The organism is Shewanella fidelis ATCC BAA-318, assembly GCF_000518605.1.
Classification (GTDB): domain Bacteria; phylum Pseudomonadota; class Gammaproteobacteria; order Enterobacterales; family Shewanellaceae; genus Shewanella; species Shewanella fidelis.
This window is the reverse complement of sequence record NZ_KI912460.1, coordinates 298,426-356,096: the sequence shown is the minus strand read 5'-3', so window position 1 is coordinate 356,096 and position 57,671 is coordinate 298,426. Positions and strand designations below refer to the sequence as shown.

50 protein-coding genes and 1 pseudogene (2 of these 51 only partly in view) are annotated in these 57,671 nt (G+C 41.0%); 33 read left to right on the top strand and 18 right to left on the bottom strand.

The genetic code is table 11. The features are described from left to right. Positions 1–177, bottom strand: partial view of a pteridine reductase gene (locus L884_RS0119445; protein WP_028769052.1) — the 5' end (the start) only. The gene continues 561 nt to the left of window position 1, outside the view; the window shows 177 of its 738 coding nt (coding positions 1–177); the start codon lies at positions 175–177; its stop codon lies beyond the left edge, outside the window. A 355-nt stretch (positions 178–532) separates the two neighbouring features. Between L884_RS0119445 and thrS the strand changes: the two genes are divergently transcribed. The 5 genes from thrS (at position 533) to L884_RS0119420 (ending at position 4,542) form a co-directional block, all read left to right on the top strand. Further along, a complete protein-coding gene (thrS, locus tag L884_RS0119440) occupies positions 533–2,461 on the top strand; it encodes a threonine--tRNA ligase (RefSeq protein ID WP_028769051.1) in 1,929 nt (642 codons plus the stop codon). Between the two features lie 3 nt (positions 2,462–2,464). After that, complete coding sequence (gene infC, locus L884_RS0119435; RefSeq protein ID WP_084221474.1) at positions 2,465–3,007, top strand: translation initiation factor IF-3; 543 nt, start codon at positions 2,465–2,467, stop codon at positions 3,005–3,007. Between the two features lie 88 nt (positions 3,008–3,095). Continuing rightward, positions 3,096–3,290 carry a 50S ribosomal protein L35 gene (gene rpmI, locus L884_RS0119430; RefSeq protein WP_011865828.1) on the top strand — a complete coding sequence of 65 codons (195 nt, stop codon included), beginning with the start codon at positions 3,096–3,098 and terminating at the stop codon, positions 3,288–3,290. A gap of 18 nt (positions 3,291–3,308) precedes the next feature. After that, positions 3,309–3,668 (top strand): 50S ribosomal protein L20, encoded by a 360-nt coding sequence (rplT, locus tag L884_RS0119425; protein WP_012155496.1) that lies wholly within the window; start codon positions 3,309–3,311, stop codon positions 3,666–3,668. Positions 3,669–3,981: 313 nt separating this feature from the next. Next, the gene (locus tag L884_RS0119420) at positions 3,982–4,542 is read left to right on the top strand and encodes a GNAT family N-acetyltransferase (protein WP_028769049.1); all 561 of its coding nucleotides are present in this window, start codon (positions 3,982–3,984) and stop codon (positions 4,540–4,542) included. 125 nt (positions 4,543–4,667) lie between these two features. Here the strand turns inward: L884_RS0119420 and trxB are convergent, their stop codons facing one another. Further along, positions 4,668–5,618: a thioredoxin-disulfide reductase gene (gene trxB / locus L884_RS0119415; RefSeq protein ID WP_028769048.1), complete on the bottom strand. Its 951-nt coding sequence runs from the start codon at positions 5,616–5,618 to the stop codon at positions 4,668–4,670. 286 nt (positions 5,619–5,904) lie between these two features. Here trxB and L884_RS0119410 point away from each other — a divergent pair, with 286 nt between their 5' ends. The 3 genes from L884_RS0119410 to L884_RS0119400 are packed head-to-tail and all read left to right on the top strand — an operon-like array spanning position 5,905 to position 7,655. Then, positions 5,905–7,032 carry a M14 family metallopeptidase gene (locus L884_RS0119410; RefSeq protein ID WP_028769047.1) on the top strand — a complete coding sequence of 376 codons (1,128 nt, stop codon included), beginning with the start codon at positions 5,905–5,907 and terminating at the stop codon, positions 7,030–7,032. A 27-nt stretch (positions 7,033–7,059) separates the two neighbouring features. Next, entirely contained in the window at positions 7,060–7,377 is a 318-nt protein-coding gene (locus L884_RS0119405) for a hypothetical protein (protein ID WP_028769046.1), read from the top strand. Then, positions 7,374–7,655 carry a YeaC family protein gene (locus L884_RS0119400; protein ID WP_028769045.1) on the top strand — a complete coding sequence of 94 codons (282 nt, stop codon included), beginning with the start codon at positions 7,374–7,376 and terminating at the stop codon, positions 7,653–7,655. Before L884_RS0119405 ends, L884_RS0119400 begins: the two co-directional genes overlap by 4 nt. 327 nt (positions 7,656–7,982) lie before the next feature. Here L884_RS0119400 and ansA read toward each other — a convergent pair whose 3' ends face one another. Together ansA and sppA are read right to left on the bottom strand one after the other, a co-directional pair. Then, on the bottom strand, positions 7,983–8,999 hold the full coding sequence (gene ansA / locus L884_RS0119395; protein ID WP_028769044.1) for an asparaginase: 1,017 nt from the start codon (positions 8,997–8,999) through the stop codon (positions 7,983–7,985). A gap of 326 nt (positions 9,000–9,325) precedes the next feature. After that, positions 9,326–11,167, bottom strand: coding sequence for a signal peptide peptidase SppA (sppA, locus tag L884_RS0119390; RefSeq protein ID WP_028769043.1), 1,842 nt, complete (start codon positions 11,165–11,167; stop codon positions 9,326–9,328). 155 nt (positions 11,168–11,322) lie between these two features. On the opposite strand from sppA, the gene L884_RS0119385 reads away from it, so the two are divergent. Continuing rightward, entirely contained in the window at positions 11,323–13,338 is a 2,016-nt protein-coding gene (locus L884_RS0119385; protein ID WP_028769042.1) for an NADPH-dependent 2,4-dienoyl-CoA reductase, read from the top strand. Between the two features lie 385 nt (positions 13,339–13,723). Here L884_RS0119385 and yfaE read toward each other — a convergent pair whose 3' ends face one another. The 5 genes from yfaE to ubiG form a co-directional block, all read right to left on the bottom strand. Next, positions 13,724–14,134: a class I ribonucleotide reductase maintenance protein YfaE gene (gene yfaE, locus L884_RS0119380; protein ID WP_028769041.1), complete on the bottom strand. Its 411-nt coding sequence runs from the start codon at positions 14,132–14,134 to the stop codon at positions 13,724–13,726. After that, entirely contained in the window at positions 14,103–15,233 is a 1,131-nt protein-coding gene (gene nrdB / locus L884_RS0119375; RefSeq protein WP_028769040.1) for a class Ia ribonucleoside-diphosphate reductase subunit beta, read from the bottom strand. The genes yfaE and nrdB overlap by 32 nt, the downstream gene beginning before the upstream one ends. Before the next feature lie 72 nt (positions 15,234–15,305). Further along, on the bottom strand, positions 15,306–17,594 hold the full coding sequence (nrdA, locus tag L884_RS0119370; RefSeq protein ID WP_028769039.1) for a class 1a ribonucleoside-diphosphate reductase subunit alpha: 2,289 nt from the start codon (positions 17,592–17,594) through the stop codon (positions 15,306–15,308). Positions 17,595–18,060: 466 nt separating this feature from the next. Continuing rightward, entirely contained in the window at positions 18,061–18,729 is a 669-nt protein-coding gene (locus L884_RS0119365) for an HAD family hydrolase (protein WP_028769038.1), read from the bottom strand. Beyond that, entirely contained in the window at positions 18,722–19,432 is a 711-nt protein-coding gene (gene ubiG, locus L884_RS0119360; RefSeq protein ID WP_028769037.1) for a bifunctional 2-polyprenyl-6-hydroxyphenol methylase/3-demethylubiquinol 3-O-methyltransferase UbiG, read from the bottom strand. The genes L884_RS0119365 and ubiG overlap by 8 nt, the downstream gene beginning before the upstream one ends. Positions 19,433–19,723: 291 nt before the next feature. Between ubiG and gyrA the strand changes: the two genes are divergently transcribed. Beyond that, positions 19,724–22,423 (top strand): DNA gyrase subunit A, encoded by a 2,700-nt coding sequence (gyrA, locus tag L884_RS0119355; protein WP_028769036.1) that lies wholly within the window; start codon positions 19,724–19,726, stop codon positions 22,421–22,423. A gap of 140 nt (positions 22,424–22,563) precedes the next feature. On the opposite strand, the gene L884_RS0119350 is transcribed toward gyrA, so the two are convergent. Next, positions 22,564–23,715, bottom strand: a complete 1,152-nt coding sequence (locus tag L884_RS0119350) for a serine hydrolase domain-containing protein (protein ID WP_028769035.1) — start codon at positions 23,713–23,715, stop codon at positions 22,564–22,566. Between the two features lie 339 nt (positions 23,716–24,054). On the opposite strand from L884_RS0119350, the gene serC reads away from it, so the two are divergent. Further along, on the top strand, positions 24,055–25,146 hold the full coding sequence (serC, locus tag L884_RS0119345; protein ID WP_028769034.1) for a 3-phosphoserine/phosphohydroxythreonine transaminase: 1,092 nt from the start codon (positions 24,055–24,057) through the stop codon (positions 25,144–25,146). 93 nt (positions 25,147–25,239) lie between these two features. Here the strand turns inward: serC and L884_RS0119340 are convergent, their stop codons facing one another. Then, a complete protein-coding gene (locus tag L884_RS0119340; protein ID WP_028769033.1) occupies positions 25,240–26,433 on the bottom strand; it encodes an amino acid aminotransferase in 1,194 nt (397 codons plus the stop codon). Positions 26,434–26,872: 439 nt separating this feature from the next. Between L884_RS0119340 and aroA the strand changes: the two genes are divergently transcribed. The 11 genes from aroA to L884_RS0119285 all read left to right on the top strand — a co-directional run bounded on the left by aroA (position 26,873) and on the right by L884_RS0119285 (position 38,521). Continuing rightward, entirely contained in the window at positions 26,873–28,159 is a 1,287-nt protein-coding gene (gene aroA / locus L884_RS0119335) for a 3-phosphoshikimate 1-carboxyvinyltransferase (RefSeq protein WP_028769032.1), read from the top strand. A gap of 174 nt (positions 28,160–28,333) precedes the next feature. Continuing rightward, positions 28,334–29,026 (top strand): (d)CMP kinase, encoded by a 693-nt coding sequence (cmk, locus tag L884_RS0119330; RefSeq protein WP_028769031.1) that lies wholly within the window; start codon positions 28,334–28,336, stop codon positions 29,024–29,026. 98 nt (positions 29,027–29,124) lie between these two features. Then, on the top strand, positions 29,125–30,792 hold the full coding sequence (rpsA, locus tag L884_RS0119325; RefSeq protein WP_028769030.1) for a 30S ribosomal protein S1: 1,668 nt from the start codon (positions 29,125–29,127) through the stop codon (positions 30,790–30,792). Positions 30,793–30,865: 73 nt separating this feature from the next. Then, positions 30,866–31,153, top strand: a complete 288-nt coding sequence (gene ihfB, locus L884_RS0119320; protein WP_028769029.1) for an integration host factor subunit beta — start codon at positions 30,866–30,868, stop codon at positions 31,151–31,153. A 123-nt stretch (positions 31,154–31,276) separates the two neighbouring features. Further along, positions 31,277–31,606, top strand: a complete 330-nt coding sequence (locus L884_RS22435; protein ID WP_051435698.1) for a LapA family protein — start codon at positions 31,277–31,279, stop codon at positions 31,604–31,606. Position 31,607: 1 nt separating this feature from the next. Next, positions 31,608–32,768, top strand: a complete 1,161-nt coding sequence (gene lapB, locus L884_RS0119310; RefSeq protein ID WP_028769027.1) for a lipopolysaccharide assembly protein LapB — start codon at positions 31,608–31,610, stop codon at positions 32,766–32,768. Between the two features lie 55 nt (positions 32,769–32,823). After that, the gene (pyrF, locus tag L884_RS0119305) at positions 32,824–33,519 is read left to right on the top strand and encodes an orotidine-5'-phosphate decarboxylase (protein WP_028769026.1); all 696 of its coding nucleotides are present in this window, start codon (positions 32,824–32,826) and stop codon (positions 33,517–33,519) included. Positions 33,520–33,633: 114 nt separating this feature from the next. After that, positions 33,634–34,443 carry an SDR family oxidoreductase gene (locus L884_RS0119300; protein ID WP_028769025.1) on the top strand — a complete coding sequence of 270 codons (810 nt, stop codon included), beginning with the start codon at positions 33,634–33,636 and terminating at the stop codon, positions 34,441–34,443. 29 nt (positions 34,444–34,472) lie between these two features. Continuing rightward, positions 34,473–35,015, top strand: a complete 543-nt coding sequence (locus L884_RS0119295) for a DUF2058 domain-containing protein (RefSeq protein ID WP_028769024.1) — start codon at positions 34,473–34,475, stop codon at positions 35,013–35,015. A 276-nt stretch (positions 35,016–35,291) separates the two neighbouring features. Beyond that, positions 35,292–36,449 carry a Na+/H+ antiporter NhaA gene (gene nhaA, locus L884_RS0119290; protein ID WP_028769023.1) on the top strand — a complete coding sequence of 386 codons (1,158 nt, stop codon included), beginning with the start codon at positions 35,292–35,294 and terminating at the stop codon, positions 36,447–36,449. Between the two features lie 311 nt (positions 36,450–36,760). Then, positions 36,761–38,521, top strand: a complete 1,761-nt coding sequence (locus L884_RS0119285) for an acyl-CoA dehydrogenase family protein (RefSeq protein WP_028769022.1) — start codon at positions 36,761–36,763, stop codon at positions 38,519–38,521. Between the two features lie 87 nt (positions 38,522–38,608). Here L884_RS0119285 and dacB read toward each other — a convergent pair whose 3' ends face one another. Both dacB and L884_RS0119275 read right to left on the bottom strand, forming a co-directional pair. Further along, complete coding sequence (gene dacB / locus L884_RS22430) at positions 38,609–40,021, bottom strand: D-alanyl-D-alanine carboxypeptidase/D-alanyl-D-alanine endopeptidase (protein WP_084221473.1); 1,413 nt, start codon at positions 40,019–40,021, stop codon at positions 38,609–38,611. A gap of 61 nt (positions 40,022–40,082) precedes the next feature. Further along, complete coding sequence (locus tag L884_RS0119275; RefSeq protein ID WP_028769021.1) at positions 40,083–40,262, bottom strand: hypothetical protein; 180 nt, start codon at positions 40,260–40,262, stop codon at positions 40,083–40,085. A 254-nt stretch (positions 40,263–40,516) separates the two neighbouring features. On the opposite strand from L884_RS0119275, the gene L884_RS0119270 reads away from it, so the two are divergent. From L884_RS0119270 to L884_RS0119255, 4 genes are all read left to right on the top strand, one after another. After that, a complete protein-coding gene (locus tag L884_RS0119270) occupies positions 40,517–40,849 on the top strand; it encodes a DUF1904 family protein (protein WP_028769020.1) in 333 nt (110 codons plus the stop codon). 11 nt (positions 40,850–40,860) lie between these two features. After that, positions 40,861–42,174, top strand: coding sequence for a CDP-diacylglycerol--serine O-phosphatidyltransferase (pssA, locus tag L884_RS0119265; RefSeq protein ID WP_028769019.1), 1,314 nt, complete (start codon positions 40,861–40,863; stop codon positions 42,172–42,174). Positions 42,175–42,307: 133 nt separating this feature from the next. Next, positions 42,308–43,054, top strand: a complete 747-nt coding sequence (locus L884_RS0119260) for a tRNA-uridine aminocarboxypropyltransferase (protein WP_037411220.1) — start codon at positions 42,308–42,310, stop codon at positions 43,052–43,054. Positions 43,055–43,195: 141 nt separating this feature from the next. Continuing rightward, on the top strand, positions 43,196–43,504 hold the full coding sequence (locus tag L884_RS0119255; protein ID WP_028769017.1) for a hypothetical protein: 309 nt from the start codon (positions 43,196–43,198) through the stop codon (positions 43,502–43,504). Between the two features lie 46 nt (positions 43,505–43,550). Here the strand turns inward: L884_RS0119255 and L884_RS0119250 are convergent, their stop codons facing one another. From L884_RS0119250 to L884_RS0119240, 3 genes are all read right to left on the bottom strand, one after another. Then, a complete protein-coding gene (locus L884_RS0119250; protein WP_037411218.1) occupies positions 43,551–44,159 on the bottom strand; it encodes a response regulator transcription factor in 609 nt (202 codons plus the stop codon). Beyond that, positions 44,152–45,939 carry a sensor histidine kinase gene (locus L884_RS0119245; protein ID WP_028769015.1) on the bottom strand — a complete coding sequence of 596 codons (1,788 nt, stop codon included), beginning with the start codon at positions 45,937–45,939 and terminating at the stop codon, positions 44,152–44,154. Before L884_RS0119245 ends, L884_RS0119250 begins: the two co-directional genes overlap by 8 nt. A gap of 226 nt (positions 45,940–46,165) precedes the next feature. Then, on the bottom strand, positions 46,166–47,350 hold the full coding sequence (locus tag L884_RS0119240; RefSeq protein ID WP_037411271.1) for an FAD:protein FMN transferase: 1,185 nt from the start codon (positions 47,348–47,350) through the stop codon (positions 46,166–46,168). A 193-nt stretch (positions 47,351–47,543) separates the two neighbouring features. Between L884_RS0119240 and L884_RS0119235 the strand changes: the two genes are divergently transcribed. The 3 genes from L884_RS0119235 (at position 47,544) to L884_RS0119225 (ending at position 51,169) form a co-directional block, all read left to right on the top strand. Further along, positions 47,544–48,887: an FMN-binding protein gene (locus tag L884_RS0119235; protein WP_028769013.1), complete on the top strand. Its 1,344-nt coding sequence runs from the start codon at positions 47,544–47,546 to the stop codon at positions 48,885–48,887. Positions 48,888–48,967: 80 nt separating this feature from the next. Then, the gene (locus L884_RS0119230) at positions 48,968–50,008 is read left to right on the top strand and encodes a porin (protein ID WP_028769012.1); all 1,041 of its coding nucleotides are present in this window, start codon (positions 48,968–48,970) and stop codon (positions 50,006–50,008) included. Positions 50,009–50,395: 387 nt separating this feature from the next. Beyond that, complete coding sequence (locus tag L884_RS0119225; protein ID WP_037411216.1) at positions 50,396–51,169, top strand: RluA family pseudouridine synthase; 774 nt, start codon at positions 50,396–50,398, stop codon at positions 51,167–51,169. A gap of 132 nt (positions 51,170–51,301) precedes the next feature. On the opposite strand, the gene L884_RS0119220 is transcribed toward L884_RS0119225, so the two are convergent. After that, positions 51,302–52,354, bottom strand: a complete 1,053-nt coding sequence (locus L884_RS0119220; protein ID WP_037411215.1) for a tyrosine-type recombinase/integrase — start codon at positions 52,352–52,354, stop codon at positions 51,302–51,304. A gap of 1,544 nt (positions 52,355–53,898) precedes the next feature. Between L884_RS0119220 and L884_RS22425 the strand changes: the two genes are divergently transcribed. Then, positions 53,899–54,447: a hypothetical protein gene (locus L884_RS22425; protein ID WP_051435697.1), complete on the top strand. Its 549-nt coding sequence runs from the start codon at positions 53,899–53,901 to the stop codon at positions 54,445–54,447. 54 nt (positions 54,448–54,501) lie between these two features. Here the strand turns inward: L884_RS22425 and L884_RS0119210 are convergent, their stop codons facing one another. Then, positions 54,502–55,536 carry a phosphotransferase gene (locus L884_RS0119210; RefSeq protein WP_028769009.1) on the bottom strand — a complete coding sequence of 345 codons (1,035 nt, stop codon included), beginning with the start codon at positions 55,534–55,536 and terminating at the stop codon, positions 54,502–54,504. A 415-nt stretch (positions 55,537–55,951) separates the two neighbouring features. Here L884_RS0119210 and L884_RS0119205 point away from each other — a divergent pair, with 415 nt between their 5' ends. The 3 genes and pseudogenes from L884_RS0119205 to rimK all read left to right on the top strand — a co-directional run. Then, positions 55,952–56,647 (top strand): SDR family oxidoreductase, encoded by a 696-nt coding sequence (locus tag L884_RS0119205; protein ID WP_028769008.1) that lies wholly within the window; start codon positions 55,952–55,954, stop codon positions 56,645–56,647. A 314-nt stretch (positions 56,648–56,961) separates the two neighbouring features. Then, positions 56,962–57,369 (top strand): annotated as a pseudogene (locus tag L884_RS23335) (ATP-dependent zinc protease family protein); the annotation flags it as partial. A gap of 78 nt (positions 57,370–57,447) precedes the next feature. Further along, positions 57,448–57,671, top strand: the start of a protein-coding gene (rimK, locus tag L884_RS23330; RefSeq protein ID WP_237162656.1) for a 30S ribosomal protein S6--L-glutamate ligase. The gene runs 670 nt beyond the window's last position; the window shows 224 of its 894 coding nt (coding positions 1–224); it begins with the start codon at positions 57,448–57,450; the stop codon falls past the right edge of the window.

Genomic DNA, 57,671 nt, shown 5'->3' with positions numbered 1-57,671 from the left:
CTGCATCATCATCGCTGAATTAGGCCGTATATCATTAAGTTGATCTTTTAGCTGTTGGGCTTCTTTTGCTGACTGACCATAGTGAATAAGGATGTTATATCCCTCACTATGTAACTGACGCGCGATTGCTAAGCCAATACGTTTACTGGCGCCGGTAATTAAAGCCCAAGTTGCCATGGCGAGACTCCCTTATTTATGCGTAAAACTCAATTTAGTGGTAAGCATTGGTGTCGCTATATTAAGGGATAGAATTGGAATATGTTAGCAGTTTGAGCAAAAGTGTCGCTAGGAGTTGTTACTACAAATTAGTCGGGTTTTAGGGCTAACATTTGCTCCAATATCAAACTTATCAAATAAACAGTAACAAATCAGTTGCAGCCCTTGCATAAGCTATTGGCTATCACATAGAATTAGCAGCTTGCGCGCTGGAAAACCCAGGCTCCTGTACGGCCTAGTCCCAGTGGCGTAAACCACACTTAATTTTAAAACCAAGTGGCCCTACGTGGGGGTCACCACTGGAAAAGGAAAAATCATGCCTGTTATTACACTTCCTGACGGAAGCAAACGCGAGTTTGCTCACCCTGTTTCAACTTTAGATGTTGCCGCTGATATTGGTCCTGGTCTTGCAAAAGCGTGTATCGCTGGTCGCGTAAATGGCGAGCTAAAAGATGCTTGCGATATGATCGAAACTGATTCAGAGCTTTCAATCATTACAGCTAAAGATGAAGAGGGTGTTGAAATTCTTCGTCACTCTTGCGCTCACTTGCTAGGTCATGCGATCAAGCAATTGTTCCCAGAAACCAAAATGGCTATCGGCCCTGTTATTGATAATGGTTTCTACTATGACATCGATTTAGAGCATAAGTTGACCCAGGAAGATATCGATGCGTTAGAAAAGCGCATGGCTGAACTTGCTAAGACTAATTATGACGTTGTTAAACGTGTTGTTAGCTGGCAAGAAGCGCGTGATACTTTTGAAGCTCGTGGTGAAGAATACAAGATGGCTATTTTGGATGAGAATATTCCAAAAGATTCTACGCCAGCACTTTATCACCATGAAGAATACATCGACATGTGTCGCGGTCCACACGTACCGAACATGAAGTTCTGTCACCATTTTAAGTTGATGAGTGTTGCTGGTGCATACTGGCGTGGTAACTCAGACAACAAGATGCTTCAGCGCGTATATGGTACAGCTTGGGCTGATAAGAAAGCACTTAAGGTTCACCTAAACCGTCTTGAAGAAGCTGCTAAACGTGACCACCGTAAGATTGGTAAGCAATTAGATCTTTACCATATGCAAGAAGAAGCGCCGGGTATGGTGTTCTGGCACAACGATGGTTGGAGCTTATTCCTAGAGCTTGAAAAGTTTATTCGTCAAAAGCTTGGCCAGTACACTTACCAAGAAGTAAAAGGCCCATTGATGATGGACCGTGTACTTTGGGAACGCAGTGGTCACTGGGATAAGTATTCAGAAGCTATGTTTACGACTAGCTCTGAAAACCGTGAATACGCGGTTAAGCCAATGAACTGTCCTGGTCACGTACAGATCTTTAACCAAGGTCTTAAGTCATACCGTGACTTACCACTTCGTATGGCTGAGTTTGGTTGCTGTCACCGTAATGAGCCATCAGGTTCACTACATGGTCTAATGCGTGTACGCGGCTTTACTCAGGATGACGCACATATTTTCTGTACTGAAGAACAAGTTCAGCAGGAAGTAAGCGCATGTATCAAGATGGTTTACGATACATACGAAACATTCGGCTTTAACAATATCGTCGTTAAGCTTTCAACACGCCCTGAAAAGCGTATTGGTGACGATGATATGTGGGATCGTGCAGAAGAAGCACTTAAGCAGGCATTGACTGCTAACGGTATTGAATTTGAGATTTTACCGGGTGAAGGTGCTTTCTACGGCCCTAAAATTGAATTTACATTACACGATTGTCTAGACAGAGCGTGGCAATGTGGTACAGTGCAGCTCGATTACGCGTTACCAGGTCGCTTAGGTGCAACTTATGTTGCAGAAGATAACAGCCGTCAAACACCGGTTATGATCCACCGTGCGATTCTTGGTTCGTTAGAGCGTTTCTTGGGTATTCTTATCGAAGAGTACGCAGGTAAATTCCCTGCTTGGTTGTCACCAGTTCAGGTTGTTGTAATGAATATTACCGACAAACAGTCGGATTATGTCGATAATGTCGTCAATTTATTCAAAGAACATGGAATTCGTGCAACTAAAGACTTGAGGAATGAGAAGATAGGCTTTAAAATACGCGAACATACCTTAAGGCGTGTGCCTTATCTGTTGGTCGTTGGAGACCAAGAGATGGAAAATAAGGAAGTGGCGGTGCGTACCCGTGAAGGGGTTGACTTAGGTAAGATGCAAATCGAAGAATTTGCTACTAAGCTCAAAAACCAAATTTCGCTCCGTAGTCTAAATTTGTTGGAGGATTAGGTCATAAAGATCAAGAAAACAGCAGGGCGCCAGGCGGCCCCGAACAGAATTAACGAACTCATCACTGGTGTACCAGAAGTCCGTTTAAACGGCTTTGATGGTGAGCAATTGGGAATCATGAGCATTAGAGAAGCTCAAGAGATCGCTGACGAAGCCGGCGTAGACCTTGTAGAAATCAGTCCTAATGCAGAGCCGCCGGTTTGCCGTGTTATGGACTACGGTAAGTTCCTTTTTGACAAAGCAAAAGCTCAAAAAGAACAAAAGAAGAAGCAGAAAATTGTACAGGTGAAGGAAATTAAATTCCGTCCCGGTACAGACGAAAACGATTATCAGGTAAAACTACGCAACCTGACTCGTTTTCTAGAAGACGGCGACAAAGCGAAAGTAACGCTTCGTTTCCGTGGTCGCGAGATGGCTCACCAAAGTTTAGGTATGGATCTTCTGAACCGTATCAAAACTGATTTGGAAGCAATTGCTCTTGTTGAATCTTTCCCGAAAATGGAAGGTCGTCAAGCAGTAATGGTTCTAGCGCCGAAAAAGAAATAGTAAGGCAACCATAAAAAGTAACAGGGGCCTCTAGAGGTTTCCTGTTCGCCTTGCGTTTTATTAATTGTCCCAATGCGGAGTTTTAGCAATGCCTAAAATGAAAACAGACAAGGGTGTACAAAAGCGTTTTAAGAAAACCGCTAACGGTTTTAAGCGCAAGCAAGCCCACTTACGTCACATTTTGACCAAGAAGAGCACTAAGCGTAAACGTCACTTACGTGCTAAATGTTTAGTAGCTAAGTCTGATGTGCCAGCAATCGCACGTCAACTACCATACGCTTAATTAGAGGAGTAAAGAACAATGCCTAGAGTTAAGCGTGGTGTAACCGCTCGTGCTCGTCACAAGAAAGTACTTAAATTAGCTAAAGGTTATTATGGCGCTCGTAGCCGTACTTACCGCGTTGCTGTTCAAGCAGTAACTAAAGCTGGTCAATATGCTTACCGTGACCGTCGTCAAAAGAAACGTCAATTCCGTCAACTATGGATTGCACGTATCAATGCGGCATCTCGTCAAAATGGCCTATCTTACAGCCGTTTCATTAATGGTTTGAAAAAAGCATCAATCGAAATCGACCGTAAGATCCTAGCTGACATCGCTGTTTTCGATAAAGTTGTATTCGCAACTTTAGTAGAAAAAGCAAAAGACGCTTTAGCTAAGTAATTAGTTTAGAATCTTTTGAAAAAGGGAGCCTTAGGGCTCCCTTTTTTTATTACTGTTTTGTATATATTAATGGGTTAACTGACACTGAATGGTGTTATACCAATTAGTTTAATAAGTTGATCTACACAGAGCGTTTTTTGGCAAACTAGTTCATGGCGAATAGTTGCAAGAATGCTTGCTGCTTTGTGAAGTTAATAAACACAGAAGTAAGCAGCCAAAACCGCTAATCTCACGCTGATTGGCTAAACATTTGTACTGATTGGTATTGATTCACACAAAAGTGATTGTTTTTGGAATAGCAGAAGGAGCTGAAATGACAACCTTAACAACAAGCCGGCTTACAATTTCGCCTATGGCATTAGAGGATACAGAGTTACTGTTTTCATTAGACAGTGATCCTTTAGTCATGAAATACATTAATGGTGGTCGAGCGCCTACGCTAGAAGAAATTGAAACCGTGTTTGTACCGAGATTTGCGGCTTATCGAAATATTGAGAAAGGTTGGGGCTTATGGAAAGTATTTATTAAGTGTGATGCTATGCCTGCTCAAGATATAAATGAGTTTGCTGGCTGGATCTTAATTCGGCCGATGAATTTCTTTACTGATACGCCTAAATATAATGATTTAGAAATTGGCTGGCGATTTAAGCAATCAACGTGGGGAAAGGGGATTGCAACAGAGAGTGCTATTAAAGTGATTGAGCACCTAATCGATAGCCAACCCGAAATCGAGTATTTTTCTGCTATTGCTGATGAACGCAATCATGCTTCAATCAATATCATGAAGAAGTTAGCAATGAGCTATCAAGGAAAAATTGACCACCCTGACGCGAGTGATGATGTTGAAGTGGTGCTTTATTCTAAGGCTGTTTAATATATAGGTAAGCAGAACACTGGGAAACGCTATATCTAATTAAAACTGAGTAATACCAATACTGCTATGTTGCGATAAAAAAGCCAACTGTAGTCGTTAGCTTTTTTATCGATAATGACTGAGTGTTATTGCGCGTCTAAGAAGCGCTCAGCGTCTAATGCCGCCATACAACCGGTACCTGCTGAGGTAATTGCTTGACGGTAGTGTTGATCCATCACATCACCAGCAGCAAATACGCCTTTTATACTAGTTTGCGTGGCATTACCGTTTAAGCCGCTTTCAACTTTGATGTAGCCGTTGTTCATTTCAAGTTGGCCTTCAAACATCGCTGTATTTGGCTTATGGCCAATGGCAACGAATACGCCTGCAACTTCTAGATCTTTAATTGAACCATCTTTGGTGCTTTTCATTTTAAGGCCGGTCACGCCCATCTGATCACCAACAACTTCGTCAAGTGTGTTGTCTAGATGAAGAACGATATTGCCGTTTTCCACTTTATCCATTAGACGTTTAGTCAGGATTTTTTCGCTGCGGAATGTATCGCGGCGGTGAATAAGGTGAACTTCAGCAGCAATGTTACTTAGGTAAAGTGCTTCTTCAACAGCAGTGTTACCACCACCAATCACGGCTACCTTTTGATTGCGGTAGAAGAAACCATCACAAGTTGCACAAGCAGATACACCGCGGCCTTTAAAAGCTTCTTCAGACTCTAAGCCTAAGTACATAGCCGATGCACCAGTAGAGATGATTAGCGCGTCACAAGTAAACTCACCGTTGTCACCTTTTAGTTGGAAAGGGCGCACATTTAAGTTCACTTCATTAATGTGATCGAAAATAATTTCAGTTTCAAACTTTTCAGCATGCTTTTGCATACGTTCCATTAATGCAGGACCGGTTAGATCTTCTGCATCGCCCGGCCAGTTCTCAACTTCAGTAGTTGTGGTTAATTGGCCACCTTGCTGCATACCTGTGATCAATACAGGCTTTAGGTTTGCGCGAGCAGCATAAACCGCTGCTGTATAGCCTGCTGGGCCTGAGCCCAAAATAAGTAGTTCACAATGTCTAGCTTGAGTCATTATTTTCTCCGTTCCTTAACGAATGCGGTACAGCAAGGGAATGGATTCCCTTGTTTAACTAATTGCAGCGATTGTAGGGAATTTAACGTAAGGGGTAAAGCTCTGTATTGAGGTCCATCTTGCAACGAAAGCTGCCACAGCTGTGATATTTCGCGGTTTTTGTTGGGTTTTGGCTGCTCCTTATCACATTTTGGTTTATTCTATAGCACAAACAAAGATAGGTGGCTGGTTTGCGTCGTCAAACCTAATAGCCAAGCCTTCACAAGCAAAAGTAAAAGGAAGTGTTATGCGAATTACCGCCAATTTTGATAGTGGAAACATCGAAGTTATTAATTTAGATAATAAAGATGACATTCAACTAGCTATCCGCCCAGACGAAGGTGGAGAGTTTTTCCAGTGGTTTAACTTCAAGTTAGAAGGGGTTGTCGGCAATCAATATACACTGAATATCGTTAATGCTGATAAAGCATCTTACGTTAAAGGTTGGGATGACTACCAAGCAGTAGCAACTTACGATAGACAAACTTGGTTCAGACTGCCGACGCAATATAAAGACGGTAAATTATCTATTCAAGTTGATTTAGATTGCGATGCTATTCAAATTGCCTATTTTGCGCCATACAGTTACGAACGTCATCAAGATCTATTGGCGGCAGTACAAGTGCACCCACAGGTGAATTTAGAGCATTTAGGCTTAACCTTAGACGGCCGAGATATGACCTTGGTTAAAGTCGGTGATGGTGATGAGAAAAAAGCTAACATTTGGATCACCGCGCGGCAGCACCCGGGTGAAACCATGGCTGAATGGTTGGTCGAAGGTTTGCTAAACAATCTACTTGATAGTGATTGTCCGACTGCAAAAGCCTTATTAGATAAAGCCAACTTTTACATTGTGCCAAACATGAATCCGGACGGCAGTGCACGTGGCCATCTACGTACTAACGCGGTGGGGACTAACCTAAACCGTGAATGGAAAACACCTTCGCTAGAGAAGAGTCCAGAAGTGCTTTACGTGGTCAACAAGATGAAAGAGACAGGCGTAGATCTGTTTTATGACGTACATGGTGATGAAGGCTTACCATATGTGTTTTTAGCTGGCTGTGAAGGAGTACCGGCTTTCACTAAAGAAGACGCTGCCCGTCAGCAAGCGTTCGTTGATGCATTATTAATGGCTAGCCCAGATTTCCAAGACAAGTATGGTTACGATAAAGATGAACCAGGTCAAGCTAACCTAACCGTAGCTTCAAATTGGGTTGCTCATACCTTTGGTTGTCTTTCAAATACACTGGAAATGCCATTTAAAGATAATGCCAACATGCCAGATCTAATGGCTGGATGGTCGCCTGAACGCTGTATCTACCTTGGTGAAGCTTCTTTGATTGCAATGAATGCGGTCATTGATAAACTTAAGTAATAATCGGCATAGACTAAGAGGTAGCCCATGGCATTAGTTAATTGTCCTAGTTGTAACAAACGTATTTCTAGTATGGCTAAAGAGTGCAGTCATTGTCGCGCTAGCATTTCAGCTGACAATGAAAGTTTAAAGGTTATTAGCCATATTAAGCGTTCCAATCAATTGATGAACCAAAGCTTTTTGGCTTTGACCTTGTTTATTGGTGGTGTCGTGACTTGGTTTTGGGGCGGCGAGCCAGCCGAAGGAACTCGTTCATACATTGCAATTAGTGCTTTTTCGTTAGGTTTCGTAGGCTACTTAATTACTCGAGTGCAAATTGTACTGCATAAACGGAAGAAAGTATGACCGATATAAATAAAGTTATCGATGAGATGCCTGATGAGGTATATCAACGCCTATTAAGCGCTGTAGAGCTAGGAAAGTGGCAAGATGGTACGGTATTAACCGCTGAGCAGCGTGAATCTACTCAGCAAGTGGTGATGCTATATCAAGCAAGACGACTGCAGCAAACCGATCACTTTACTATTAATAGTGAAGGGCAGGTTAATGAGTTATCCAAGTCTGAGCTTAAAAAACAGTTTAAAGGCGAATCTATTGCTGAGTTCAAAGAACAAGAACTGTAGAAATGAGTGAGCTGACTTATTTTAAAGCCCAAGCCTAGTGCTTGGGCTTTTTAGTTTATTGTTATACCAATCAGAATAAACATTTAGTCACTCAGCGAGAGTTTAGCGGTTTTGAGGCAAGGCAACGAGTGAAGAGCATAGTTGTTCTACGGTCAAGCTCGTTAACACAGCATCAGAATTGCTAAAACTCGCCATTCTGGAGCGTTTTTGGCTGCCTACTTCTGCGTTGATTAGCTTTATAAGGGAATACCATTATTGCAGCTATTCGCCTTGAATTAGTTTGCCAAAATCCGCTCTGAGTTGATCAAATTCTTGTACTGATTGGTATTAATCGTTGGTGAGTTCACCGGCAATGGGAGTTTTCATTGCAGTTCGAATTTCGTCTGGAGACATGTCGGTTGATAGTAGGTAATGCAATTTAGTCAGTGCAGCTTCGGTTGTCATATCATAACCACTGGTGACCCCCGCTTCAGCAAGCGCATTGCCCGTAGCATATCCGTCCATGTTAACGCGTCCCTGAAGGCATTGGGTTAAGTTAACAATGACAATACCTCGCTCATGGGCGTCTTTTAAGGTTTTGAGTAGTTGCGGTGTTTGTGGTGCATTACCAACGCCAAAAGTCAGCAAGATAAGCGCTTTAACAGGCTGTAGCAGGATGTTTTCGAAAATTTCGGTACTAATCCCTGGGTAAAGGGTGACAACACCGATAGGTTGAGGACTGATCTTGGCCACTTCTAATGGGATCGCTGGATCATATTTCGCGCGTTTGCCCGCATGCCAACGAATTTTTATACCTGCTTCTAATAACAGAGGGAAGTTCGGAGAGGCGAAGGCGTTAAAACCATCAGCGTGTGCTTTGGTGGTTCGATTACCTCTAAATAATTTGTTATTAAAAAATAAACAGACTTCGGCAACAGGGTAGTTGGCTGCTATGTAAAGTGCGTTAAGTAGGTTGGTTTGACCGTCAGAACGAAGCTGGGCCAGTGGGATCTGTGAACCAGTGACAATGACTGGCTTTTGTAAGCCGTGCAACATAAATGATAGCGCAGAAGCTGTAAACGCCATGGTGTCAGTCCCATGAAGTATTACGAAGCCATCATATTGGTCGTACTTAGATTTAATATCGTCGGCAATCATTTGCCAATCGGTCGGTTTCATGTTCGCCGAGTCGATTAGTGGCGAGTATTCACTAATGACAAAGTCTGGCATCTCGTCATGATAAAACTCTGGCATTGCTTGCACACAACCAGTAAGAAAGTTGGCAACAGGCGCAAAGCCATGCTCGGTTTTTTGCATACCGATTGTACCGCCGGTGTAGGCCACGTATATAGAACGTTTTTTCATGTTGATTTTGTCTTTTAGTTCGAGGGTTTAGTTCTTAGATGCCGGCTAAGCCACTGCTGTTATTATTGCTATTATAGTATTGAGGCAGAGTTCGACTGCGGGATTATATACCTAAAGCAATAGTCGCGTCAGTGCTAAAACTTAATAATGCGTGTATTTGGCTGATGGTTAGCTAGAAAGAGGACAATGGTTGGCGTGAAGTCACATTTAGCCGAGTTTTGTGAAACTTTAATAGTTAGTTATTTAGCTTGCTTCAGAATTGAGCAAATGGCAGCGATTAAAAAGCCCAGCATATAGCTGGGCTTCTTTATATTGTCTATTAGCTGTTAATAGTTACAGGTATCACAGTATAGGTAGACGCCATTTGGATCGTCGAACGACTTGAATTCGTTAACCACATTCGACCATTGTCCGATAATGTTGTCTAGGGCACTCGATTGGGTTAATGATGGCGGCAGGTAATCTGCACTCGCTGCAAACATCTCTTGCACAAACTGTTCTTGAGGTGTTAACTCTCGCTCAATAACATCAGTATCGTAATGGTCTAAAGAGGCCATTTCCGCCGCTTTAGTAACAGCATCTTGCAATTCACCTAAGCCATCGACCAAGCCTAACTCCAGCGCTTTGCGTCCGGTCCACACTCGGCCTTGAGCAATACTATCTACTTGTTCCAAACTCATATTTCGCTCATTGGCTACAAGTGAAATAAAGTCATGGTAGCCGCGCTCTATATGGCGTTGGATCACCGCTTTAATTTGTGGTGACAGTCCCTTAGTGACAGAAAAACCAGCCCAGTCTGATGTACCTACACCGTCAGTATGAACACCGATGCTGGCAAGGGAGTCTTCAAAAGTCGTGATCATGCCGAATATACCAATGGAGCCTGTTAGCGTCGTTGGCGTGGCGTAGATGTAGTCAGCGCTGGCAGAAATCCAGTACCCACCTGAAGCTGCGTAGCTGCCCATACTCACTACAACTGGTTTATTTGCTTCTTTTAAAGCAAGTACTTCTTGTCGAATCTGCTCTGATGCAAATGCGCTACCGCCAGGACTATCAACACGTAATACCACTGCTTTTACTGAATCGTCAAATCGCGCTTTTCTAAGAAGGTTAGATGTACTTTCACCGCCGATTTGACCGGCAGGTTGAGAGCCATTCATTATGTTACCTTTAGCGACGATGATACCGACTTTGTCATTTAAGCTAAGAACAGGATGCGACTGGGTTACAGAAAGGTAGTCGTAAAAATCGATATGCTTAAATGATTCCCCATCAGTCGATTTGCCAACGGCATCGACCATAGCAAGGCGAAACTCTTCTGCTGATTTTAATGCGTCAACCCAATTCATGTTTAGCGCCATCTGTGCAGATTGGCCATCTGCTTTATCTAGTTGTGCTAAATATTGTTCGCCGCTTAGTGATAAATCGTCAGTTTTTAAGCCGCGGTTAGCAGCAACCGTATCAGCATAGCTTTGCCATAAATCATTAAGTAGGGTTAAGTTGGCTTCTTTAGCCGCGGCAGACATATCGTCACGGATAAAGGGTTCTACTGCTGACTTAAAGGTGCCAACACGAAAAACATGTGCGTTAATTTTTAATTTTTCAAAGGCTGACTTAAAGTAAAGACGATAACGGCTTAGCCCTTCAATTTGCACGCTACCCTGCGGATTAAGGTAGATTTTGTCTGCAAAGCTAGCGAGAAAATATTGGTTTTGGCCGTACCAGTCGCCATTGGCAACGACTGTTTTTCCGGTTGCTTTAAATGCATTTAAGGCATCACCAATTGATTGCAGCTTACTCATACCTGTACCGTTAAGTAATGCAAGGTCTAGTACGATTTGGCTGATCCTTTCATCGTGTGCTGCATTATTAATTACGGTCAACACATCCGCTAGCAGGATCTCACCACTACCGTCTGGCTCATTACCACTTTTCATGGCCGCTTCAAACGGGTCAACTTGGCGCTTTTGATCAACAATAACACCGGACAAACTCAGTACTAAGGCTGAGCCATCTTCTACTTGAACCGTATCTTCACTGGCTAGACTAACAATAATGATGGCGATTAAACCAAAGAAAACTAGATTTAGAAAAAGTTTTCTTAAGCCGTTAATGACATTCCAGCAAAGTAGGAATATCCTTTTGAAAATTGAGGGTTTAGTGGACATCAGCCACTCCTTTATCACTTCGATAATCTAATGCTAACTGAAATTTAGTGTGAAAGGAAAACTCAATTGTAAACGAATCTAATCAAAGCTGAGTTGAGCTTATTGATTACACAAGGTATGCTGAATTAAATCACTTGTTTAAAAAGGATGTTTGAATGTCGTTTCCGCATTTATTAGAACCCTTAGATCTGGGATTTACTCAGTTAAAAAACCGAGTATTAATGGGCTCCATGCACACAGGTCTAGAAGAAGAAAAGGGCGGCTTTGAGAAACTGGCAGCGTTTTATAAAGAACGTGCATTGGGTGGTGTAGGCTTAATTGTAACAGGCGGTATTTCACCAAACCTACGTGGACGTTTAGCGCCGAATGCCTGCCAGCTTAGTTTTCCATGGCAAGTTAAAAAGCACACCAAGGTGACTCAAGCTGTGCATGAAGCCGGGGGCAAGATCTGTATGCAACTATTGCATGCAGGCCGATATGGCTACCATCCTTTTTCAAGTGCACCAAGCAAAATCAAATCGCCTATCACACCTTTCACGCCGTCAGCCATGTCTGCAAGGCAAGTAAAGGCAACCATTAAAGACTATGCAACGAGTGCAGCTTTAGCTAAAAAAGCGGGTTACGACGGTGTTGAAGTCATGGGCAGTGAAGGCTACCTCATTAACCAATTTATCAGCTCTCGTACTAATAAACGTGATGATAAATGGGGCGGTGAATTTAGTGCTCGTGCTCAGTTCCCTATCGAAATCGTCAAGCAAATACGCGAAAAGGTCGGCACTGACTTTATTATCATCTTTAGGCTATCCATGTTAGATCTGGTTGATAATGGTTCGACATGGGAAGAAGTGGTACAACTAGCCAAATGGCTAGAGCAGGCCGGTGTGACAATCATCAATACCGGCATTGGCTGGCATGAAGCGCGTGTGCCAACGATTGCGACTAGCGTACCTCGCGGTGCATTTGCATGGGTGACAGAACGCTTAATGAAAGAGATGTCGATCCCACTCATTGCAACTAACCGGATTAATACTCCTGAGATTGGCGAACATATTATTGCTTCTGGACAAGCAGATATGGTGTCGATGGCAAGACCATTTCTTGCGGATCCGGACTTTGTCAATAAGGCGGCAGCCAATACTCCAGAACTTATTAATACTTGTATTGGTTGTAACCAAGCATGTCTCGATCATACCTTTTCACTAAAACGTGCTACTTGTCTAGTCAACCCTCGAGCTTGTTATGAAACTGAAATCAACTTTACTCCAGTTACTACCAAGAAACGCATTGCGGTAATGGGCGCTGGTCCAGCTGGAATGGCTTTTTCTATCTACGCCGCTAGCCGAGGTCATGAAGTGGTGTTATTTGAAGCTAAATCAGAAGTTGGTGGTCAGTTTAACTTGGCGCGTAAAATTCCAGGCAAAGAAGAGTTCGATGAAACTATTCGTTACTTCCTAAACCAAATAAAGCTACACAAGGTGGAATTGAGATTAAATACCCGCCTTGATGCCAGTGTTGTGCGAGATGAGCAGTTTGATGAGATTGTGATGTCCAGTGGTGTAAAACCAAGAGTTATCGACTTACCTGGTTTTGACAATCCTAAGGTAGTTGATTACCAAAAAGTATTGAACGGTGAAGTTGAAATTGGCCAAAAAGTAGCGTTAATTGGCGCTGGCGGTATTGGTTTTGACATGGCTCATTATCTTTGCGAGTCAGAGTCGTCGACACTTGATTTAAACCGCTGGTTGAAACAATGGGGGATCGATAAAGATTATAAACAAGCTGGTGGATTAACTGAGCAAGTTGCACAGGATAAACACCGCCAAGTTTACCTATTACAGCGCAAAACCAGCAAAATAGGTAAGGGCTTAGGTAAGACTACAGGTTGGATCCATCGCACTGTGCTGAAACAGCATCAAGTAGAGACCAAAACAGGCGTTAGTTACGATAAGTTTGATGAACAAGGCCTACATATTAGCGTCGATGGAAAAGCTGAAGTACTTGATGTGGATAATGTGATTTTATGCGCAGGGCAAGTTTCTAATATCGATCTTGTTGAGGAAATGAAGTCGACTGGCTTACCTGTGCATCTAATTGGTGGTGCAGATGTCGCAGCCGAACTTGATGCTAAGCGGGCTATTAGGCAAGGTGCTGAGTTGGCTATCGCGTTATAATACCTATTAGAATAAGCCTTATATGTGGCACTAGCCCGCTAATACAAATTGTGTCAGCGGGCTTTATTATTTTCGAAAGAAGATCGTTTTATCTAATACCAATTAATATAAGAAGTTGATCTACTCAGAGCGCTTTTGGCAAATTAATTCAAGGCGAATAATTGCAAGAATGGTTGTTCCCTTGTGAAGTTATTCAATGCAGAAATAGGCAGCCAAAAACGCTCCAGAATGGCGATTAAATATTTATACTAATTAGTACAAATTGGGAGCAAAATTGTTTGCTAAGCGGAGACGCGAGTAGATAGACACATTTCACAAGTAGAGATTGAGGCTAAAACAACAGGTTGTAACACGATTCAAAGCTAAACAAGGTTATTTGTTTAGCTTAGCTTTGTACTTGGGGGACAACTGATGTCGCTTCGGTGGTTTCGACTTTCGTTGGGCTCGCTACACGCATGACCACTTCAGCACCTTCGGCAGAGAGTGCCAAGTCGATATCACCATCGGGCATACAACAGCAGGGCAGACATTCGTCGGCTTCTAGGGTGACTAGAGGATCGTTCAGATATGTGACGCTACCACTAAGCACTTTGGTTTTACATTGACCACAATATCCACTACGACACTCGGAAAATATTTTAACCTTTTTCTGTTCAAGGGCTTCGAGCAAGGTTTGGTGCTGCTGATTAAACAGCAGCACTGGCACACCTTTAAGGCTCACAATAGGAGCCTTTTTAAAGCTTGCTTGACTAAAATTTACAGGCTTAAAGGTCAAAATCAGCAAACTCGTCTGCATCGACAGAAGAGTCGATTTGGCCTACTAGGTAAGAAGAGACTTCTACTTCTTGCGGAGCAACCTGAACTGAGTCACTTTCAAGCCAGTTCTTCATCCAAGGAAGTGGATTGCTTTTTTCTTCATATGGAGACGCTAAGTTAACCGCTTTCATACGCTCGTTAGTAATGTATTCAACATACTGACATAGGATATGCTCGTTAAGACCAATCATTGAACCGTCTTTAAATAGGTACTTAGCCCATTCTTTTTCTTGCTCAGCGGCTTTGATAAAGATATCAATTGCGGTTTGCTCACACTCTTTCGCAATCTCAGCCATTTCAGGATCGTCTTTACCGCCTTGCATAATTTTTAAAATATGCTGGGTGCTATTTAGGTGCAATGCTTCATCACGTGCAATTAGACGGATGATTTTTGCGTTACCTTCCATTACTTTACGCTCAGCAAAAGCGAAAGAGCAGGCAAAGCTAACGTAGAAACGGATCGCTTCAAGTACGTTTACTGAAACCATACACAAGTAAAGTGCTTTTTTAATAGCACGCTTGTTGACCTCAATCACTTCACCATCGATTTCATGATTGCCCTCGCCATGTAGGTGATAAGCCTGGCTTAACTTGATCAAATCGTCGTAGTAGTTAGCAATATCACTTGCACGCTTTAAGATCTCTTGGTTTTCAACGATATCATCAAACACAATTGACGGATCGTTTACGATATTACGAATAATATGTGTGTAAGAACGTGAGTGAATAGTCTCAGAGAAAGACCAAGTTTCAATCCAAGTCTCTAGTTCAGGTAGTGATACCAGCGGTAAAAATGCAACGTTTGGCGAACGACCTTGAATAGAGTCAAGAAGGGTTTGGTATTTTAAGTTTGAGATAAAAATATGCTTTTCATGCTCTGGCAGCGCTGCGTAATCAATCTTATCGCGGCTTACGTCTACTTCCTCTGGACGCCAGAAGAATGATAACTGTTTTTCAATTAGCTTTTCGAAAACTTCGTACTTTTGTTGATCGTAACGCGCCACGTTAACAGACTGCCCAAGAAACATAGGCTCAAGCAATGCGTTATTTGGAGTTTGACAAAATGTTGAATAGGCCATTTTTCTATCTTCCGATAATGGGGGCGAGGCCCCCTTAAATTAACGTTTAATACTAATGATTAAAATCTTAAGTTAGATCTTACACGCGCCGCCAGCGCAACTGTCATCTTCTTTCTCAATGGCAGTGATGTCATCGTGACTATCTGACGCGCCATCACGAGTATTGTGATAGTAAAGTGTCTTCACACCATATTTGTAAGCGGTTAATAAGTCTTTCAATAGCACCTTCATTGGTACACGACCACCCTCAAATCGAGTTGGGTCGTAGTTAGTATTTGCAGAAATAGATTGATCTACGAACTTCTGCATTAATCCTACTAACTGTAAGTAGCCTTCGTTATTTGGCATTTGCCATAATAATTCATAGCTATATTGGTATTTCTCAAAATCAGGTACAACTTGCTTTAGCTGACCGTCTTTACTTGCTTTAACACTGATTAAACCACGTGGTGGTTCAATACCGTTGGTTGCGTTTGAGATCTGTGATGAGGTCTCAGACGGCATCAATGCAGACAGAGTAGAGTTACGTAGACCATGAGTTTTGATCTCTTCACGTAAGGTTTCCCAATCAAGGTGTAACGGCTCATCACAAATCTTATCCAAATCACGCTTATAAGTATCAATAGGTAAAATACCTTTAGCGTAAGTCGTTTCATGGAAAGCAGGACAAGCACCTTGCTCTTGAGCTAGCTTCATTGACGCTTTCAATAGGTAATATTGAATCGCTTCAAATGTCTTATGGGTAATTGCGTTTGCTGAACCATCTGAATAACGTACGCCTTCTTTGGCTAAATAGTTGGCAAAGTTAATTACACCGATACCTAGTGTACGGCGATTCATCGAAGCTTTCTTAGCTGAGATGATAGGGTAGTCTTGATAATCAAGTAGGTTATCAAGTGCACGTACTGCCAAATCTGCTAATGGTTCCAGCTCTTCTAGCTTTTTAATCGCACCTAAGTTAAGTGCTGATAGCGTACAAAGTGCGATTTCACCATCCGGATCGTTAATGTTGTTCAATGGCTTAGTTGGCAAGGCGATTTCTAAACACAAGTTAGATTGGCGAACTGGCGCAACTTTTGAATCAAACGGGCTATGGGTATTACAGTGGTCCACGTTTTGGATGTAAATACGACCGGTTGAAGCACGCTCTTGCATCATTAGCGAGAATAATTCAACAGCCTTGATCTGTTTCTTACGGATGCTTGGATCAGCTTCGTATTTTAGATATAAACGCTCGAATTCCTCTTGATCTTCGAAGAACGCATCGTACATACCTGGCACGTCAGATGGACTGAACAAGCTGATCATACCGCCTTGTACTAGGCGTTGGTACATAACCTTGTTGATTTGCACGCCGTAATCTAAGTGACGAATACGGTTATCTTCAACACCACGGTTATTTTTAAGTACTAACAGTGATTCAACTTCTAAGTGCCACATTGGGTAAAATAGGGTTGCTGCACCACCGCGTACACCACCTTGTGAGCAAGATTTAACTGCTGTTTGGAAGTACTTATAAAATGGTAAGCAACCAGTATGGAAAGCTTCACCGCCACGGATAGGGCTACCTAGCGCGCGAATACGACCAGCATTAACACCGATACCTGCACGTTGCGACACATACTTAACGATTGATGATGAAGTCGCGTTAATTGAATCAAGGCTATCGCCACATTCAATTAATACGCACGAGCTGAACTGACGCGTAGGTGTACGTACGCCGGCCATAATTGGTGTTGGTAGCGAGATCTTAAAGGTCGATGTCGCATCATAGAAATCTTTAACGTATTGCAGACGAGTATCTTTCGGATACTTAGCAAATAAGCAAGCAGCAACCAGAATATATAGGAACTGTGCGCTTTCATAGATCTCATGGCTAACACGGTTTTGAACTAAATACTTACCTTCTAATTGCTTAACGGCAGCATATGAGAAGTTCATGTCGCGCCAATGGTCGATATAGCTGTCTAGTATATGGAGCTCTTCTTTGCTGTAATCTTCAAGAATATGCTGATCATATTTACCTAATTCAACCAGTTTCACTACATGATCGTATAGCTTAGGAGGTTCAAATTGGCCGAACGCTTTTTTTCGCAAATGGAACACAGCAAGGCGTGCAGACAAGAACTGGTAATCTGGAGATTCAGGTGAGATTAAGTCAGCTGCAGCTTTAATGATAGTCTCATGAATAGCTTCGGTGGCAATGCCATCGAAAAATTGTAGGTGAGAACGTAGTTCAACCTCAGAAACAGAGACATTATTTAGCCCCTTTGCTGCCCATTCAATAACGCGATGGATTTTGTCGAGATCGATCGTCTCACGTTCGCCACTACGTTTTGTGACTGTCATATTGCTATTCATTAAAGATAGACCTTGGTTTTTATATTTATGAAAGTGACCTGTTCAGGTTCACCGTACGTTTCCCTGTAAACAAACAGTTTTAACCGTAAAAACGGAGAGTTCCTTTTTGTTGACACAAACGACTAAATAGTGCCTGCTTAAGTCTCTCACACACAATATATGGTGTTTTTAGATTTAATAGCTACAAGATAGTGAGGTTATCAGTTTTTTGCAAGTATGAATTTAGGGGACAAGTTGTGGATATCTTGAGGATAATCGAAGCTGTTAGTAACGACTAACCGTTAAAGCTTGTTTTGCATTGAATTCCTCAATAGCGAGGAATATTTGAGCAAATAAAAAGATCGTTTAGATCGCAGTTTAGTTGAGCGATCGCAAACGATCATTTCTAGTGCTTTTGTATGATAAAAAAACAGCTAATGACTACTGCTAGTCAAAGCTTATTTAAGCGGTTCTCAATCAAAAAAGTTTAATTGAAAAAGTTGTTTAAACACTCGCCAGTCTTAAATCGAATATCAGCAGGCCATTTGTCTATCATGTCACTGGAACTGATATAACCCCATTGTGCTAAGCCTGAAATCATACCTGATGCTTTAGCGGCGACCATGTCTCGCTCGGCGTCACCTAAGTACAAGATGTGCTGCGGCGCTACGTTTAGTTGCTGTGCACCTAATAACATAGGTGCGGTATGTGGTTTTGAATGGCGAGTGGTGTCACCACTTACAATCGTAGGCATATTGGCAGTTAAGCCTAATCGATTCAGTAGGGGTCTAGTAAATCGAGCGGGTTTATTGCTGACGATACCGTAAGGGATCTTAAGTTCAGTTAATCTAGCTAGCAGTAGATCTAAGCCTGAAAATAATTGGCAATTATCACCATTTATTTGCTGATAATGATCAAACAATGATTGCTGTAATACAGGAACTAACTCATCAGTAATATCGGGCAGGGCGGTTTTTATCATGGCAACGCTGCCATGAGAAGCACTGGCTCGCAGTGCATCAAAGCCCACTTGATTATAACCGTTTGCTTGTAACGCCATATTAAGCGCTGCAATCATGTCTGGTGCGGTGTCAGCAAGGGTGCCGTCTAAATCAAACAGCACACCTTTGACTTGGCTAACATTAACCTCAGTCATGTTTAACCGTAGCTATCATGTAGTTAACTTCAAGGCTCTTGGTATATCTAAAGATATCTGTAATTGGATTATAAGTAATACCAACCGCATCCTTACAAATTAGCTCAGACTGTTCAGCCAAACCAATTAACTCAGATGGACGAATAAACTTATTATGATCGTGAGTGCCAACAGGTAGCATCTTTAATAAGTACTCGGCGCCAAGGATCGTTTCTATGTAAGCACGGATATTGCGGTTAATGGTAGAAAAGAAAACATAACCACCTGGCTTAACCATATCAGCACAGGCTTGGATAACAGAGCTTGGATCGGGTACGTGTTCAAGCATTTCCATGCAAGTTACGACGTCATATTGACCACGGTGCTCATCTCGATGTGCTTCAGCCGTATTCTTAACATAGTTAATATTTACGCCGGCTTCTAAAGCATGCAACCTTGCAACATCGAGTGGTTCGTCACCCATATCTAAACCGGTAACCTCTGCACCAATTTTTGCCATACTTTCTGACAAGATCCCGCCACCACAGCCGACATCGAGTACCTTCTTAGCGAAAATTCCACCAGCGGTCTGGTCAATATAGTTCAGGCGTAGCGGATTTAAGTTATGTAGCGGCTTAAACTCGCCATTAGGGTCCCACCATGTAGCGGCCATTTTCTCAAACTTTGCGATCTCTTGTGGATCAACATTATTCTGTGTTTGCACGTAAATTACCTCTGAGCGACAAATCCGTCTTTTGCCAACATTATAATGATTAGTAGTAAGAAACAAAGCAGTTATGTAGCCGTTTGTTACTTATTGAACAAAGTGAACAATTAATGCGCCTATGCCTTGATTTTAATCAAGAGTATTGCCTTTTTAAGCTTATTTAAAATGAATCGATATTTGGGTCTAGCGCCATCAAATAACTGTGTTAGAATGCCAAATCACGTTTTCAAGCTTCGTTATTCTAGGAAATAGGGATAGCGCGCTAAATTTCAGGGGATCGAGCAGTTTATGACTGATCTGGCTTCATCTATAACACCAATTAATATTGAAGACGAATTAAAAAATTCATATTTAGATTACGCAATGAGCGTAATCGTTGGCCGTGCACTACCGGACGTTCGTGACGGTCTAAAGCCGGTTCACCGCCGCGTACTATTCGCGATGAGCGAATTGAAAAACGACTGGAACAAGCCTTATAAAAAGTCGGCTCGTGTTGTTGGTGACGTAATCGGTAAATATCACCCTCATGGTGATACCGCTGTATATGACACAATTGTTCGTTTGGCTCAGCCATTCTCTATGCGCTACCCACTCATCGATGGTCAAGGTAACTTCGGTTCTGTTGACGGTGATGCGGCAGCGGCAATGCGTTATACCGAAATCCGTATGGATAAGGTGGCGCATCAATTATTAGCTGACTTAGATAAAGAGACAGTTGATTTCGTACCTAACTATGACGGTACTGAGTTTATTCCTGCAGTATTACCTACACGTATCCCAGCACTATTAGTGAATGGTTCGTCTGGTATTGCGGTTGGTATGGCGACAAACATTCCGCCACACAACTTAAGTGAAGTTATCGCGGGTTGTTTAGCCTTGATTGAAGAACCTGCGCTGTCAATTGAACAGCTAATGGAACACATTCCAGGCCCTGACTTCCCAACAGCTGCAATTATCAATGGCCGTAAGGGCATTATTGACGCATACAAGACTGGCCGCGGTCGTGCTGTTATGCGTGCTCGTGCAGAAATTGAAGAAGATAATGGTCGTGAGCGTATTATCGTTCATGAAATTCCATATCAAGTTAACAAGGCGCGTTTGATTGAAAAGATCGCTGAGCTTGTTAAAGATAAAAAGATTGAAGGGATCAGTGGCCTACGCGACGAGTCTGATAAAGACGGTATGCGTATTGTTGTTGAGATCAAGCGCGGCGAAGTGGGTGAAGTTGTACTAAACAACTTATATGCACAAACACAAATGCAATGTTCTTTTGGTATTAACATGGTTGCGTTGACTAACGGTCAACCAAAACTGTTTAACCTAAAAGAGATGCTAGAGTGCTTTATTCTTCACCGTCGTGAAGTTGTTACTCGCCGTACAGTATTTGAACTGCGTAAAGCGCGTGAACGTGCTCATATTCTTGAAGCATTAGCGGTAGCACTTGCTAATATCGATCCAATTATTGCATTGATTAAAGCATCACCAACTCCAGCTGAAGCAAAAGTTAAGCTTGTTGCACAAGGTTGGGAGCTTGGCCATGTTAAAGGCATGCTTGAAAAAGCAGGTGATGACGCAGCACGTCCTGAATGGTTAGAGCCAGAATACGGTATTCGTGATGGCCAGTACTTCTTAACTGAGCAACAAGCTCAAGCGATCCTTGAACTTCGTCTACACCGCTTAACCGGTTTAGAGCACGATAAGATCATCGCTGAATACGAAGAGCTGTTAGAGATTATCGCAGAGCTATTACATATCCTTTCAAGCCCACAACGTTTGATGGAAGTGATTAAGGAAGAGCTTGAAGAAGTATTAGCAAATTACGGTGATGAGCGTCGTACTGTCATTAACGCTAACGAAGTTGATATGAGCTTAGAAGATCTTATCAACGAAGAAGACGTAGTGGTGACATTGTCTCACCTTGGTTACGCTAAGTATCAAGCACTTTCTGATTACCAAGCACAGCGCCGTGGTGGTAAAGGTAAAGCTGCGACTAAAGTTAAAGATGAAGACTTCGTCGAAAAACTACTCGTTGCGAATACCCATGACACCATCTTGTGTTTCTCTGACTTTGGTAAGATGTACTGGCTTAAAGTTTACCAGTTACCATTGGCTAGCCGCACATCTCGTGGTCGTCCAATTGTTAACTTGTTACCACTTGCTGAAGGTGAGCGGATCACTGCAATCCTACCTGTACGTGAATATGCTGAAGATAAGTATATTATCATGGCTACATCACACGGTACGGTTAAGAAAACAGCACTAACCGCTTACAGTAACCCACGTGCAAACGGTATTATTGCGGTTAACTTGAAAGATGGTGATCAGCTAATTGGTGTTGATATCACCGATGGTAGTGACGATATCATGCTGTTCTCTAACGAAGGTAAAGTGGTTCGCTTTAACGAGAAAGCACGTAGCTCTGAAACCGGTGAAGTGAAGATTGACCCAGAAACAGGTGAAGAAGTTATTGCACTGCGTGCTATGGGCCGTACCGCAACTGGTGTACGTGGTATCAAACTTGAAGAAGGACAAACGGTTGTATCGTTAATCGTTCCTAAAGGTGACGGTGCAATCTTAACTGTGACTGAAAATGGTTACGGTAAGCGCACAGAGCTAAGTGAATACCCAGCTAAGAGCCGTGGTACTAAAGGTGTAGTTTCAATTAAAGTGAGCGAGCGTAACGGTGCCGTTGTTGGCGCGGTTCAAGTTGGCGCTAATGATGAAATCATGCTGATCAGTAACAAAGGCACCTTAGTTCGTACCCCTGCAGAAGGTGTATCAACTATTGGTCGTAACACTCAAGGTGTAACGATTATCCGCACCGCAGCAGATGAAAAGGTTGTTGGCTTACAACGTATTGACGAAATTCAGGAGCCTGAAGTCGAGTTAGACGCAGAAGGCAATCCAGTTATTACAGAGGCAACAGCAGAGTCTGAAGCGTCAGTAGCAACTGAAAGCGAAACTGAAACGCCAAAAACTGAAGATTAATCTATGCGAGATTAGTCGTTAGAAAAGAAAGGATGCCAATGGCATCCTTTTTTTAGTCCTAAGCTATGGGCTTCAGTAGAGAAGCTTAAGCTAAACATGGTGCTGGGATTATAAAGCCGCCTTCAAGAGAAGGCGGAATATTAATGACCTAATTGTTTAGCCTGTTTGAAGGTATCGCGCCAAAAGTTTGAGCTTAACTCAGCAATGACTCTCGATTCGCCATTGAGTAACATAGCCATACCAATATTAAGCTCAGGTGAATACGAGATCTCGGCAACGTAACCTGCAACCCAGCCAGCATGGTAGATTAGTGGCCTACCATTAAACTCATAAACGCGCCATCCTTTACCATAATGAGCCTTATCTAAATATTGGCGCCAATCTCTACGGCGAAGTTCTCGGGTGGTTTTTACACCTGGAGTCGTTACATCTTCGATAATGCTCGCTGACAATACCTCGGGGTTTTGGCCTAAGTTTGCTATTAACCATTTAGACATGTCGTTGATACTCGCATTAACACCAGCAGCAGATGCTAATTGATAATAGTTAGGTTTAACTTTTACTTGTTTAAAACCATGTTTGGTTTTTATATGAGGTTCTGCACGATTCTGTGTTTGTTCAAAAGCGCTAAAGCCGATTGAAGCTGAATTCATGTTCAGAGGGGAGAATATCCTTTGTTGGATCAGTTCTTCATAGCTAAGATCGGTTTGTTTCTCAATGGCTGTTTCGATAAACGAAAAGGCAACGTTTTGGTAGCCATAACAAATTCCCGGCTTACAAATAGGGGTTAGTTCATCAAATTTATTGATGATCTTAGCCATTTTGACATTGCTATTAATGAGATTATCGTAGCTATTCGGCATCAATCCTGTGCTATGGCCAATAATATGCTCTAGGGTGATGCTATCTGCTTGAGCTTTGTTGGCTAAGGTAAATTCAGGTAGATAATTAACGATCGGTTGTTGCCAATCTAGTTTTTCTTCTTCAACCAACATTGAAGCAAGTGTACCTGCAAAGGTTTTTGATACCGATGCTAATCGGAAAACGGTATTAGCGTTCACATTTTGAGTTCCGCCTTTTTTCCTTTTACCGTAGCTACTAAGTTTAATCACCTTATCGGTATCAACGATAACAAAAGAGCCGCCTGGTACTTTGTGTTTTTTCAATTGCTGATGAAATTGGCTTTTAAATTTGTCGGCAACAGGGGTGTATTGGGAGGCAAAAGCTTGCTGAAAGGGGAGAACAGCGCCGAGGGAAAGTGTGCTAACAAATAGCATAGGTTTTAAAAACATGTACAGATCCAATGTGCCGTTATAACGGTCTGTTTAGTATATTTTAAGCGTAGCTTGCACTAATGATGCTAATCAATGCGTCCAGTTATTCTTAATAATGACTTTGCTAATTCAATTTAATTTAAATCACTGGATTAGAAGTGAACATGCTATTGCAATTGGTCGACATTTTAACAAAAACAATCACTAATATAAAAATAAAAAAATGTTATTAACCAAAACGATGTATTAGAACATTCGCGCCATTTTTTGATTTTAGCCGTCAGCTAGTTAGGATATACTGCTATCAAGAACAACAGAACCAAACGTTTCTACTAATAACAATAGAAGGACAAGAATGTGAGCGCGATTTTTAATTTCTGTGCCGGCCCTGCCATGTTGCCCCAAGCTGTAATGCAAAAGGCTCAGCAAGAATTATTAAACTGGAATGACCAAGGCGTTTCCGTTATGGAGATAAGTCATCGCAGTAAGGAGTTTATCGCGCTAACGCAACAGGCTGAGTCCAACTTGCGTGAGCTAATGGAAATCCCCGATAATTATCATGTGTTGTTTATGCACGGCGGTGGACGCGGTCAGTTCTCTGCGGTAGTCAATAACTTCCTCGGTGACAATGGTAAGGCTTTGTATCTAATTGATGGTAGTTGGTCAAAAGCCGCTGTTGAAGAAGCTGAGAAGCTAGCGGGTAAAGATAATATTGATTGTATTAATATTGTTGATACGGTTGCTGGCAAGCGTCAAGTTTCTGTGCCGGATCTGACTCAAATCGATAAAGACTATCGCTATGTGCACTACTGTCCAAATGAGACGGTTGATGGTATTGAAATTTTTGAAAGTTTAAATAGTCCTTGGCCTGTGATTGCCGACATGTCTTCAAACATTTTGTCACGTAAGATTGATGTAAGCCAATTTGGCCTGATCTACGCTGGCGCACAAAAAAATATTGGTCCGTCAGGGTTAAGTATTGTGATTGTTCGAGAAGATATGTTGGCGTTACCAAGTCTAACTCAATCTTCGATTATGGATTATCGTTTAGCTGTTGCAAACGACTCAATGTATAACACACCACCGACTTTCGCCTGGTACTTAGCCGCTGAAGTGTTTAGCTGGCTGAAAAGTGTTGGCGGCGTGGCAGAAATGGAACTACGAAATATTGAAAAGGCTAAACGTCTTTATCAATGTATCGATCAGTTAGACTTTTATGTTAGTGGAGTCGCCCCACAAAACCGTAGTCGAATGAACGTGACGTTCCAATTAACAAATTCAGAGCTAGATAGTAAGTTCTTAGCAGAAGCTCAAGCAGCAGGCCTTGTTGCGTTGAAAGGTCATCGTATGGTTGGCGGTATGCGGGCTAGTATTTATAACGCCATGCCATTAGAAGGTGTTGATGCCTTAGTGAAGTTTATGACTGACTTTGCTGCCAAAAACGCGTAATTCAAGTAAGCGATAAAAGTTTTGATACTAAAAAGCCGATACATCATGTATCGGCTTTTTATTAGGTGGATAAGGCACCAATCAGAGCGATGTTTAGCAAATTACTTTAGCAATAGATTCTGCTAAGTAATCGACATTACCATGGCCAATACCGGCTATACTGATCCGGCTTGAATCAACCATATATACACTGTAATGCTGTTGTAATTCAGCCACTTGATCTGGCGTTATGCCTAGGAAAGAAAACATGCCTTTTTGCTCTGCTATAAAGTCAAAATTCTGCTGAACGCCTTTTTCTTTGAGCTTAGCTACGAGCATAGCGCGATTACCATTGATGCGTTCTCGCATCTCTGTTAGCTCGGCTAGCCACTCTTGTTTTAATGTTTCAGAACCTAAAATAGTTTCAACAATTGCCGCACCATGAGCTGGCGGCATAGAATAAATACAGCGAACGACATAAAGTAGAACTGAAAATGCGATGTCAGAGCGAGCTGCATCCTTACCGATAATGGTGCAGGCACCGATACGTTCACGGTACAAGCCAAAGTTTTTCGAGCACGAGCTACACAGAATCATGGTGTCCACTGCGGCAGCCATGTTTCGAACGCCGTAAGCGTCCTCATCAACACCTACACCAAAACCTTGGTATGCCATGTCTATTAGTGGGGTAAAGCCTTGATTAGCGATGATTGCAATGATCTCGTCCCACTGTTCGTTGGTTAAGTCCATTCCACTAGGGTTGTGGCAACAAGCGTGTAGCAATACAACGTCATCTGCACTGATTGAACTCAGTGCTGTTTTCATTTCATCAAACTTTAATCTCTTATTATCGTAATCATAATAAGGGTAAGTTTTAACCGTAATTCCAGCCGCCTCAAACAAACCTGTGTGATTAGCCCATGTAGGATCGCTTACCCAAAGAGTTGCGTTAGGGTTGCAACGTTTAATGAAATCAGCTGCAACTCTTAATGCACCTGTTCCCCCCGGGGTTGATACGGTGCGTACTCTATTTGCTAGCAGTGCAGGATGGTCGCTACCAAATGCTAGTTCTGACATTAATTGATTGAAGTCAGCTGAACCAGTAGGGCCGATGTAAACTTTGGTTGACTCAGTATCTAAACGGAACTTTTCAGCTTTCTTCACACAAGTAAGAATAGGGGTGTGTCCTGCTTCATCTTTGTAAACGCCAACTCCTAAGTCGACTTTTTGTGAGTGAGGATCTTCGCGGTACTTCGTCAGCAAGCCTAAGATAGGATCGGCAGGCATAGCGGTCAATTTGTTAAACATGGCTCCATTTACCTTTTATTGTGTTCGGCTGTCGATTAGCCGTTTCTCATTATGAAGTTAGATTAACGTAATTAAGCCAAGGATGAACAGCGCTGCTTTACATTTTAATCAATAATTCTTTTGGAAATTTTTCATTCCATAGTACATATTAAGCCCGATTAACGGGTTTCAAACAAATTAAGTTTAACTCCATATTTTTCCAACTTGAGCATAATTTGGGTATTAAGGGGTCGTTTTAGTAAAAAAGTGTTGAAACCTGTGCGCCAATGAGTAATTTTATTACTACGAAGTTCAAACAATCGCGAAATGATGATCACTTTGTCGTGGTGATCAAAAATTTGCTGGGAAAACCACCAAATTGTCCAAGTCATCTAGCATGAACATCTACTGTTAACCCGCAGGTGAGTTTGACTCCTGCAGCCATAATAAGAAGTACGCAATGAATCAATTACGCATAGAGCCCATCAGTAAAGTATCTGGAACCATTAATATTCCAGGTTCAAAAAGTATTTCAAATCGAGCGCTATTATTAGCAACCCTTGCCAAAGGCACCACGACACTGACCAATCTGCTCGATTCTGATGATATTCGTTATATGTTGGCGTCATTAAAGCAGTTAGGCGTTAATTACCGTCTTTCAGAAAACAACACTGTGTGTGAGTTAGAAGGTCTAGCTGGGCCTTTGAATGCCGCTGATGCACAAACATTATTTTTAGGTAATGCTGGTACAGCAATGCGTCCGTTATGCGCAGCGCTAACTCTGGGGCAAGGCGAGTTTACGTTAACAGGTGAACCTCGCATGGAAGAAAGGCCGATTGGAGATTTAGTTGATGCGCTGCGACAATTGGGGGCAGATGTTACTTATCTAAAAAATGAAGGTTTTCCACCGTTAAGTATAACTTCTACAGGCCTCAACGGTGGTGATGTTGAGATTGCAGGCGATCTATCTAGTCAATTTTTAACAGCGCTTCTTATGGTAGCTCCTTTGGCTCAAGGAGATGTTAATATCAAGATCAAAGGTGAATTAGTCTCTAAACCTTATATTGATATTACCTTGGCACTAATGAAACAATTTGGTGTAAAAGTACAAAACAACGATTATCAGTCGTTCGTTATCCAAGCCGGACAAAGTTACCAATCACCGGGCAAAGTACTTGTTGAAGGTGACGCATCATCGGCATCGTACTTCTTAGCTGCCGGCGCAATTCAAGGTGGTGAGGTTAAAGTCACTGGGGTTGGCAAACTATCTATTCAAGGTGACGTTAAATTTGCTGATGTGCTTGAGAAGATGGGCGCTGAAATAGAGTGGGGCGACGATTACATTATTGCTAGAAAAGCCAAATTGACTGCTGTCGACCTCGATATGAATCATATACCAGATGCAGCCATGACTATCGCCACCGCCGCGTTATTTGCAACCGGAACCACCCATATTCGCAATATCTATAACTGGCGGATTAAAGAAACGGACCGTTTAGCTGCAATGGCAACTGAGCTTAGAAAAGTAGGGGCGATTGTTGATGAAGGCCATGATTATATTAGTGTTACTCCACCAGAGCAGTTAAATACTGCTGCAATTGACACCTATAATGACCATAGAATGGCAATGTGCTTTTCGATGCTGGCTTTTGCTGATTGTGGTATTACCATCAATGAGCCTGAGTGTACTTCAAAAACATTCCCCGACTATTTCAAGCAATTTAGCGCACTGTCTCAACAGGCTTAATCCTTTCTAACAGGTGATGTTTGGTCAGGTTACAGCTACGTAACCTGACATTTTACTGAACCAAGCTCGCGATTATTTGAAGTTTTTGCCGCTTTCTTACATTACATGGTTTATAATGCGCGCGCTCATTTTTCGGTTATATCAAGGAAGATGCAATTTCTTGTGGAGGATTTTATGTCAGAAAGGGCGCCTGTTGTCACTGTTGACGGCCCAAGCGGTGCGGGAAAAGGTACTATTAGTCAATTGCTTGCAGAGCGTTTAGGCTTCAAGTTATTAGACAGTGGTGCGATATACCGTGTATTAGCCTTAGCTGCTATTCACCATAATGTAGAGCTAGATAATGAAGAATCATTAACTTTACTTGCAGCACATTTAGATGTGCAATTTATAACAAGCAGTGAAGGTAAAGGGATTAAAGTTGTACTTGAAGGCGAAGACGTGTCGCTAACGATACGCAGCCAAGAATGCTCAAATGCGGCCTCCAAAGTGGCGGCATTTCCTCGTGTAAGAGAAGCCTTATTACGTCGTCAGCGTGCTTTTGCCGAAGCACCGGGTTTGATTGCTGATGGTCGTGATATGGGAACGGTTGTATTTCCAAATACACCAGTAAAACTTTATTTAACCGCATCAGCGGAAGAAAGAGCCCAAAGACGCTATAATCAGTTGCAGGACAAGGGCTTCGATGTTAATATCGATCAACTTTTGTCTGAGATTAAAGAGCGTGACGACCGCGATATGAATCGTAGTGTCGCTCCTTTGGTGCCTGCCGAAGATGCTTTGGTTATCGATACGACCAATATTAATATTGAAGATGTGTTAGCTATGGCGCTAACTCATATTCAACAAAAGCTCCAAGTACAGGCGTAAGCCGGTACTTAACTATTCGTTTCATGGAAGGGACGAATTATTAATCTGACTCCACGTCCAGGAAGGTCCGTGGTTTATTTAAAGAAAGTAACTTAAACATGACTGAATCTTTTGCTGATCTATTTGAACAATCCCTTAATGAACTTGAATTCCGTCCTGGTTCTATCGTACGTGGTGTAGTTGTAGCCATCGAAAACGGTATGGTACTAGTTGACGCAGGTCTTAAGTCTGAAAGCCCAATCCCAGCTGAACAGTTCAAGAACGCTCAAGGCGCTCTAGAAATCGCAGTTGGCGACGAAGTTGACGTAGCTCTTGACTCTGTTGAAGATGGTTTCGGTGAAACTCAACTTTCTCGTGAGAAAGCTAAGCGTCACGAAGCTTGGATCGTTCTAGAAAAAGCGTACGAAGATGCTGAAACTGTTATCGGTATCATCAATGGTAAGGTTAAAGGCGGTTTCACTGTTGAATTAAACGGTATCCGTGCATTCCTACCAGGTTCTCTAGTTGACGTTCGCCCAGTTCGCGACACAGCTCACCTAGAAAACAAAGAATTAGAATTCAAAGTTATCAAGCTTGACCAGAAGCGTAACAACGTTGTTGTTTCTCGTCGTGCAGTTATCGAATCTGAAAGCAGCGCAGAGCGTGATGCTCTTCTTGAGAACCTTCAAGAAGGTCAATCAGTTAAAGGTATCGTTAAGAACCTTACTGACTACGGTGCGTTCGTTGATCTTGGCGGTGTTGACGGTCTTCTACATATCACTGATATGGCTTGGAAGCGTGTTAAGCACCCATCTGAAATCGTTAATGTTGGTGACGAAATCAACGTTAAAGTTCTTAAGTATGACCGTGAGCGTACACGCGTATCACTAGGTCTTAAGCAACTTGGCGAAGATCCATGGTTAGAAATCAGCAAGCGCTACCCAGAAAACACACGTTTAACTGGTCGCGTAACTAACCTAACTGACTACGGTTGTTTCGTTGAAATCGAAGAAGGCGTTGAAGGTCTTGTTCACGTTTCTGAAATGGATTGGACTAACAAGAACATCCACCCATCTAAGGTTGTTAACCTAGGTGATGAGGTTGAAGTTCTAGTTCTAGACATCGATGAAGAGCGTCGTCGTATTTCTCTAGGTCTTAAGCAATGTAAGACTAACCCATGGGATGATTTCGCTGAGCGTTTCAACAAGGGCGACAAAGTTTCTGGTAAGATCAAGTCTATCACTGACTTCGGTATCTTCATCGGTCTTGACGGCGGCATCGACGGTCTAGTTCACCTTTCTGACATTTCTTGGAATGGTACTGGCGAAGACGCAGTTGCTGAATACAAGAAAGGCGACGAAATCCACGCTGTAGTTCTATCTGTAGACCCAGAGCGTGAGCGTATCAGCTTAGGCGTTAAGCAAACTGAAGACGATCCATTCAATGCATACCTTGCTGACAAGAAGAAAGGTGTTGTAGTAAATGGTGTTGTTACTGCAGTTGACGCAAAAGGTGTTACAATTGAACTAGCTGAGACTGTTGAAGGTTACCTTCGCGTTTCAGATATCTCTCGTGAGCGCATCGAAGATGCATCTACAGTTTACTCTGTAGGTGACAAAGTTGAATCTAAGTTCATGGGTGTAGATCGTAAGAACCGCACCATCAGCCTATCTATCCGTGCTAAGGATGAAGCTGAAGAGAAAGAAGCAATGGCTAGCTTGAACAAGCAAGATGACGTTGCTATGAGCAGCGCAATGGCTGAAGCGTTCAAAGCAGCTCGTAAATAATCGCCTTGAAGTTCAGGGGTGCTTGCGCCCCTAAAAGGTGACTGTGTTTGGCTTGATAAATAGAGGGTATAGGATGACTAAATCCGAGCTAATCGAAAAACTTGCCACTAGGCAGTCGCAGCTGTCTGCGAAAGAAGTGGAAGCAGCTATCAAAGAAATGTTGGAGCAAATGGCCGAAACATTAGAAGGTGGAGATCGTATTGAGATCCGCGGATTTGGTAGTTTTTCTCTTCATTATCGTGCACCACGCACTGGCCGTAACCCAAAAACTGGTACTTCAGTTGAATTGGAAGGCAAGTACGTACCGCACTTTAAACCAGGCAAAGAACTGCGCGAACGTGTTGATGCAATTAACGCGTAATTTACATTGTATTAAAAGCCTCCATTAGGAGGCTTTTTTATATCTAAAACTTAGGTATAGCTAGCTAGTTCACTCATTTTCTTAGATAATCAAAGCTTACCCACGCGTTCAATGGAGCTTAACGTGAAGTCATTTATCATTGCCTTTTTTGTCGCTGTACTTTTCATATTGGCGCTAATTTTTGGAGCGCGTAATGAACAGATCGTTACGATAAGTTACTTTGTTGCTCAGGGAGAGTTTAGACTGCCAGTGGTACTTGCTTGTGTATTTCTTGCTGGTTTCTTATTGAGCTGGATATTTGCTATGTATCATATCGCAGGCTTAAAACTCGCGTTACGTCGCAATAGAAAGCAATTGGCACTCGCTGAGGCTAAGATAGACCAAACGATGGTAATTGAGGAACCGTCAAAAAAACAGATCACCCAACACAGTAATAACGAAGTAGACGCTTAATATGTTAGAAATCCTCTTTCTGCTTCTTCCTATAGCAGCCGGTTATGGCTGGTATATGGGCCGCAGGAGTGTCAGGCAAAAACAAACTAATCAACGTAAGCAGTTAAGCCGTGATTACTTTACCGGGCTTAATTTTCTGCTTTCTAATGAATCTGATAAGGCGGTCGATCTTTTTATCTCTATGCTTGATGTTGACGACGAGACCATAGATACCCACCTGTCATTAGGGTCATTATTTCGTAAACGTGGTGAAGTCGATCGCTCAATCCGTATCCATCAAAACCTGATCGCAAGACCCAGTTTAACCACAGAGCAAAGAGACATTGCCATGATGGAACTGGGTAAAGATTACCTTGCCGCCGGTTTCTACGACCGCGCAGAAGAAATATTCATCAACTTAGTGAGTCAAGATGACCATAGCGAAGAAGCTGAAACCCAGTTGATTGCTATTTATCAAGTGACTAAAGATTGGCAAAAAGCCATCGATATCATTAAAAAACTCAAGCGTAAGCGCCAAACAGAACTTAAACATGAAACCGCACATTTTTATTGTGAACTCGCGAACGAGACCAATGAAAATGCGCTTAAGTTAAAGTACTTACAATCAGCGATTAAGCAAGATAATCAATGTAGCAGAGCATTACTGACTATTGCCGAGCAGTACCTTGCACAAGAAGATTACAAATCTTGTAAACAAGCAATTGAAAAGTTACTTGCTACAGATATCGATCTGTTTACCGATGTATTAGCTACAGCCAAACAGACTTATCTATTATCAGACGATTGTATCGGTTATCAAGAATTATTACGTGAGGCGATAGAGAAAGGTGCCGGTGCAAGCGTCACGATTACACTAGCACAGCATATGATTGCTCAAGGTGATATCAAAGATGCAGAAAAGCTAATCATGGAAGGCCTAATTAGGCATCCAACCATGAAAAGCTTCCAGCATTTAATGAAAATGCATTTATTACAAGCTGAAGAAGGGCAAGCTAAGAAGAGCTTAACCATGCTGGAACAGCTTGTAGAACAACAAATAAAGTACCGACCTGGATACCGCTGTCGAGAATGCGGTTTTCCATCCCATAGACTTTATTGGCACTGCCCTTCGTGTAAACAGTGGGGCAGCATAAAAAGAATTAGAGGATTGGACGGCGAATAGTCGGCCACCACTATATAAAAACCTAATATTACCCCGCAAAGCGATTGGAGAAACAATGACTGACAAGCCTATTTTAGTTGCCTTAGACTATGATAATAAAAAAGATGCTTTGCAGCTTATCGATCAATTAGACCCGAGTATGTGCCGCCTAAAGGTGGGCAAAGAGATGTTTACGCTGTTTGGACCGCAGTTAGTTACAGATATTCATAGCCGTGGTTTCGAATTATTCCTCGATCTTAAATTTCATGATATTCCTAACACAGTAGCTAAAGCAGTTGCAGCTGCAGCAGAGTTAGGAGTTTGGATGACAAACATTCATGCTACTGGCGGTTTAGCTATGATGGAAGCTGCTAAACGTGCGCTAGAGCCTTATGGCGATAAAGCACCGCTTTTAATCGCAGTTACCGTATTAACATCAATGAGCGATGAAGAGCTGAAACTGTTAGGTATCAATGTTCCTGCTTCTGAACACGTTTTACGATTAGCTGCTTTAACTAAACAAGCCGGCCTTGACGGTGTTGTATGTTCCGCTCAGGAGTCTAGCTTACTCAAGTCAGAATTTGGTCAAGATTTTAAATTGATCACACCGGGTATTCGTCCTGTAGGAAGTGATAATGGGGATCAGCATCGAGTCATGACTCCGCCACAAGCGCTAGCCGCAGGTTCTGACTATTTAGTTATCGGTCGCCCGATTACTAAAGCGGCAGATCCATTAAAAGCGTTACAAGCAATTCACCAAACGATTGCGTAATCCAATTTAGCCGAGTAGGTTAGTGCATAAAAGAGAACGAAGCTTAGTGAATTACCTGAAAGGTTTTTCATTGAGTTTAATCTAAAGCGCTAACCTATAAGGATAAATGGAACCATGTTTGACTATCAGGGAAAAAACGTTGTAGTTGTTGGCGGTACCAGTGGTATTAACCTTGGAATTGCCAAACGCTTTGCCAACGCTGGGGCTAATGTGATTGTTGCAAGCCGAAGCCAAGATAAAGTCAATGCAGCAGTTTCTGAGTTATTACAGGTCAACCCCTCAGGCACCCATTCTGGAACTTGTTTTGATGTAAGGGATTTAGATGCATTAAAGCAGGGCTTCGCAGTTATCCAAGATACTTTTACACATATTGATGTACTTGTTAGTGGCGCAGCTGGAAACTTTCCAGCATCGGCTGAAAAACTGAGTGAGAATGGTTTTAAGTCGGTAATGGACATTGATCTACTCGGTAGTTTTCAAGTGCTAAAACAAGCCTATCCGTTAATGAAGCAACAGGGCGGTGCTATTATCCAAATCTCGGCTCCTCAAGCTTATGTGCCAATGCCTATGCAAGTTCATGTATGTGCGGCCAAAGCTGGAGTGGATATGTTGACTAAAACATTAGCAATTGAGTGGGGGCGTAAAGGGATCAGGATCAACTCTATCGTACCTGGACCTATTGCAGGTACCGAAGGGTTTGATAGACTTGCGCCTAGTGCCGAGTTACAAGCAAAAGTAGCCCAAAGTGTGCCATTAAAGCGTAACGGTGATAGCAATGATGTAGCTAATGCTGCATTATTTTTAGCTTCAGATATGGCGTCTTACATTACAGGTACAGTTTTACCCGTAGATGGGGGCTGGTCACTTGGTGGCGCTGGAGCGGCAATGGCTGAAATTGGTCAATTAGCGCAAAGTAAAAGCTAAGCAGATAAATTAAAGATTAGAGAATTAATATGGCAAACCCATTTCAAGAGCAGTTATTAAAAGCGGGTCTAGTTAGCAAACAAAAAGTGAAAGATACCAAAACGCAAAAACGTCGCGATCGTAAAGCGAAAGTTGATGACGGTTCTGCAGCACTAAAACAAGAGATCGCAGCCAAAAAACAAGCTCAACTAGAAAAAGATAAACAGTTAAACGAACAACGTTTTGCCGAAGCCGCAGAGAAGGGCTTAGTTCGTGGACTTGTCACTGAATTTAAAAAGTTCGCTATTACTCCACCCAAAGATGCTGAGATTAAGTTTAACTTTACTTTTGTAAATAAAATCTATTCGATCTATGTCGATGAAAAAATGCAAAGCGAGCTGCTAAACGGCCATTTAGGCATTGTACGCCACGAAGAGCAAAACTATTTAGTGCCACACAAATTAGCCGAGCGCGTAAATCTGCTGGTACCAGCATGGATTGGCTATCTTTGGACTCAAGAAGACAATACTGACGTCGTGGAAGAAGATGATCCATATGCCGATTACGTCATCCCTGATGATCTAATGTGGTAAGCAAAACCCATTACCTGCGTAAAACAAAAGCCACAATGATCTATTCATTGTGGCTTTTGTTTTAAAAGCTTTAAGCCGTATGCCGAAAATCCGTGTCGCCACAGCAAAATCCCCTGATGTAACCCCCTCACCAGCACCTTAAAAGGCTGCTCACAGTGTTCTCGCTTTGATAAAAAATGCATCGGATAAACCGAGCTTAAAGGTTATAAAGCTCGACTTTTATTGTTTGTAAGAGCGACTATAATAATATGATCTAAATTGAATACAGGAGAAACTATGAGCACATTTATCCGTGACTTTTTCAAAATGGAGTCCGCGGGCGGGATCTTGTTAATCATCGCAGCTGTATTAGCTATGATAGTTGCAAATTCACCAGCCGGTGATGCCTACCAGACTTTTTTAGGTTCGTATGTCATGGGTTTATCGATTTCTCATTGGATCGATGATGCGCTAATGGTGCTATTTTTCCTATTGATTGGATTAGAGGTTAAACGTGAGTTATTAGTAGGCGCATTAAAAAGTAGGGAAGAAGCGATCTTTCCAGCCATTGCGGCGGTTGGTGGAATGGTTGCACCTGCACTGGTCTATATCGCGTTTAACTATGCTGATGCAGAAGCGCTAAAAGGTTGGGCTATTCCTGCAGCGACTGATATTGCTTTTGCCTTAGGCATTATGGCGTTGCTTGGAAATCGGGTTCCTATCGCACTTAAGGTGTTTTTGTTGGCGTTAGCAATTATTGATGATTTAGGTGTGGTGTTGATAATCGCGCTGTTCTATACCAGTGACCTTTCTATGCTGGCTTTATTGGTCTCGCTAATTGCTGTAGCAACATTAGTGATCATGAATATCAAGGGCGTCACCAAGCTAAGCGCTTATCTATTTGTTGGTTTTATTTTGTGGGCAGCGGTACTTAAATCGGGAGTACATGCAACGTTAGCGGGGGTCATCTTAGGTTTTATTATCCCGCTCAAAGGAGAGGTTGGCAAAGAAGAAAGTCATTCACCTTTAAAACGCTTAGAGCATGGTTTACATCCCTACGTGGCATTCTTAGTTTTACCTATCTTTGCTTTCGCCAGTGCAGGTATATCGCTTCAGGGGATCTCATTGACAGATCTCACATCAATGCTGCCTTTGGGGGTTGCCCTTGGGTTACTTATCGGTAAACCTCTGGGGATCTACACTCTAAGTTGGGCTGCGGTAAAGCTAGGTCTGGCAAAGTTACCGAAAGGTGTAGAGTTTACTCATATTTTTGCAGTATCGGTACTTTGTGGTATTGGTTTTACCATGTCGATTTTTATCTCTGGATTGGCATTCTCAGGCGCAAGCGCAGAATATGACACGCTTGCAAGATTAGGTATTTTAATCGGTTCAACTATTTCAGCAGTAGTGGGTTATGTGCTGTTAAATCGTTCACTACCCAATAAAAGTGCCTAGTCATAACACGCTTTAAATTGGTGTTACTGAGCGTTATTTGGACACAGGCTTGCGGTTCCCGCAAGCCTGTGCTGTATTTGGAATCTAGCTGTATTTGGCATCTATTTGCCAAATAAAATATTTTGTGAAAAGTCAGAAGCCATAGTTAACTCAATACCAGCCACGATTCAATTTTGATCTTTAGTACTAAGCCATGACTAGAGGCGGCTTCAGCGAATACGCATAAAAGTTTTGCTCAGTAGGGGGTGCCTTTTGTAGTAACTTCTGATAGATTGAAACAACTGTTTTAATCCACTGTTTAAGAGTACTGTATGAACCCGTATAACGCCCCATTAGCTGAGATGCGCTTTCTACTTGAAAAAGTATTTGATGCCCCGACAACTTGGTCAGAAATGCCTGCAATGGCTGAGTCGGTTGATATAGATACTGCAACAGCAATTCTTGATGAAGCAGACAAAATTTGCCGAGAGTTGATCCATCCTATTAACCGTAGCGGAGATGAGCAAGGCGTTCGTTTCGAAGATGATAACGTGATCACACCTGATGGTTATAAAGAGGTATACAACCAGTATGCGGAAGGTGGCTGGGTTGGCTTATGCGGCGATCCAGAGTTAGGTGGAATGGGGATGCCGAAAATGCTTGGCGTACTGGTAGATGAGATGGGTTATAGTGCCTGTAATGCGTTTACTCTTTACGGCTCGTTAACTGCTGGTGCTGCATTAGCTATTCATGCTCATGGTTCAGAAGAGATAAAGCAACAATATTTACCTATGTTGTACAGCGGTGAATGGTCTGGTGCCATGGATATGACTGAGCCTCAAGCGGGTTCTGATCTACGTAATATCCGTACTAAAGCGGTGCCAAATGACAATGGCAGCTATAACATCACAGGCAGTAAAATCTTTATTACTGGTGGTGACCATGATCTTACCGAAAACGTGATCCATTTGGTGTTGGCAAAGCTACCAAATACATCTGGGATCTCGCTGTTTTTAGTACCTAAGATTAAAGTTAATCAAGATAACAGCCTCGGCGAGCCAAATGGTGTGACGGTAGGTTCGATCGAGCACAAGATGGGCCTAAAGGGTTCTGCCACTTGTGTGATGAATTTTGATGAAGCAGAAGGTTATTTAATTGGTAAACCTAATCGTGGCTTAGTTTGTATGTTTACCATGATGAACTATGAACGTTTAGCAATTGGTATTCAAGGGTTAGGAACATCACAAGCTGCATATCAAATGGCTGCAGATTACGCCAAAGAGCGGATCCAGGGTGTTGCCGCTGGTGGTTCTCCAACTGGTGCTGCTAGCGACCCAATTATTGTGCATGGCGATGTCAGAAGAATGTTGTTAACAATTCGCACATTAACAGAAGCTGGCCGAGCTTTGTCTGTATATACCGGGCAACAGCTCGATCTAGCTAAATATGCTGAAGACAACGACGTAAAAGCAAAGGCCGCACGTTACGTAGGCTTACTGACTCCGGTTTCTAAAGCGTTTTTGAGCGACCGTGGCTTAGATGCTGCCATTATGGCGCAACAGGTTTTCGGTGGACATGGTTATATTCGTGAGACAGGGATCGAGCAACTGGTTCGTGATACCCGTATTGCGCAGATCTATGAAGGGACTAATGGTATTCAAGCCATTGACTTCTTAGGGCGTAAGGTAACCGGCGATAACGTTCAAGCGCTAACCGAATTTGTTAATGAGCAAGTAAGCAATATTAATAGTTACACTCACATCGAAGCTGCCGACAGAACTCAAGTTTTGGCACTATTAGAGCAACTATTACAAGTTGCCAACCAAGTAAACGATAATAAGTTAAAGCAACCGGCATTAATAAATGCCTGCGCCGTAGATTTTCTTGATGCATTCGGTTATACGCTTTATGGCTGTTTCTGGTTGGCTATGTCTGATGCAGCGCAATCTCATGAAGATCCGAAGTTTGCACTGCAAAAAGCTCAGCTTAATCGCTACTATATGGATAAACTGCTCGCGAAAGCGGAGTTCCACTTATCTCAAGTTAGGCAAGGTGATGTATCGATTATGCAGATGGATGCAGCACTGTTCTAATGTTGGAGAGGATTTCTATCTGTTAAAACAGTGATAATTGCAAATAAAAACGCCACTTAGATGTGGCGTTTCTTTTATGATTAAAAATTATTTTCGTAGGATAGATTGTAAGAGTAGTACGCTAAACGGTGCAATTTCAGCGTCCTTTACAGCTGGACTATGACCATTTTCTAAAATCACAAATGGGAGATATAAAGCCTCTTCTTGCTTGATAAAACCTGCTAAATTGACTGCGCCTAACATTGAACCGGTTTTTGCTAAAACTTGTCCTTTTAGGGGCGGCGAGTTATATCCTTTGCGATATTTAAGGGTTCCGCTTTCACCCGCTACAGGAAGCAGTTCAATCAAATAGTTCAGTTGGTTGTCAGACCCAATAAGCAGTAATACTTGATATAGTTGCTGTGCACTTAATAAGTTATAACGCGACAATCCTGAGCCATCAACGATATTGGCCGTTTCTAGATTTATCCCTAACTCTGTCAAAATCCTTGTCATTGCCTTACTGCCATTACTGAATGACCCTGTAGTTCCATAAGTGACCTGTCCAATACGCTTTAGCAAAGAATCCGCAATAAGGTTGTCTGAATGCAGCAGCATAGAACCAATCAGTATGTTTAATGGCTCGGATTGATGCTCTGCTATCAGTAGAGTATTGGCCGGTCGTTTGTTGGTCAGTAGTACATCACCTTTTATCGAAATTTTGTTCTGCTTTAACAGTCCGTCTATGATATTTTGGGCATAGAGGGCCGGATCTGATATTGCGATAGCCAATTTCAACGGCTTTTTACTCGGAAAACAGCCTGACAACTTAAAGTGGTTGTTTTCGTTTCTTTGTAATTCGAGTTCGCAAAAGGGCTTACTAGCCGTTTTATCAAAAATAGCGGTACTGCTAATGGTAATTGGTTGGCTTTTGTCGAAGCTGAGTATTGCTAGATCATCGGCAAGCTTTGGCTCTAGCTTAGCTTTGATACAATTATTGTTGATGATGTATCGAGAAACTGGTGCTGCATAGCAAATTCCTAAATCATCCCAAACCCAGCCAGGTGCTTTGTGGTTTTCTTGTTGTTCGCCAACCAAGTAAACATTGCCTTCAATATGCTGTAAACCTTGCTGTTTGAGTTGTTTAAAAAGCAGATCTAAGTCCGCTTGTTGTAGTGTCGGGTCGCCATCAAAACGGATAAATACGTCACCTTTAATTCGATTGTTAGCAATACCAACGTAGGAATCCACTTGGGTCGAAAAACGGTAGTCTCTTCCTAAAGCCTTTGTAGCTGCAACTGCTGTCAATAGCTTCATGGTGCTCGCTGGCGTGAATAGTTGCTGAGCATTTTGTTGAAAGTGAGTATGTTTATCCTGGGTGATAATGACAGCGGTTTGTGAGGTATTTGGTTTAACGTTTTCGATGATATTGGCTAGATTGTCATCAGCTTTCAATGAACCTGTAAAGCCAATAGCGATTAGGGTAGATAAAATAGGTAAAGAGATAAAACGAGTACCCAAAACTTGGTCCTTTTCTAACGAATATTATCTTGCTTTAGACGTGATCAGTGATGGGCTAATATTAGTCTCTATTGTCACCGGGTTCGTCTTTTTCCATTAGTCGGTATAAACGCAGGGTAACAAACAGTACTAGGCCGAAGAATAGTGGAATAATCAGTAAACCTAGTTGAGCTTTAAAGTGGAAAATAGCCCAAGCTGCCAATAAAACAGCTGCTAGTGTTAGTAATATTTTAAAATTCATTAATGTCTCATACGGATTGATACAAAACTTTATATTAGCAAAATACGCCTATGTTATCTTTGTAAGTTGCAGTAAACATTCTGCGCTAGATCACAAATTTACTGGCATTAATTATCCAAAAAAATGCATAAATAATTAGCTAACAGCGCAAGAACCCAGCTAAAACGAGTGTTAGAGAGCGATATTGATAGAAAATCCTTGCTCATAGGCGCTTAAATCGGTAATTTCTATGCCCTTATCTAGGAGGATCTTTAATGCCGCATGTAAGAGTAAGTGGATTACCTGAATTCGTAGTCGCCACATTAAGTGGTAGTTTACTTGAGGCATTAGCCAACATTTGTCAGGCAAAACCTGAGGCTTTTATACTCGACTGGGTCAATACAAGCCAATATCGAGACGGTGTTAAAATCGAAGATATTGCCCAAGTTGAGGTATTATGGTTTCCAAAAGATCCTGAAACACACCATCGTGCCGAAAAAGCGATTCGTGAAGCTGTATTAGCAGCTTATCCGAGTACAAAACATGTTATTGTCATGTTTAGGCAGCTTGTACCAAGTACATATTACAAAGATGGTCAGCACTATTAAGGAGAGAAGCCTTGCTGAATAAGCTAGGTGGCATACCGCTACAACCAGATTCGCTTTCATGGCTATTGACGCCAAAAGCGTTAAAAGCTGAATTGTTATCTCGGATTTCAAATGCAACGCACTCGATTTATATCGCAGCTCTTTATTTAGAAGACGATGACGCGGGCAGAGAAATATTAGCGGCATTAATGGACGCTAAACAGCGTAATCCTGAGCTTGATATTAAAGTATTGGTTGATTTCCACCGTGCTCGTCGTGGCCTCATTGGTCATAAAGGCGATAGCGGTAACTACTTTATGTACCGTAAGGTTAATGAACAAGCTGAGTATCCAATTGATATTTTAGGTGTACCGGTAAAATCCCGTGAGTTTATGGGCGTATTACACTTGAAAGGCTTTATCATCGATGATGCTGTGATATACAGTGGCGCTAGTATTAATAACATCTACTTGCATCAAGCAGATAGATATCGCTTCGACCGCTATCATGTCTTAGAGTCTGCAGAGCTCGCACGTAGTATGCGTGAAATGATCCAAAAATATTTGGCTCATGATGTCGCTGTTAGCTCATTAACACAGCCTAAAGAATCGGAACACTTACCGTCAAAAGCAGAAGTTAGCAGTCTAAAGCACAGATTGTCTAAGGCAGAGTATAGCTTTAGCGCCACTAAAATCGGTAATCGTGTCACGCCGATTGTAGGTTTAGGTCGTAAGAAAAATAAATTGAATAAGGTGATTGTCGCGCTGGTTGAAGAATCAGAGGAAGCGCTATTTATCTGTACGCCTTATTTTAACCCGCCATACATTTTAGTAAGAGCGCTATCTAAGCATCTCAGAAAAGGTAAGCGTATTGATATCGTAGTAGGGGATAAAACCTCAAACGATTTCTATATACCACCTGAAGAAGAGTTCTCTACTATCGGCGCACTGCCATATATGTATGAACAATCATTACGTAAGTTTGCCAAGCGCCAACAATGGGCAATTGAGAATGGTCAGCTAAATATTCATTTATGGAAAGATGGCCGTAATAGCTTCCATCTTAAAGGGATTAGTGCTGATGGCAAGAAGCACTTGATCACCGGCAGTAACTTAAATCCAAGAGCATGGGCTTTGGATTTAGAAAACGGTTTATTGCTACAAGATGAAAGTGAGAGCTGGAAGAAGCAATTTGAGGATGAACAGCAACATATCCTTGAGCATACCGAGCGTTTATTCCACTATAGCCAGATAGAGACACTACATAACTATCCGGCGCCAGTACGTAAACTGATGAAGCGTATCAAACGTCTAAAAGCAGACTTTTTATTACGACGGATCTTGTAAGCTAACGTTATACAACCAAAAGCCTGCCTCAAAGCAGGCTTTTTTACTTCTTAGCACAATGTCTTTAGCTATTTATTGGGTTAATATTATTAACTGTTAAAGACATTTCTAATTTATAACTAGGTTCCCCCAGATGTTACCAAAACATGCAGTGCATAACTTGTATGACTACCGTAAAGCCATTTCCTCAAGACCTTTTACCGCTCGAGGGAAAAATGTCATTCGTTGTCAACAATGTTTGTTAGCTGAGCATCTTTGTACGTGTAATAAACGTCAGCAATTACGTACTGAATTAGCATTTATGATAATCATGTATGACGATGAAGTGCTTAAGCCTAGTAACAGTGGCAGGCTTATCGCTGATCTTGTACCGGACACTCATGCTTTTATTTGGTCTAGAAATGAGCCAAATAGGAAGATGTTGTCGATTATTAATGATCCGCAATATCAGCCCTTTGTTATTTTCCCAGCAGAATATGCCGTAGATGGACAAGCTGTATTTAATAAGGTCAATGCTAGTGACTGTATTGATGGTAAAAAGCCATTATTCGTTATTTTAGATGGTAGTTGGCGTGAAGCGATTAAGATGTTTAGAAAAAGTGACTATCTACATCATTTACCGTTGTTTTCATTTTCGCCGGAAACAACAGCGTCTTACGCATTAAGAAAAGGTGCCCGAGATTTCCAACTTGGGACTGCTGAAGTGGCAGCATTAGCACTTAGTGCAGCAGGTGAACCGCAAAATGGTGCTGCACTCGAGGCTTGGTTTGCACTATTCGTCGAGTCATCATTAAAAGGTCGCAGCCGTAATGTACGCGAAGCCGGAGCGATTGAGCAGTTAACCGCTGTGTATAAAGAAGCGATGAAAAAAGCCTTATAAACGATATAAGTTACGACATAAATTTGCGCTTTACTTTTTATTCTTTAAAAACAGTCTCAAAACTTAAGCGGATATAACAAGTTGAGTTCGTGCAGTTTTACGCTATTATGTTGCATAACAAGGCAGGTAAAAGGAACCTTAATGCCGATAGCGTCAATGCATCATGTTAACAAAAACAGCTTGGTGAATACTGCAAAGCATGGCTATAAAGTTAGCGTTAAAATAGGCCTAAATAGCTTATTAGTTTGTACTATTTGCTTTTTAAACATGCAGCTAGTTGATAAAGGGTATGTTAATCAGTCCTTCTCTAGTGCTACGCCTGAATATCAGCAAGCTAGCCTCTATGCCAAGGGGCGCTATAAAGCAGGTTTGATCTGTAAGGATAAGGGCTGGGAGTTTTGTGCCAGTTGGGCAACATTAGCCCGCAGCCCAGGTAGTCGTCTCGCTTAATTTGAGCGTAAGCTTAGCTACAGTCGCCATCTCGAACTGCTTCTGTTTAAGTTTGAGCGTCCAAGTTTTTCCCCATTAAGAAAGCCAACTCTGCGACATTACTGACTTGCATTTTTTGCATAACTTTTTGCCGATGTAACTCTAAGGTACGCTGAGCAATATTCAATTCTACCGCGATCACTTTATTGAGCTTACCTTCGAGTACTTTATCCATGACTTCGCGTTCTCGATTGGTAAGCGTCGCGATTTTCATTGCTAACTCATCACGTTCGATTTTACGCTTCACATTTAGTTTTGTTTGTTGAGTTGCTTGTTCAAGCAAACTCATAAGCTTATCTCCATCGACTGGCTTTTCTAAAAAGTCTAATGCGCCTTTTTGAATCGCTTGTACTGCCATAGCGATGTTGCCATGGCCGCTTAACATAATCGCAGCGATAGGACTTTGACACTTAGTTAAATGATTGAGTAGGGCGCTGCCATCCATTCCAGGCATTTGCACATCCAATATGGCGATACCTTCTTGGTCTATCGCAACCTCCTTTAGGAAACTATCTGCAGATAAATAACCTTTAGGCTGATAACCTAAACCATTTAACATCCATGTTAATGAATCCAATACGGCTTGATCGTCATCAACAAGATATAAGTTAGTCAATTTCAGCTTCCTTTGTTGGTAAAAAAATGGTGATAGTTAGGCCAGGCGAACGAATACCGGCAATAGAATTATTAACCGCGCTGATCTCGCCACTATGTTCTTCAATGATACGCTTACAAATAATCATACCAAGACCCAAGCCATTGTCTTTTGATGTTTCAAAAGGAAAGAACAGCCGCTCTAATGCTGCCTCAGATAACCCGCTACCATGATCTTTAAAAGAAATGATAACTCCGTCTGCGCTATTGCTAAGCGTGATAGCTAGATAAGGTGTTACTGAGTCGATCATCGCATCCAACGCGTTACGAATAATATTAACGAACACCTGCTGCAGTAGACTGGCATCGGCCATTAACTTAGCGGATTCAATTTTTAATTCGGGTGTGAGTTGCATACGCAAGAACTCTGGCGCCATTAAGCTTAATGTTTCTTCCAGTACTTGATCTAACTGACATTGCTTCATGACACTGGGCTGCTGACAGAAATTGCGAAAACGCTTAATGGTTGATTGCGCGCGATCAACTTGCTGTATGGCTTTGAGCATTGCCTCTTTTAGTTCAGTTTGCTCGTTTGACAATCGGTAGATACAGCCTTGAGTAAGGTAGCGAATACCCGCTAAGGGTTGATTTAATTCGTGGGCAATTCCTGAAGCCATCTCACCCGTCAGCAATACTCGTTGCGCTTTATAAAACTGCTTTGTTTGTTCTAGTAAGGCTTTTTGGGTTTGTGTATGTTGACCTATTTCATCTTGAAGATCTTGAGTGCGCAGCACGACCAAGCGCTTAACCCTTAAATGATGCAAATAACCCAAAAAAAGTAACACGGCTAATACAGTAGCCCACGGCATCGCATTTTTAAAAATAGTGGTCCAATTGGTGACAAACGGCCATTGTTGTAGTTGTTTAAGTAAGGTAAAAACGCGGCTATCGTTGACGGTCGCAGACCAAGCGGTATATCGGCCAATTACAGCGGCTTGTTCGTCGGACTGAATATCAAGTAGGACTTTGACAACTTCTGTAGCAAGTCGATGATCTGTTTTGCCTAGCTTAGAAAAGGAGTAGTAAGGGTAAAGCTCGCTTGAAGTAAGGCAGTTAAACCCCGTCGTAGGCTTGGTTAATACGACCTTTAAGCTATTACTGGCAACATAGCCGTTCGCTATTGCGTTTTCTAATACACATGTTGGCAAAATTGCCACATCGGCTTCGCCTTTAGCGACAAGTTGCAGCAATTTTTGCTGCGGAAAGCCAACAAACTTAAGGCTGTTAAAATCTTTAAATGGGTTTAAATGGTTATGTGCCATTTCACCTGCAAGGATTTGAAAGCCGCCAAAGGCTTGCTTATCGGTTGAAACAGCATCAAGTGACGTTAAGTCACCATAACCATCAACTTTTTGATTAACTCTTGTTACCAGTGCAGATCCTACAGATTGAGTCGGTAGGTGACCGTCACGCGGCACCAAGGTCAATAAACTAGTAGTACCAAAATCCTTTTTATAGCTGACACCGGTTAAGGCATTGGTGATCAAGAAATCAAGCTTTCCTTGTGCAACACTTGAGTCGAGTTGATCTGGCGTTAGCGCAACTAACTCAAAAGGTCGCTGTAATTCTTGTTCTAATCGAGTAATTGTTGGCTGCCAACGCTCGGCGACACTACTTCGATCCGCAAAAGCCAAAACTCCCACTCTGCTGGTGGCCGTTTGCTGTGCGAAACTGAGGTTGACTTGAAATAAAGAGATACTAACACAGACTACAACGGTGAATTTTTGTAAATAGAGTTTCATATATAGCTTTGCTGAAAAATAACCTAACCATTATGAACTCATTATAGACGTTTGTAGATTTAAACAGTGGTCTAAGTGAACTGTATCACATATTGCTTACCATTGCGGAAAACCGTTACATAGTTAATTATGTATAACGATTAAAATAAAGAGGCGATGACTACATTATTAACTGTTAGTGCAGTTAATAACTGCACTAATTTTGAGTTGTTTAATGTTAATACATTTAATACTGTAGCTTGTAATGATTAAAATTATCGCTATTTACTTTTTTACCCTGCTCATTTAGATACCAAACAGCCTCTAATTCAGGATGCTTGTTTGCATATTCTATAGCTTGTTCTAGTGGCATTAAGAAAAGCATAGTAGAAATAATATCCGCGTAAATATGTTTATCGTTCATAATAACTGTCGTTGCCACACCTGAACTTTTTGGGAATAATGTTTTCGGATTGATAATATGATGATATTCCTCACCTTTAACACGGTAATAGCGTAAATAGTTTCCACTAGACACAACACTTAAATCAACGCCGGAAATAACTTCATGATACTGTCCCTCAAAGTTATCACACTTAGCCAAATTGTTTGCGAATTTTTTGCATATTGGATCTTCAATTGCGGTTGCGAAATTACGCCCCATTGGATGAACGCCAAAGTGGCGAATATTTCCGCCAGCGTTGATCATAAAGTTATTAATTCCGTCCGATTTTAGCTGACGATAAACCATTTCAGCCATCCAACCTTTAGCAACACCGCCTAAATCTATGCTCATACCAGCTTGCATTTGTATGGTGTTGTTAACTGTATCTAGTTTGATATTGTCTATATTTATTAGATGTTTAACTGCTTCTAATTCGGATTGAGTTGGAATCTCGCAGTTGTCGTCTAGTTTGCGTTGCCCTTTACATTCAGCACGATAACTACGCCAGATATCAATAACCGGTGACAGGGCAATATTGAAATAGCCATCAGATTTATCATGCCATTCTATACTGGTGGCAAGTAATTCAGTTAGTTTAGCATCGATATGATGTTTTTTTTGTGGCTCATTATTAATTGATTTTATATTAGTCACATGAGGATAGGTATTGTAATTAGAGGCTAAATAATGGTACTGCTGAATAACATTTAAACTGTTGCAAAACACTTCATTAATATTTTCAATATCATCATAAATATCAATACTAATTGAAGTGCCAAAATATTTAAGCGTCGTTAAACTGTAGATGCCATTATTATGGCTAATAATGGCATTCCCCTCACATTGGTAAGGCTGACCTTTGGTATCGACTTTGATGATTTCAAAATCTGGCGCAAGAGGTAAGTTTTTAATTTGAGTGTCTTGTGCGTTAGAGGTAAACGTGCAAAACAAGCTTGATAATAAAATGGTTGTGACTGCTAACTTCATAATGAGCGTTAATAATGACATTGTGGATAAATGAATAACATATTTATTGGCAACGTTAACCCACTTGATTAATAATTGTTAACTGAGTCAAAAATTTAAAACTAACATATATGAGTTGCGGTTTTCCGCAATTGTAGAGAATTTTTATCGTTCTATTCTGGCCTTAATGAAATAACACATTAAGGCTGACAAAATGAAAAGCTTAAAAACATTTAATAAATCACTCATTAGTGGCGCTGTACTTTTGGCAACCATGACACTTGCCGGATGCTCTTTAACAATGGAGCAGGGCAAGTATGTTAATGGAACTCACGACGTGTCGGCCAAAGGAAAGAAAGGACTGATAACCTTAACTGTTGAGGTTAAAAATGGCCATATTATTGATATTAAGACCAAATCTCATAAGGAAACAGAGTCTCTGTATCTAAATGCAGAGCGTTTATTGTCACAAATCGTAGCTAAAAATGGTCATGAGGGAATAGATGCTGTTTCTGGTGCAACTTATTCTTCGAACGGGATCTTGCAAGCAATTAACTCATTACCAAGAGCTGATGGTAGCCAACCTGAGTATGTGGCAGTGGGCGCAAAAGAGGATAGTGCTGACGATAATTTCAAGCTCGAATGGTCTATTCAGCCGGATCTAGGCTTGATTAAAGGTGATTACTATTACGAAGAGGCGCGCTTCCGCCAAGGGCACATGGGTAGTGTGGCAATCGTCACCGAACTGAACAATGCTAACAACGTTATTTTTGCTGAGTTTAACGAGAGTGGTCGCCCAAATTATTACACCCGTTTATACCAGAATGTGCCTAAGCGTATGTCTGAGTACAACTTTTCTATGGGCAAGAAAAAAGGAACGGCTTGGGTTCAATCAGCATTAACAATGGAAAAGTTAATGGTTGAACAAGATAAGTTAACTTTTGAACTGAATCCGGACTTTGATCCAAAACTTGCCAATAAGCTTAAAGAGCCAAATCGCTTAAAGTACCTAGGTATTGATGTTGTTGCTGGTGCATCAAACAGTATTCAACAATCTATGGTTCCGTTAACTGCAAAGATCCATGCAAAAATAAATGCTGAGGGTAGCAAGCAGAGATTCTACCAACAAGCTGAAAAGCTCATGGACGCGAAGGGCAATTGGACCGGTGTCACTGCAATGTTACGTATTGTTGTCGATACCGACACTAAGCAAATTGTTAAAGCGCATTATGATGAAATCTTTGCTGATGACAAAGCACAAATTAAAGATGCTTCGCAAAAGAAATTCTATCGTCAATCAAAGTACGAATCGATTAACTATGTAGAGCCCGCGCGCATTGGTTTTAACGTAATGATCGATGGTCTCAATTCGCACCTTCAACAAGGTGGTTCTTTGTTCATTATTGATGATCTACCAGCAACAGGTGATACCGGTAGTTACGCCGCTACTGGTTTTACAAAACGCTCAAACTCTTGGGATAACTATCTGAAATTAGCCGACGTTTTGTATAAAGAAATGCGCCAAGACAGCATGATCTTAGAGCATAAAAAACAATAACTAGCCCTAACGCGCGACTTCCAAATGTCTCGGTGTTAGGGAGTCGTCTGACTTTTAAGTTTTACCAATTAAGAGAATAGATGATGAAAACAGTTAAACTCACATTTCTTGCAGCTGCGATTATGGCCTCACCAAGTGTTATGGCTGACGCATATAAGTTTTATGGCCGTATTGATTACTCTGTAACCAACTCTGATAGCGGCAGTGCAACCCATAGTGGCAAGAGTGGCACCATTCTAGAAAATAACTGGAGTCGATTAGGTGTAAAAGGCAACGTAGCACTTAGCCAAGACTTTAGCGTTTTTTACCAAATCGAAGTTGGTGTTAATGGAGCGACAGAAGGTAAGCAAAATAATCCTTTTTCAGCGCGACCAACTTTTTTAGGGATTAAGCATTCAAACGTAGGTCAACTTGCTGCTGGTCGAATGGACCCAGTATTTAAAATGGCTAAAGGCACCTCTGATGCGATGGATATGTATTCATTAAAACATGACCGTTTGTTTGCTGGTGATAAACGCTGGGGCGACTCGCTAGAATACAAAACCGTTAAATGGAATAAGCTTCAATTTGGCGCAAGCTATATTTTAGAAGATAACTATTATAGCGAAAACGATGTTCGCCGTGATAACGGTAACTACCAAGTTGCTTTAACCTATGGCGATAAGCTGTTCAAAACTGGTGATTTATACTTAGCTGCGGCATATAGCGATGGTGTTGAAGACATCAAAGGTACTCGTCTCGTTGCGCAGTACAAATATAATAATCTTATGCTTGGGACTATGTACCAAACTTCTGAAATCGTAAATCCGAACAAAGATAATTGGCAACAACGTGATGGCGACGGCTTTATTGTTAGTGCGAAGTATCAAATTGATAAACTGATCTTAAAAGCTCAATACGGACAAGATGACTCCGGTACAGGTGTGATAGCTAATCGTATATATGACAAATTAGGCGCGTCAGCAACTGAAGTTCCTGAAGTCTCAACCTGGGCTGTGGGTGCTGAATATCGCTTATCAAAATCAACTCGTGTACATAGTGAGATAGGCCAGTTTGATGTGAAGCAATACGCTGACTTTGATGACACCATCGCTAGCATTGGTTTTAGAATCGACTTCTAAAGCCTAAATAATTTAGTTTCTAGTTTGCCCCCTTGGTGCGTACAAGGAAGTACGTTACCTGTTTTAAAATCATTTTTTACTCTATAGCCCAACCTAGCTTCTATGCATTATTTTAACTATATATGCACTATCGTTAAAAATATCTCGGGATTATATTTTAATTTTTAGCTTTTTATTCAATAAAGTGACTAAAGCTAGTTCGCAAAACGACCTCAGATTTGTGGTTATAATTTTAGTTTTAGTTAGCCTGATTCCTTAAATTATAGTTGCTCTTCAATGTTTTAATTTTATAGGCCCATTTATGACGTTCGTTTATCTGCGAAGAAAGTCGTTGAAATTGCTAATTTCAGTTATGATAACTAATCCTTTCCACTGAGATCTGTTTTCGTGTCTAACTCAAATCCGTCATATTTAGCCTCAGCGGCTGACGACTTTATTGCTCCAGTTTGCTTAGAAGAAATAAAAATCCTGTTTCAAGATGAATATATTTTACTGATCAATAAGCCTTCAGGCCTACTGTCTTTATCTGGTAAACACCCGGCAAACTTAGATTCAGTTCATCACAGACTAGTGAAGATTTTTCCAAATTGTACTCTGGTACATAGATTAGATTTGGGAACTTCGGGGATCATGGTAATAGCATTAAACAAACAGATCAATGCATTATTATGCAAACAGTTCAGCCAGCGAAGTGTTGAAAAAACGTATATTGCACTATTGCAGGGAAAATTGCTGAAGCAGCAAGGTACGATCGAAGCGTCAATAGCTAAAGACAAAGCTAATTTTCCTAAAATGAAAATCTGCTCTCAGCATGGAAAACCTGCTTTATCTTTATACAAACTTATTGGCGAAGAGTGTTGTGCAAAGCAATCTGTAGAACAAAAATTGAAACTGAGCCCTGAAAAACATGATCAAACAAAGTTTGAGGAGCAGAGTTTTAGCATAATAAGCAGGGTAGAGTTTAGACCTGAAACTGGGCGGACTCACCAATTGAGGATCCACTCTCAGAGCATCGGCCATCCTATAATCGGTTGTGATTTATATGGTGATACCCTCTCTTATCAACTCGCACCTCGACTTATGTTACATGCAACTCGACTCGAATTTAATCATCCCATCACAGGCGAACGCATTGTTGGCAACAGTCCATGTCCTTTTTAGTATCTTATATCTTTACGGTAAACTTCATCTCAACAAGTGGTATATAATCAATGCAAATAGATTTATATTCGATAATTTTTGTTATAGACACTCTTTGTTTGGACACAAAAATTGAATACTACTATTAATGATTTAGTCTTTTGGTTTTAAATAATGACGTAATGATCGTGGATCTGTATGGCCAGTTCTAGCCATGATATATAAGTGGTCTTTATCATTTTCATGGAGCTGAGTTACACAACCACTGCGTAAACTATGAGCACCGAAAAAGCGAGAGTTTAACCCGGCTTTGTCACAATACTTTTTGATCATTTGATAAATATCATCGCCTTTTAAAAAACCTTTACCATTTTTTCCTTGAGTAATTTGATAATCGCGAATGGAATTGCCATCACGACTAAGGGATCTAAAAAGGTGGCCTTGTTTTAATTTAGTCGCATCTAACCAGTGTTGTACTGCATCGTACGCTGAAAAATCTTCATGTTTTGGCAGATCTTTCCATTCACGCTGACCTTGTTGATTGCTTTTAGAGTAGGGAACTCTCACCTTTAACTTATCACGTAAAAAGCTAATGTGCTCAATTTTGACTTCGGCCAACTCTGATCGTCTAAAGCCGCCTTGTAAACCTAATTGTAAAATGGCTTTGTCTCTTAAGCGTGTCAGTTGTTGTGGTTGCTGATCAATGACAGCTAATAACATTTCCAATTCATCATAAGTGATTGGTTGTTGATCATAGTCGGATGTATGCCGGTATTGGTTACGCATTAAACCGCGCATCACTCGGATCACTAACGGGTGTTCAGTTGGCGAATGATGTGCAGCTTGAATATGAAAAAACCTTATCGCAGCTAAACGAGTATTAATTGTTTGCTTTGACAGCTGATGACCACTTTTTTCTTGATAGACTTCTTTTTGATGACCGATAAATGAAATGACACTTCTAGGATCTGCGGGTAGGGCACTTAGATTGTGGAGTTCACAATAGCTTTTGAAAATAGCAAAACTAGACTGGTAAACTCGTCGTGTATTTGCAGAGATCTCATACTGAGTTTCACTCGCAGCACTTTTGAAATCATCTAAGATAGAAATAGGTAACTGTTGCTCTTGGAAAAATTTTTCACTCGAGTCACTATCTACCTGCTGTTGCGATACCAAAGCCTGATTAAATTGAATTTGTCCTTTCATATTACCTTGTAATGCTAATCTTACTGCTAGTAAGTATTTATACCTAAGCTAAATTTCTGAGTTTAGCTTTAACCCGATCATACTAAATTTTATAGATATTCTGGTTGTAGCATTCATCATCAGTTTAAGAGCTAACTAGTGTTGAGTTTGCACTGTTTTTTAAAAGTTTAGCCTTAAAACAGGTTAGCAATCCTGCTTATTAATCAAGCAATTAGCGAACAAAGTTAGCCAAATCCTCGGCAGTATTCTACTTAATCTTACTGACATCTACCAGTGATAATCGTCATTATCACTGGTAGAGTTAAAAATAGTGATTTTTGGTTATTTTTAGCTGAATAAACAGACAAATATTGTTAGTGGAAAGGTAACGTCTCACCAGTGCAGGCTTTTAGCTAAGATCTAAATCTTCAATAATTGCCAATATTGATAGCTAAAAGAATAAATCATATTAAAATGGTATAACCATACTAAATATTTAAAATGAACACTTTTATGTAAAATTGGGCATGATTTGTATAAAAATTATGCTAATTGATAGTGCCATTTTTCAAGCCAATAAGGCAGAGACTATCAACAACACCTCAATATTAAAGTATGGTTAAACCATGGTTAAAGCTGGCTTGTAGCAAATAAACAGAGTAAAACAGTTAATATTGCTTAAAATAGAAATGACCGACAGTATATTAGTAGCGCTTAATTCTATTTCATGAAAAAGGCCAACACTAGCTTAAGCAAAAATCTTAGTTGAAATACGCTGCTTGATTGATAACATCAGATTTATACTAACCAATTTCATACAAGTAAAATTAGGGCTGGGAAACTAGTAAACAGATTTAGCTTTGGATTATGTTTTACAATTTTGTGTTTTCTTGGAGAAGAAGTTCGAAGATAAACTACCGCTTTTTATCACCTTTCTTAAGTGATAACGCATATAAACCTTGGTATAAACCATCTTATAGATGATTTTTATGCGTTAATCTATTTAAAATATAACGGATAATAGCTGCAGATGCATGGAAGCATTTAAGTGTGGTTACACCATTTAATTGGTGGGTTTTTAAGTTTAAATGTTAACAAGGGCAGCTTCTATACCATTTTATACAAAGTATTAATGGCGTTGCTTGATGCTTAAACATCAGCATTTTACTTGGTTAATATTTAACATAGTAAAATCTTAAGCCGATTTTTACTGGAACTTAATGTCAATACAGTTACATTCTTTGCTTAGTTCGTTTCAGCTCAACGACTAAAAACTCACTGTTATATGCCGAGCATTGTTAACGGTTAATAATCTAATTTGCAAACTCTTTGAAGCTATGCCAATTATTTATATTTGCGTTTATATGCTGCGCAAGGGTAATCGATTAAATAATACCTTTGTCAATTAGATGGTATAACCATTATACTTGTTTGCAAAACTCTATGGCACAGCTTAGATAAAAGCTATAAATTATAATAGCTTAACTAGACATAGTTGACGACATTTGAAATAATTATCAATAAGTATGGTTTAACCATTTTAAATTTCCTGAGATAAGTATGCCATGAGTGATTTGATTGTATCGGCAACTGACAACAAACCTGAGTTGAACAATGACTGGTGTTATCACTTTAGTCCACCAAAAGCTGGTCGCAAACTAAAGTTGTTAGAAGTTGATGAAGTTACATTAGCGTTACCTTTAATCTATAGGTTGATCCCGCTAAATGCTGTTAATAATCGAGCTGATTGGTTTGTTGAGCTTAGTACCGCTGAAGAACGAAGCGAACTTTTCCTTTTGTTAAGTGAAAACTTGTCAATTCTAAACAAAAAAAGAAAGCAGGGCACATGCCTAATTACTGAGCTAAACCAAACTAACAAATTGTTGAATGACTACTTTAGTGATTACGGTTGGCGAATGGTGCGCAAAGAACTTTCTCAAATTAAAAAGAGAAAGAAGAAATCCCACATTGAGATAAGTAACGATTTAGTCACTCGATTAAAAGAGTATATGGCCGCGAATCAAATTGACACTTTTGATCAAGCAATAGATAACTTACTTAGTGAACAAGCCAGTTTTGCTGAACATGGCTTTGAAGCTGAGCTAGAGGCTTGATTTTATATCAAGCCTCGAAAGCGATCTGTTACCATGGTAGCTTTAGTCGGTTGCTTATAAAATATTCGATATTTTTGCGATTGCTCTAGCTGTGATATCTTGGCTAAACTGATTTCTTTTTGGGTGTTCTGCAGCCCAACCAACTAAAAACCGTTCGAAGTCGGCCCAGGAAAAATCAGTATGATGTCTCCATTCATTACATACAGCTATTGGATCTATCTCTGGTTGATAAAAAGTGATAGCTTGCTGCAGGTAATCAAAATAAACATTCATCAAACTATCAAAGTTATGCATAAGTTGTTTTTCAGAAAGGCAACTACCTAGCAAATAGATAACGTCTTTTACGCCAATGCCACTACCAACATACTGAAAATCTACTGCAGCAACATGGTTAAAATCCGCACTGAAACAAAAGTTAGCGACTTTAGCATCACCATGTATAACAGTCATATATTTGCAATTATTCAAAAGCTTATCTATTTCGTGTGCCAATAACTTAAGCTTTGACTCAGGCATAAGGTTAAACTCTTGCATTCGAGTCGCAAGATGCCAATAGCTACCGATAGGCCAAAGTTGCTTACAGACCTCGGCTTTTGAAACATTTAAAAATTTTGCATGAAAATGCGCAAGCCAACGTAAAACAACTTTAGTTTGTGTTAGGCTAAGTTGGTTTGCTCGGTGTGAAAAACCAGCAGCATCCAGATCTGTCATTGCTATCATAGATATTGACAGTGCTTGGTTTTTTTCTACAAATGTTTGCTTTGCAATCAAGCTAGGTACACGGCAGTTTTCATCACATAGTGGCGCCCAACTTTGATAAAAATTGGCTTCAACTTGATATGAACGTAACTTGCGTTGATGAGAGAAGTCAGATGACCATCCACGTGGGTGCTTTACCACTAGTGGAGGGCGAATCAATTTGACTATAAAGCTGTTACTTGCACCTAAGGGATCACTAAATGATTCATCTGTAGTAAAACGCGATATTTCACCATAGTCAGACCAAAGCGACTGCAGCACCTGTACTTTCTGGCATTTGTTTACGCTGATTAATTTGGCAACACAACTTTCGAGATCTTTTATTGTCATTACTTTAAACAGATCAACTTATTATAGTGCGACACTATAAGGCATCCTTCCACAAAACAAAACCTATAGCCTTTATTCAATTTTCTATAGAAATTGCTCATTAACACTGCAAAGAATTACTCAAACTTATAAGGACATGCATACCGTAAATTGCAAAATCAGCTTAAATAGTAAGCTAAATTTTAATTGATAAACGCCTTTATAAAATTGTTTTTCAAACTTTTATTGTATTTGGATATTTCCATAACCAATTGTTTAGATGGGTTTATATTTTATTTACTGATCAAATACTCGGCTTCAGGCGCAACTTATCTTCACAGACTTGCATAGCCTTTGTTGAAAAAGTTTACCCAAAGCAGTAACTTAATCTTTTGCTGATAGCTGCAGTAAGTTTTGTTTTAACATGGAGAGAAAGGTGCATAAACATCTTTTTATTACCGGTGCAAACAGAGGCATTGGCCTTTGTTTTGTCAAAGAGTATTTATCTAATGGTTGGCAGGTAACCGCTTGCTGCAGAGATCCAAGTAAAGCAACTCAGCTCCTTGAGCTTCAGCAAACTAACTCCCAGCTTGTGATTGCCAAATTAGATCTCGAACAACTCGAGCAAACTAATTTAAATTCGCTTAAAATACCTAAGCAAAAGATTGATTTAGTCATTCATAATGCTGGTTATTATGGCCCTAAGGGCGTTAATTTTACAGAGATAAATCTTCATGAATGGCGCAAAGTGTTGCAAGTAAATACCATCGCCCCCTTGTTGCTAACTCATCAACTTTTTCAAGCTGACCATTTATCGAACCTTTGCACCATCGCATTTGTTTCATCAAAAGTTGGCAGTATGACTGATAATCGCAGTGGCGGTGGCTATTATTACCGCTCATCAAAAGCCGCTTTGAATTCAATTGTAAAAAGTTTAGCGATTGATTTGGTAAGTCATAACATTAAAACAGTCGCTTTACACCCTGGATGGGTCAAAACAGATATGGGCGGACCTAACGCTCTGATAGATCCAGAAACGTCAGTTATTGGCATGCAGCAGGTGATTAGCAGTTTAACTGAACAGCAAAGTGGTAGTTTTATCGATTATCAAGGTAAAACAATTCCTTGGTAACTGTACTACTATTGATGTGAAGAACAACCGAGAAACACTCTTGGATTTTAAAAAAGTGCTGCAGGTAGCACATTTATGGTCAATTTTTAAGCTTAAATTGAGATATTTATTAGATGTAGGTGGTTAAATTTAAAACACTTTTTAAACTCTAAATAGCCGTTTATACGGCTAAAAAAAACAGACATAGATCTCAGTTTTCAGGATTTTTTTGAAAATCCTACTCGATTGTAGAAAATAACTAAAATTTAGTTTGCATCTGCGGAAAAAAGGAGTACTTTCGCGCTCCTTAATTTAACTTAACTGGAAGAATTGTAATGAGCGACAATAAGTTTATTATCGGAAGTGAAGAGTGGTGTGCATTCCCTGCTCTTGGTGTTCCTGCAATTAAAGCTAGGGTAGACTCTGGCGCCAGAACATCATCAATCCATGCCGTCAATATCCGTCCTTTTAAAAGAGAAGGTGAGCCATGGGTATCATTCGAACTTCATCCGATACAAAACAGTCGCAAGGTCATTCTAAAGTGTGAAAGCAAAGTTGTTGATCGCCGTAATGTTAAGAGCTCAAACGGTGAATCAGAAAAACGCTATGTAATTGCTTCTGTAATTCAATTAGGTGGTCATGCTTGGGAAGTGGAATTAACACTTACCAATCGCGATAGCATGGGTTATCGCATGCTACTTGGTCGTGAAGCTATGGGTAACAAAACCCTTGTTGACCCATCTGAATCATTCTGTTTAGGCGATCAAGTTGATGCTGACGTTGAAGCACTATACGCGGGAAAGAAGGCTAAGAAGAGTGGCTTGAAAATTGGTTTGTTAGCAAGCAACCCAGATCTATATAGTAACCAACGTATCATCGAAGCTGGTGAGCAACGTGGCCATGAAATGGTATTTTTAAATATCAGCCAGTGCTACCTAAAGCTTGATGCTTCTTCGCCAGAAGTACATTACCGTGGCGGTACAGTACTAAATGACGTAGACGCGGTGATCCCACGTATTAGACCTAGCATGACTTTCTATGGCTG

Coding starts and splice junctions, on each gene's coding strand:
- rplT (WP_012155496.1), top strand. CDS start 3,309: ATGCCTAGAGTTAAGCGTGGTGTAACCGCTCGTGCTCGTCACAAGAAA.
- ihfB (WP_028769029.1), top strand. CDS start 30,866: ATGACTAAATCCGAGCTAATCGAAAAACTTGCCACTAGGCAGTCGCAG.
- L884_RS0119245 (WP_028769015.1), bottom strand. CDS start 45,939: ATGAAACTCTATTTACAAAAATTCACCGTTGTAGTCTGTGTTAGTATC.
- ansA (WP_028769044.1), bottom strand. CDS start 8,999: ATGAAAAAACGTTCTATATACGTGGCCTACACCGGCGGTACAATCGGT.
- gyrA (WP_028769036.1), top strand. CDS start 19,724: ATGACTGATCTGGCTTCATCTATAACACCAATTAATATTGAAGACGAA.
- L884_RS0119275 (WP_028769021.1), bottom strand. CDS start 40,262: ATGAATTTTAAAATATTACTAACACTAGCAGCTGTTTTATTGGCAGCT.
- rpmI (WP_011865828.1), top strand. CDS start 3,096: ATGCCTAAAATGAAAACAGACAAGGGTGTACAAAAGCGTTTTAAGAAA.
- L884_RS0119410 (WP_028769047.1), top strand. CDS start 5,905: ATGCGAATTACCGCCAATTTTGATAGTGGAAACATCGAAGTTATTAAT.
- nrdA (WP_028769039.1), bottom strand. CDS start 17,594: ATGAATAGCAATATGACAGTCACAAAACGTAGTGGCGAACGTGAGACG.
- pyrF (WP_028769026.1), top strand. CDS start 32,824: ATGACTGACAAGCCTATTTTAGTTGCCTTAGACTATGATAATAAAAAA.
- L884_RS0119210 (WP_028769009.1), bottom strand. CDS start 55,536: ATGACAATAAAAGATCTCGAAAGTTGTGTTGCCAAATTAATCAGCGTA.
- L884_RS0119220 (WP_037411215.1), bottom strand. CDS start 52,354: ATGAAAGGACAAATTCAATTTAATCAGGCTTTGGTATCGCAACAGCAG.
- L884_RS0119285 (WP_028769022.1), top strand. CDS start 36,761: ATGAACCCGTATAACGCCCCATTAGCTGAGATGCGCTTTCTACTTGAA.
- trxB (WP_028769048.1), bottom strand. CDS start 5,618: ATGACTCAAGCTAGACATTGTGAACTACTTATTTTGGGCTCAGGCCCA.
- L884_RS0119270 (WP_028769020.1), top strand. CDS start 40,517: ATGCCGCATGTAAGAGTAAGTGGATTACCTGAATTCGTAGTCGCCACA.
- L884_RS22425 (WP_051435697.1), top strand. CDS start 53,899: ATGAGTGATTTGATTGTATCGGCAACTGACAACAAACCTGAGTTGAAC.
- L884_RS0119350 (WP_028769035.1), bottom strand. CDS start 23,715: ATGTTTTTAAAACCTATGCTATTTGTTAGCACACTTTCCCTCGGCGCT.
- L884_RS0119405 (WP_028769046.1), top strand. CDS start 7,060: ATGGCATTAGTTAATTGTCCTAGTTGTAACAAACGTATTTCTAGTATG.
- L884_RS0119340 (WP_028769033.1), bottom strand. CDS start 26,433: ATGTTTAACAAATTGACCGCTATGCCTGCCGATCCTATCTTAGGCTTG.
- yfaE (WP_028769041.1), bottom strand. CDS start 14,134: ATGCAGACGAGTTTGCTGATTTTGACCTTTAAGCCTGTAAATTTTAGT.
- L884_RS0119235 (WP_028769013.1), top strand. CDS start 47,544: ATGAAAAGCTTAAAAACATTTAATAAATCACTCATTAGTGGCGCTGTA.
- lapB (WP_028769027.1), top strand. CDS start 31,608: ATGTTAGAAATCCTCTTTCTGCTTCTTCCTATAGCAGCCGGTTATGGC.
- thrS (WP_028769051.1), top strand. CDS start 533: ATGCCTGTTATTACACTTCCTGACGGAAGCAAACGCGAGTTTGCTCAC.
- sppA (WP_028769043.1), bottom strand. CDS start 11,167: ATGTCCACTAAACCCTCAATTTTCAAAAGGATATTCCTACTTTGCTGG.
- nhaA (WP_028769023.1), top strand. CDS start 35,292: ATGAGCACATTTATCCGTGACTTTTTCAAAATGGAGTCCGCGGGCGGG.
- L884_RS0119255 (WP_028769017.1), top strand. CDS start 43,196: ATGCCGATAGCGTCAATGCATCATGTTAACAAAAACAGCTTGGTGAAT.
- L884_RS0119260 (WP_037411220.1), top strand. CDS start 42,308: ATGTTACCAAAACATGCAGTGCATAACTTGTATGACTACCGTAAAGCC.
- L884_RS0119300 (WP_028769025.1), top strand. CDS start 33,634: ATGTTTGACTATCAGGGAAAAAACGTTGTAGTTGTTGGCGGTACCAGT.
- L884_RS0119240 (WP_037411271.1), bottom strand. CDS start 47,350: ATGAAGTTAGCAGTCACAACCATTTTATTATCAAGCTTGTTTTGCACG.
- L884_RS0119365 (WP_028769038.1), bottom strand. CDS start 18,729: ATGACTGAGGTTAATGTTAGCCAAGTCAAAGGTGTGCTGTTTGATTTA.
- cmk (WP_028769031.1), top strand. CDS start 28,334: ATGTCAGAAAGGGCGCCTGTTGTCACTGTTGACGGCCCAAGCGGTGCG.
- L884_RS0119400 (WP_028769045.1), top strand. CDS start 7,374: ATGACCGATATAAATAAAGTTATCGATGAGATGCCTGATGAGGTATAT.
- nrdB (WP_028769040.1), bottom strand. CDS start 15,233: ATGGCCTATTCAACATTTTGTCAAACTCCAAATAACGCATTGCTTGAG.
- L884_RS0119230 (WP_028769012.1), top strand. CDS start 48,968: ATGATGAAAACAGTTAAACTCACATTTCTTGCAGCTGCGATTATGGCC.
- rpsA (WP_028769030.1), top strand. CDS start 29,125: ATGACTGAATCTTTTGCTGATCTATTTGAACAATCCCTTAATGAACTT.
- L884_RS0119420 (WP_028769049.1), top strand. CDS start 3,982: ATGACAACCTTAACAACAAGCCGGCTTACAATTTCGCCTATGGCATTA.
- L884_RS0119385 (WP_028769042.1), top strand. CDS start 11,323: ATGTCGTTTCCGCATTTATTAGAACCCTTAGATCTGGGATTTACTCAG.
- L884_RS0119295 (WP_028769024.1), top strand. CDS start 34,473: ATGGCAAACCCATTTCAAGAGCAGTTATTAAAAGCGGGTCTAGTTAGC.
- aroA (WP_028769032.1), top strand. CDS start 26,873: ATGAATCAATTACGCATAGAGCCCATCAGTAAAGTATCTGGAACCATT.